The 55,431-nt window shown below is 64.9% G+C and carries 57 protein-coding genes and 1 tRNA gene; 30 read left to right on the top strand and 28 right to left on the bottom strand.

Going from position 1 to position 55,431, the window contains the following annotated elements; genetic code table 11:
• Window positions 1–223: 223 nt before the first annotated feature.
• The 4 genes from ASC68_RS18525 to ASC68_RS18510 all read right to left on the bottom strand — a co-directional run bounded on the left by ASC68_RS18525 (window position 224) and on the right by ASC68_RS18510 (window position 5,938).
• A complete protein-coding gene (locus ASC68_RS18525; RefSeq protein ID WP_248310562.1) occupies window positions 224–1,102 on the bottom strand; it encodes a class I SAM-dependent methyltransferase in 879 nt (292 codons plus the stop codon).
• The gene (locus ASC68_RS18520) at window positions 1,056–2,951 is read right to left on the bottom strand and encodes a diguanylate cyclase (protein ID WP_055882502.1); all 1,896 of its coding nucleotides are present in this window, start codon (window positions 2,949–2,951) and stop codon (window positions 1,056–1,058) included. The genes ASC68_RS18525 and ASC68_RS18520 overlap by 47 nt, the downstream gene beginning before the upstream one ends.
• 159 nt (window positions 2,952–3,110) lie before the next feature.
• Window positions 3,111–3,644 (bottom strand): hypothetical protein, encoded by a 534-nt coding sequence (locus ASC68_RS18515; RefSeq protein ID WP_055882499.1) that lies wholly within the window; start codon window positions 3,642–3,644, stop codon window positions 3,111–3,113.
• Window positions 3,641–5,938 (bottom strand): MMPL family transporter, encoded by a 2,298-nt coding sequence (locus ASC68_RS18510; protein WP_156387375.1) that lies wholly within the window; start codon window positions 5,936–5,938, stop codon window positions 3,641–3,643. Before ASC68_RS18510 ends, ASC68_RS18515 begins: the two co-directional genes overlap by 4 nt.
• Window positions 5,939–6,222: 284 nt before the next feature.
• Here ASC68_RS18510 and gyrA point away from each other — a divergent pair, with 284 nt between their 5' ends.
• The 6 genes from gyrA to ASC68_RS18480 all read left to right on the top strand — a co-directional run bounded on the left by gyrA (window position 6,223) and on the right by ASC68_RS18480 (window position 11,468).
• Window positions 6,223–9,003 (top strand): DNA gyrase subunit A, encoded by a 2,781-nt coding sequence (gyrA, locus tag ASC68_RS18505; protein WP_055882493.1) that lies wholly within the window; start codon window positions 6,223–6,225, stop codon window positions 9,001–9,003.
• Window positions 8,987–9,313 carry a hypothetical protein gene (locus tag ASC68_RS18500; protein ID WP_055882490.1) on the top strand — a complete coding sequence of 109 codons (327 nt, stop codon included), beginning with the start codon at window positions 8,987–8,989 and terminating at the stop codon, window positions 9,311–9,313. The genes gyrA and ASC68_RS18500 overlap by 17 nt, the downstream gene beginning before the upstream one ends.
• Window positions 9,232–9,609, top strand: a complete 378-nt coding sequence (locus tag ASC68_RS18495; RefSeq protein ID WP_082528264.1) for a S41 family peptidase — start codon at window positions 9,232–9,234, stop codon at window positions 9,607–9,609. The genes ASC68_RS18500 and ASC68_RS18495 overlap by 82 nt, the downstream gene beginning before the upstream one ends.
• A gap of 167 nt (window positions 9,610–9,776) precedes the next feature.
• A complete protein-coding gene (locus ASC68_RS18490) occupies window positions 9,777–10,397 on the top strand; it encodes a LysE family translocator (protein ID WP_055882486.1) in 621 nt (206 codons plus the stop codon).
• A gap of 44 nt (window positions 10,398–10,441) precedes the next feature.
• Window positions 10,442–11,062 (top strand): LysE family translocator, encoded by a 621-nt coding sequence (locus ASC68_RS18485; RefSeq protein WP_055882484.1) that lies wholly within the window; start codon window positions 10,442–10,444, stop codon window positions 11,060–11,062.
• A gap of 103 nt (window positions 11,063–11,165) precedes the next feature.
• A complete protein-coding gene (locus ASC68_RS18480; RefSeq protein ID WP_055882482.1) occupies window positions 11,166–11,468 on the top strand; it encodes a hypothetical protein in 303 nt (100 codons plus the stop codon).
• Here ASC68_RS18480 and ASC68_RS18475 read toward each other — a convergent pair.
• Window positions 11,465–11,929, bottom strand: coding sequence for a GNAT family protein (locus ASC68_RS18475; RefSeq protein ID WP_055882479.1), 465 nt, complete (start codon window positions 11,927–11,929; stop codon window positions 11,465–11,467). The two genes, ASC68_RS18480 and ASC68_RS18475, sit on opposite strands and share 4 nt — an antisense overlap.
• Window positions 11,930–12,055: 126 nt before the next feature.
• Here ASC68_RS18475 and coaD point away from each other — a divergent pair, with 126 nt between their 5' ends.
• From coaD to ASC68_RS18415, 12 genes are all read left to right on the top strand, one after another.
• Window positions 12,056–12,544 (top strand): pantetheine-phosphate adenylyltransferase, encoded by a 489-nt coding sequence (gene coaD, locus ASC68_RS18470; protein WP_055882476.1) that lies wholly within the window; start codon window positions 12,056–12,058, stop codon window positions 12,542–12,544.
• Window positions 12,544–13,119, top strand: a complete 576-nt coding sequence (locus ASC68_RS18465; protein ID WP_055882474.1) for a peptidylprolyl isomerase — start codon at window positions 12,544–12,546, stop codon at window positions 13,117–13,119. The genes coaD and ASC68_RS18465 overlap by 1 nt, the downstream gene beginning before the upstream one ends.
• 13 nt (window positions 13,120–13,132) lie before the next feature.
• On the top strand, window positions 13,133–13,609 hold the full coding sequence (locus ASC68_RS18460; RefSeq protein WP_055882471.1) for a peptidylprolyl isomerase: 477 nt from the start codon (window positions 13,133–13,135) through the stop codon (window positions 13,607–13,609).
• Window positions 13,606–14,007 carry a hypothetical protein gene (locus ASC68_RS18455; protein ID WP_055882469.1) on the top strand — a complete coding sequence of 134 codons (402 nt, stop codon included), beginning with the start codon at window positions 13,606–13,608 and terminating at the stop codon, window positions 14,005–14,007. The genes ASC68_RS18460 and ASC68_RS18455 overlap by 4 nt, the downstream gene beginning before the upstream one ends.
• Window positions 14,007–15,059, top strand: coding sequence for a tRNA preQ1(34) S-adenosylmethionine ribosyltransferase-isomerase QueA (gene queA, locus ASC68_RS18450; RefSeq protein WP_055882466.1), 1,053 nt, complete (start codon window positions 14,007–14,009; stop codon window positions 15,057–15,059). The genes ASC68_RS18455 and queA overlap by 1 nt, the downstream gene beginning before the upstream one ends.
• Before the next feature lie 11 nt (window positions 15,060–15,070).
• Complete coding sequence (locus tag ASC68_RS18445; RefSeq protein ID WP_055882464.1) at window positions 15,071–15,340, top strand: hypothetical protein; 270 nt, start codon at window positions 15,071–15,073, stop codon at window positions 15,338–15,340.
• A 92-nt stretch (window positions 15,341–15,432) separates the two neighbouring features.
• Window positions 15,433–15,723, top strand: a complete 291-nt coding sequence (locus ASC68_RS18440) for a GYD domain-containing protein (RefSeq protein ID WP_055882461.1) — start codon at window positions 15,433–15,435, stop codon at window positions 15,721–15,723.
• A 71-nt stretch (window positions 15,724–15,794) separates the two neighbouring features.
• Complete coding sequence (gene tgt, locus ASC68_RS18435) at window positions 15,795–16,922, top strand: tRNA guanosine(34) transglycosylase Tgt (RefSeq protein ID WP_055882459.1); 1,128 nt, start codon at window positions 15,795–15,797, stop codon at window positions 16,920–16,922.
• A gap of 78 nt (window positions 16,923–17,000) precedes the next feature.
• Window positions 17,001–18,635, top strand: coding sequence for a glucose-6-phosphate isomerase (gene pgi / locus ASC68_RS18430; RefSeq protein WP_055882457.1), 1,635 nt, complete (start codon window positions 17,001–17,003; stop codon window positions 18,633–18,635).
• On the top strand, window positions 18,632–19,618 hold the full coding sequence (locus ASC68_RS18425; protein ID WP_055882454.1) for an aminoglycoside phosphotransferase family protein: 987 nt from the start codon (window positions 18,632–18,634) through the stop codon (window positions 19,616–19,618). The genes pgi and ASC68_RS18425 overlap by 4 nt, the downstream gene beginning before the upstream one ends.
• On the top strand, window positions 19,615–20,367 hold the full coding sequence (gene map / locus ASC68_RS18420; RefSeq protein ID WP_055882452.1) for a type I methionyl aminopeptidase: 753 nt from the start codon (window positions 19,615–19,617) through the stop codon (window positions 20,365–20,367). The genes ASC68_RS18425 and map overlap by 4 nt, the downstream gene beginning before the upstream one ends.
• Window positions 20,368–20,487: 120 nt before the next feature.
• On the top strand, window positions 20,488–20,931 hold the full coding sequence (locus tag ASC68_RS18415; RefSeq protein ID WP_055882449.1) for a hypothetical protein: 444 nt from the start codon (window positions 20,488–20,490) through the stop codon (window positions 20,929–20,931).
• 179 nt (window positions 20,932–21,110) lie between these two features.
• On the opposite strand, the gene ASC68_RS18410 is transcribed toward ASC68_RS18415, so the two are convergent.
• Window positions 21,111–21,881, bottom strand: coding sequence for an SDR family NAD(P)-dependent oxidoreductase (locus tag ASC68_RS18410; RefSeq protein WP_055882446.1), 771 nt, complete (start codon window positions 21,879–21,881; stop codon window positions 21,111–21,113).
• A 328-nt stretch (window positions 21,882–22,209) separates the two neighbouring features.
• Here ASC68_RS18410 and ASC68_RS18405 point away from each other — a divergent pair, with 328 nt between their 5' ends.
• Complete coding sequence (locus ASC68_RS18405) at window positions 22,210–22,575, top strand: hypothetical protein (protein ID WP_055882444.1); 366 nt, start codon at window positions 22,210–22,212, stop codon at window positions 22,573–22,575.
• Window positions 22,576–22,677: 102 nt separating this feature from the next.
• Window positions 22,678–22,902, top strand: a complete 225-nt coding sequence (locus ASC68_RS18400; RefSeq protein ID WP_055882442.1) for a hypothetical protein — start codon at window positions 22,678–22,680, stop codon at window positions 22,900–22,902.
• A 6-nt stretch (window positions 22,903–22,908) separates the two neighbouring features.
• On the opposite strand, the gene ASC68_RS18395 is transcribed toward ASC68_RS18400, so the two are convergent.
• The 6 genes from ASC68_RS18395 to ASC68_RS18370 form a co-directional block, all read right to left on the bottom strand.
• A complete protein-coding gene (locus ASC68_RS18395) occupies window positions 22,909–23,217 on the bottom strand; it encodes a hypothetical protein (RefSeq protein ID WP_055882439.1) in 309 nt (102 codons plus the stop codon).
• A 153-nt stretch (window positions 23,218–23,370) separates the two neighbouring features.
• Window positions 23,371–24,282 (bottom strand): hypothetical protein, encoded by a 912-nt coding sequence (locus ASC68_RS18390; RefSeq protein ID WP_055882437.1) that lies wholly within the window; start codon window positions 24,280–24,282, stop codon window positions 23,371–23,373.
• Between the two features lie 165 nt (window positions 24,283–24,447).
• Entirely contained in the window at window positions 24,448–24,852 is a 405-nt protein-coding gene (locus ASC68_RS18385) for a low affinity iron permease family protein (RefSeq protein WP_055882434.1), read from the bottom strand.
• 177 nt (window positions 24,853–25,029) lie between these two features.
• Window positions 25,030–25,482, bottom strand: a complete 453-nt coding sequence (locus tag ASC68_RS18380) for a hypothetical protein (RefSeq protein WP_055882431.1) — start codon at window positions 25,480–25,482, stop codon at window positions 25,030–25,032.
• 289 nt (window positions 25,483–25,771) lie between these two features.
• Window positions 25,772–25,846: transfer RNA gene (locus ASC68_RS18375), tRNA-Lys, on the bottom strand.
• A 76-nt stretch (window positions 25,847–25,922) separates the two neighbouring features.
• Window positions 25,923–26,723, bottom strand: a complete 801-nt coding sequence (locus ASC68_RS18370; RefSeq protein ID WP_156384679.1) for a hypothetical protein — start codon at window positions 26,721–26,723, stop codon at window positions 25,923–25,925.
• Window positions 26,724–26,856: 133 nt separating this feature from the next.
• Between ASC68_RS18370 and glmU the strand changes: the two genes are divergently transcribed.
• The 3 genes from glmU to ASC68_RS18355 are packed head-to-tail and all read left to right on the top strand — an operon-like array spanning window position 26,857 to window position 30,427.
• Window positions 26,857–28,209 (top strand): bifunctional UDP-N-acetylglucosamine diphosphorylase/glucosamine-1-phosphate N-acetyltransferase GlmU, encoded by a 1,353-nt coding sequence (gene glmU / locus ASC68_RS18365; RefSeq protein WP_055882426.1) that lies wholly within the window; start codon window positions 26,857–26,859, stop codon window positions 28,207–28,209.
• A gap of 12 nt (window positions 28,210–28,221) precedes the next feature.
• Window positions 28,222–30,048, top strand: a complete 1,827-nt coding sequence (glmS, locus tag ASC68_RS18360) for a glutamine--fructose-6-phosphate transaminase (isomerizing) (protein WP_055882423.1) — start codon at window positions 28,222–28,224, stop codon at window positions 30,046–30,048.
• Window positions 30,041–30,427, top strand: coding sequence for a DUF2237 domain-containing protein (locus ASC68_RS18355; RefSeq protein ID WP_055882421.1), 387 nt, complete (start codon window positions 30,041–30,043; stop codon window positions 30,425–30,427). The genes glmS and ASC68_RS18355 overlap by 8 nt, the downstream gene beginning before the upstream one ends.
• A gap of 181 nt (window positions 30,428–30,608) precedes the next feature.
• Here ASC68_RS18355 and ASC68_RS18350 read toward each other — a convergent pair whose 3' ends face one another.
• Both ASC68_RS18350 and recG read right to left on the bottom strand, forming a co-directional pair.
• Entirely contained in the window at window positions 30,609–31,025 is a 417-nt protein-coding gene (locus ASC68_RS18350) for a GNAT family acetyltransferase (RefSeq protein ID WP_055882418.1), read from the bottom strand.
• 4 nt (window positions 31,026–31,029) lie between these two features.
• The gene (gene recG, locus ASC68_RS18345) at window positions 31,030–33,138 is read right to left on the bottom strand and encodes an ATP-dependent DNA helicase RecG (protein ID WP_055882416.1); all 2,109 of its coding nucleotides are present in this window, start codon (window positions 33,136–33,138) and stop codon (window positions 31,030–31,032) included.
• Window positions 33,139–33,360: 222 nt separating this feature from the next.
• Here recG and ASC68_RS18340 point away from each other — a divergent pair, with 222 nt between their 5' ends.
• The 3 genes from ASC68_RS18340 (at window position 33,361) to ASC68_RS18330 (ending at window position 37,932) form a co-directional block, all read left to right on the top strand.
• On the top strand, window positions 33,361–33,606 hold the full coding sequence (locus tag ASC68_RS18340; RefSeq protein ID WP_248310561.1) for a succinate dehydrogenase assembly factor 2: 246 nt from the start codon (window positions 33,361–33,363) through the stop codon (window positions 33,604–33,606).
• Window positions 33,603–37,103, top strand: a complete 3,501-nt coding sequence (gene mfd / locus ASC68_RS18335) for a transcription-repair coupling factor (protein WP_197421294.1) — start codon at window positions 33,603–33,605, stop codon at window positions 37,101–37,103. The genes ASC68_RS18340 and mfd overlap by 4 nt, the downstream gene beginning before the upstream one ends.
• Before the next feature lie 112 nt (window positions 37,104–37,215).
• Complete coding sequence (locus tag ASC68_RS18330) at window positions 37,216–37,932, top strand: invasion associated locus B family protein (RefSeq protein ID WP_055882408.1); 717 nt, start codon at window positions 37,216–37,218, stop codon at window positions 37,930–37,932.
• 290 nt (window positions 37,933–38,222) lie between these two features.
• Here the strand turns inward: ASC68_RS18330 and ASC68_RS18325 are convergent, their stop codons facing one another.
• Genes ASC68_RS18325 through ASC68_RS18315 form a run of 3 tightly spaced genes read right to left on the bottom strand, consistent with a single transcriptional unit; the run spans window position 38,223 to window position 40,313 of the window.
• On the bottom strand, window positions 38,223–39,383 hold the full coding sequence (locus tag ASC68_RS18325) for an FAD-dependent monooxygenase (protein WP_082528262.1): 1,161 nt from the start codon (window positions 39,381–39,383) through the stop codon (window positions 38,223–38,225).
• Complete coding sequence (locus ASC68_RS18320) at window positions 39,380–39,853, bottom strand: DUF6691 family protein (RefSeq protein ID WP_055882403.1); 474 nt, start codon at window positions 39,851–39,853, stop codon at window positions 39,380–39,382. Before ASC68_RS18320 ends, ASC68_RS18325 begins: the two co-directional genes overlap by 4 nt.
• A gap of 1 nt (window position 39,854) precedes the next feature.
• The gene (locus ASC68_RS18315) at window positions 39,855–40,313 is read right to left on the bottom strand and encodes a YeeE/YedE family protein (protein ID WP_055882401.1); all 459 of its coding nucleotides are present in this window, start codon (window positions 40,311–40,313) and stop codon (window positions 39,855–39,857) included.
• 201 nt (window positions 40,314–40,514) lie between these two features.
• On the opposite strand from ASC68_RS18315, the gene ASC68_RS18310 reads away from it, so the two are divergent.
• Window positions 40,515–41,372: a TerC family protein gene (locus ASC68_RS18310; RefSeq protein WP_082528261.1), complete on the top strand. Its 858-nt coding sequence runs from the start codon at window positions 40,515–40,517 to the stop codon at window positions 41,370–41,372.
• 78 nt (window positions 41,373–41,450) lie between these two features.
• Here the strand turns inward: ASC68_RS18310 and flaF are convergent, their stop codons facing one another.
• The 10 genes from flaF to ASC68_RS18260 all read right to left on the bottom strand — a co-directional run bounded on the left by flaF (window position 41,451) and on the right by ASC68_RS18260 (window position 51,571).
• On the bottom strand, window positions 41,451–41,822 hold the full coding sequence (gene flaF, locus ASC68_RS18305) for a flagellar biosynthesis regulator FlaF (protein WP_055882398.1): 372 nt from the start codon (window positions 41,820–41,822) through the stop codon (window positions 41,451–41,453).
• Window positions 41,812–42,198 carry a flagellar biosynthesis repressor FlbT gene (flbT, locus tag ASC68_RS18300; protein WP_055882395.1) on the bottom strand — a complete coding sequence of 129 codons (387 nt, stop codon included), beginning with the start codon at window positions 42,196–42,198 and terminating at the stop codon, window positions 41,812–41,814. The genes flaF and flbT overlap by 11 nt, the downstream gene beginning before the upstream one ends.
• A gap of 63 nt (window positions 42,199–42,261) precedes the next feature.
• Window positions 42,262–43,464, bottom strand: coding sequence for an MFS transporter (locus ASC68_RS18295; protein ID WP_055882393.1), 1,203 nt, complete (start codon window positions 43,462–43,464; stop codon window positions 42,262–42,264).
• Between the two features lie 87 nt (window positions 43,465–43,551).
• Window positions 43,552–45,372, bottom strand: coding sequence for a flagellin (locus ASC68_RS18290; RefSeq protein WP_055882390.1), 1,821 nt, complete (start codon window positions 45,370–45,372; stop codon window positions 43,552–43,554).
• 186 nt (window positions 45,373–45,558) lie between these two features.
• Window positions 45,559–47,112, bottom strand: a complete 1,554-nt coding sequence (locus tag ASC68_RS18285; RefSeq protein WP_082528260.1) for a flagellin — start codon at window positions 47,110–47,112, stop codon at window positions 45,559–45,561.
• Between the two features lie 266 nt (window positions 47,113–47,378).
• Entirely contained in the window at window positions 47,379–48,932 is a 1,554-nt protein-coding gene (locus ASC68_RS18280; RefSeq protein WP_055882385.1) for a flagellin, read from the bottom strand.
• Between the two features lie 251 nt (window positions 48,933–49,183).
• On the bottom strand, window positions 49,184–49,507 hold the full coding sequence (locus ASC68_RS18275) for a hypothetical protein (RefSeq protein ID WP_156387374.1): 324 nt from the start codon (window positions 49,505–49,507) through the stop codon (window positions 49,184–49,186).
• A gap of 149 nt (window positions 49,508–49,656) precedes the next feature.
• On the bottom strand, window positions 49,657–50,130 hold the full coding sequence (locus ASC68_RS18270) for a flagellar protein FlgN (RefSeq protein ID WP_055882380.1): 474 nt from the start codon (window positions 50,128–50,130) through the stop codon (window positions 49,657–49,659).
• Entirely contained in the window at window positions 50,127–50,486 is a 360-nt protein-coding gene (locus tag ASC68_RS18265) for a rod-binding protein (RefSeq protein WP_055882379.1), read from the bottom strand. Before ASC68_RS18265 ends, ASC68_RS18270 begins: the two co-directional genes overlap by 4 nt.
• Window positions 50,486–51,571, bottom strand: a complete 1,086-nt coding sequence (locus tag ASC68_RS18260) for a flagellar basal body P-ring protein FlgI (RefSeq protein WP_055882376.1) — start codon at window positions 51,569–51,571, stop codon at window positions 50,486–50,488. Before ASC68_RS18260 ends, ASC68_RS18265 begins: the two co-directional genes overlap by 1 nt.
• 256 nt (window positions 51,572–51,827) lie before the next feature.
• On the opposite strand from ASC68_RS18260, the gene ASC68_RS18255 reads away from it, so the two are divergent.
• Window positions 51,828–52,244, top strand: a complete 417-nt coding sequence (locus ASC68_RS18255) for a flagellar assembly protein FliX (RefSeq protein WP_055882373.1) — start codon at window positions 51,828–51,830, stop codon at window positions 52,242–52,244.
• Window positions 52,245–52,359: 115 nt separating this feature from the next.
• A complete protein-coding gene (gene dksA, locus ASC68_RS18250; RefSeq protein WP_055882371.1) occupies window positions 52,360–52,773 on the top strand; it encodes an RNA polymerase-binding protein DksA in 414 nt (137 codons plus the stop codon).
• A gap of 45 nt (window positions 52,774–52,818) precedes the next feature.
• Here dksA and ASC68_RS18245 read toward each other — a convergent pair whose 3' ends face one another.
• Window positions 52,819–53,802 (bottom strand): AraC family transcriptional regulator, encoded by a 984-nt coding sequence (locus ASC68_RS18245; protein ID WP_055882367.1) that lies wholly within the window; start codon window positions 53,800–53,802, stop codon window positions 52,819–52,821.
• 226 nt (window positions 53,803–54,028) lie between these two features.
• On the opposite strand from ASC68_RS18245, the gene ASC68_RS18240 reads away from it, so the two are divergent.
• A complete protein-coding gene (locus tag ASC68_RS18240; protein WP_055882365.1) occupies window positions 54,029–55,402 on the top strand; it encodes an FAD-binding oxidoreductase in 1,374 nt (457 codons plus the stop codon).
• The last annotated feature ends 29 nt before the right edge of the window (window positions 55,403–55,431 follow it).

Raw genomic sequence — 55,431 nt, 5'->3', positions numbered from 1 at the left:
AGGCGACCCGAGCCAGCTTACGGTCGCTTCGACCTGGGACCCAACGGTCTGCCTCCCGACACCCATCTAACCACAAGCTCGACACACAGGGACCCATCTATCCACCTGCGCGGGAGGCGAAATGGGTCCCAGCTTTCGCTGGGATGACACCGGTGGGGAAGGCGATCCCGCGGGGAGTACCGGCGTTTTCGCGGCTGGCAGTCCTGTCGGTCCGCGAGATGCTCTACCTCGGCACGATGCTTCCCCAGGTCACCAGCGTCCTCACCGTGTAGTTCAACTGGCCCGCTACGGCATATGGGCCGAGAAGCTCAGCCAGTTCGGCGTCAAACGCCGCTGTCCGATTGCCGAGCTTCGAATAGGCCCAGGTGTCGCGCGAGTGCTGGCACCTGATAAAATCCTCGAGGCTTTGGCTGACCGGCGCAGTGAAGAACGCGCGGCCCCCCACATCGACGTGGCCGCCAAAGTCACTGGCGATCGCATCACGCCATCGCGGATCGAGCCGGCGGCCGGTGACTTCCATCACCCATTTGCCAAGGAAGCGCTGCCAGTCGGCCTCCCAAGGTGGCTCGAAGGCATCGTCACCGGAGACTGCCGCAAACACGTGGCCGGGCGCCGCGTGCGCCAAGAGCCGCGGGAACAGCCGGTCATGATCCATCCAGTGGATGCTGGCAGCGGCGACCGTGAGGTCGAAGCGCCAACCGTCGAGCGGCGCGTCCTCAGCGAGGCCGCGCACCCAGTGAAGGTTCGGCGCGCGGCCGTCGGGGAGGCTCTTGCCGAGCGCGATCATGTGCTGCGAGGGATCGACGGCAACCACATCGGCGAAGGACCGCGTCAATGGACGGGACACCTTGCCCGGACCGCAGCCGATATCGAGCATCGCGTTGTGCCGGGGCGCCACCTCGCGCAGCTTTTCGAACACCGCTTCGGGGTAGGGCGGACGAAACGGGTAGAGGTCGACGACCTCGCTTTGCTCAAAGGATGCCCCGGGACGATCGTTTATCAGTTGCCTCCAACTGCGGGCTCCGTAGCAGAAGGTGGTGCCGGTTTGACGACGATCAACCAACCAGCCGTGGGGTGCGGAGCTTACGGGGGGCGGCGACACTTTGGTTTCGGCCCTGCCCTTTGGCGTCATAGAGGGCGAGGTCGGCGGTGCTGATCAGCCAGGAGCCGTCGTGGACGGCATCCTCGTCGCGCGGATCGATCGAGGCGACGCCGATGCTGACGGTCGCGACGCGCCAGGGCAGGTTCCGGGCGTGCGGAATGGCGAGGGCCTGCACCTGGCGGCAGAGGTCGGTGGCGATGGCGCGGGCGGCGTCGGTGTCGGTATCAGGCAGCAGCAGGACGAGCTCCTCGCCGCCATAGCGGGCCGCGAGGTCGGTGGGGCGCCGCGCCGCGATGGCGACGACGGCGGCGATCGACTTGAGGCACGCGTCGCCGGCGAGATGACCGTGATCGTCATTGAAGCGTTTGAAGCGGTCGGCATCGACCATCAGCAGCGACAGCGGGGTGGAGAGCCGGCGGGCGCGGGCGATTTCGCGGGTCAGGGCAGCATCGAAGGCGCGGCGGTTGGCGATGCCGGTCAGGCCGTCGCGCATGGCCAGGCTCTCGAGCTTCAGCTCGAGGCGCTTGCGTTCGGTAACATCGCGGGTGACGCCGACCACCGACAGCCGGTCGGAACGTTCGGCGGCGATCCGCAGCGAGGTTTCGAGCCAGATCTCACGGCCATCCTTGTGCTGCATGCGGAACGACACCGTCTCCTGCTCGGTGGCGCCCTGGCGCAGTCGTTCGGCTGCTGCCTCGACGGCCGGACGGTCCATCGGGTTCACCACCTCGAAGGCGTTCTTGCCCAGCATTTCCTGAGGCAGGTGGCCGGTCAGGCGCTCGAGGGCAGGGGAGATGTAGGTGCGCGTGCCGTCGCTGTCGAAGCGTTCGACCAGGTCGCTGGCGCTTTCAGCCAATAGCCGGAACTCCGCTTCCTTATGCTCGAGCACCGTTTCGCTGCGTTGCCGGCGGCGGATCTGATCGACCAACCGCAGGCCGAGCAGCGCCGCGGCGAGCGTCAGGCCGAGGGTGATGGCGCCGCGCTGCAGGGCGCCGCGGCCCCAGCTGGCCAGCGCCTCGGCATGTGAGACGGCGACCACCGAGACGATGGGGTAGCGCGCCCCACGGTCATAGCCACCGATGCGACGATGGCCGTCAACGGCGGAATCGTAGTGGTAGGCGCCCGAGGCCTGGGCGAGGTCGGGCCGGGCGAACAGCTCGCCCTCGCCGAGGTCTTCATCCCTGAGGTCGGGATGATAGGGTTTGCGGCTGAGCAGCAGGCCATTGCTGTCGTAAAGGCTGATGGTGCCGAGCCCGCCCACGTCGATGCCGTCATAGACATCGGCGAAGTAGCGGGTATCGATCGCCGCGACCACCACGCCGCCAAAACTGCCATCCGACCGGTCGAAGCGACGACTGACCGTGGTGACCATCGCGTCGTCGCCGGCGGCGCGAATCGGCGCGCCGAAGGACGGGGCGTCGCTCGGCGAGTTCATGTGATTGCGGAAGTAGCTGTAGGCGGCCTGGTTGCCGCCCGGCGGCATGTTCTCGGCGGTAGTGACCATCCAGTTGCCGTCGGCATCGTAGACATAGATGCCGCGCAGCCGCTGAGCGCTCTGCATGGTGCGCAGCATGAAGGCTTCGGTCTGCTGCAGCGCCTCGGGTGCGATGCCGGCGGTCTCGATCTGGTAGCTGACGAGGGAGACCGCCTGATCGGCGATTTCGTAGGTATCCTCGGCGTGCTGGCGCATCGAGCGGGCGAGGTTCTGCGTCTCGAGCTCGGCCTTCTGCACGGCGGCGTCATAGGCCACCCACTCGCGCCAGCCTTCCAGCACGACGATCGCCGCGCAAATGGCGACGACGAACAGCGCCGCGCGCCGCGTCAGCGATTTGGGGGCCGGGCGGGCCATGAGGCAGGGCTTCCGGAACGGATTCTGTCCCGGATTTTCTCGCATGATCTCGTTAACATCGGCGAAAGCGGGAACTTAGCATCGTCCCTCATCTGTTCACCAAAATGCAAACGGACGGCCATGGGCCGTCCGTCGAAACGCTTAGTGTTGAGCCAGGGCTCACTTGCTGAACGGCACAGAGGCTTTCAGCATCTCGCCAGTGGCGTTGAACACCACCTGGAAATCGACACCGATCGACTTGCCCGAGCCCTTGAGGACGATCGCAGCCGTAACGGTGAGGTCGTTGCCGGCCTCGTCCTTGTTGCGCTCCTTGAGGTTGAACACGATGCTGTCACCCGACTTCTTGCCAACGGCGAGGCCGGAGAAGGTAACGTTCGAGGTCATCGCCGCCTCATAGCGCCGGTTCTGGTCGCTATAGGCGAGGGTGCCGTTGACCGCGAGGCTGGTGCCGGCCAGCGTGCAACGGCCCGAATAGTTGACCTTCTCGGAGTTGCCTTCGCTGAGCGTCAGGCGGCACACCACGGACTCGCTCTCGGCGCCCACCAGGGTGCCGCGGCCTTTCCAGCTGCCGACATAGGACTTCAGCAGCGCCACATCGGCCGGTGCGGCCATTACGGGCGCGGCGGCCATGGGGGTGACGGCCAGCAGACCAGCGAGCGCGACAATGCGCGGCAGGGGTCCGAAGAGCTTCATTTCTTAACGCCTCCAAGCGGATGAAAGAATCGCCCCCCGGCGACCAGCAGAGCCGGCAGGATGAACACATCGCCGATCAATGCAAAGCCGAGAGTTATCACAAACAGGGTGCCAAACAAGGCGACTTGCGGCAGCGCCGAGAACATGACGATGGCCATGCCGGAGCAGAGGATCAGCGTGGCGGCAATAATCGCGCCGCCGATACGCTCCATGGTGTGATGAATAGCATCGAGGTGCGAGCGTCCTTCTTCGCGCCGCGAATGCAGATAGTGCGACAGGAAGTGTGTGGTGTCGTCGACGGCGATACCGAAGGCGATAGTCAGCGCCAGCACAGTGGTGAGCTGCAGCCCCGAACCACTGAAGTAGAGCCAAGCCTCGGTGCCGAGCACCGGGAAGAGGTTGGGGATGGCGGCGGCGACGGCGACCCGCAGCGAGCGGAAGGCCCAGCCGATCAGGAACAGGTTGACGATCACCGACAGCGTCAGGTCGAGCTGCAGGCCGCGTACGATGTTATCGGTGGCATAGGTGGTCATCACCCGGAAGCCGCCGACCTCGGCGCCTTCGATGCCGGCTGCCTTGATGTCGGCCTCGATGCCTTCCTTGAGCCGGACCAGCTCTTCGGACGAGATGATCGTCGGCATGAACCCGGTGACGAGGGCGCGGGTGCCGTCGGGTGTCACGAAGCGGCCGCGCAGGTCGCCAACGGCGTTGAAGATCTGCTCGCGGGTAAAGCCGGACTCGGCATAGTGCGTGAAGGCGGCGGCCGAGATCACCTTGTTGACGCCGAGGTGCTTCTCGACGATCTGGTGGACCTTCTTGACCTTCTCGAAGTCCTTGTCGCCGACATCGGCGATGCCTTCGTCCAGCGGCACGTTGACATAGAGCGGCGCGACGCCGCCGACACCCTGGTCGATCTGCTCGGCCGCGGTCAGGGCAGTCGAGTTCTTGGCCATGAAGTCCTCGAACGAGAACCGCGGCTGGATCAGTGCATAGGGGATCAGCAGCAGGCCGGTGAGGACGATGGCGATGGCGGCGAGTGGGCGGCCAAGCTTCGAAGCGACGAACCAGGCCAGCGGGATCGGCGCGGTAATGGCGTAGCTCGGCTTGGGCGCCTTGAAGCCGAGCCGGATGGCGAGCTTCAGGATCAGCGGCAGGAACGTCATCAGGCAGATGAAGTTGATCACCGAGGCGAGCGAACCGGCCCAGGAGAATTCCTGGATGCCCTGGCCAGCGGTCAGCGACAGCGACAGGAAGGACACCAGCGTCGTCAGCATGGTGAGCCCGCTGGCGGGGCCGACGACACGCACCGTCTCATCGACAGCCTTGTAGGGATCCATGCCTTCTCGCCAGTAGGCGAGCCAGTTGAAGATGAAGAACAGGCTCTCCGCGAAGGCGATCACCAGGACGATCGTGGTGACGATGATGGTGAGGAAGGAGAACGAGCCGAACAGCGCAATGATCGTGCCCATCACCCAGATCACGGCGACGAACGGCGTGGCGGCGACCAGCACGGCGCCCCAGAAGGAGCGGAGCGAGAACAGGGCGATCAGCGCGCCGAGCGCGAAGCCGTAGACCGTGAAGGTGATCTGGTCGTCGACCGCGGCGTTGAGCATCTCGCTGGTCCAGATCGGCGGACCGGTGAGCTCGACCTGGACCTGGTCCGACTCGTAGTCGGCGACCAGCGAGCGCAGGTCGTCGATCATGGCGCGGGTGCCGCCGCCCTTGGTCATTTCGGGATTGGGGAACACGATGATGACCACGCCGGACAGGTCCGGGTTGATCAGGTTCTTCATCATCGGGTCGTTGTTGTAGAGGTCGGTCAGCGCCTTGCTGACTTCCTCCGATGTCTGCATGCCCTCAGGAACGGCGGGGAGGGTCGTGCCATCAGGGGCCGGAACGCGGAGCGTGAACGCCGACATGGTGCCGGTGATGTATTCGCTGTTCGAGATATCGAGCGCCATGGCGCGGATTGTCTCGATGGTCTCGGGGTTGGTGAGACTCGGTGAATTGACCAGCAGGTAGATGTCGTTTTCGAACGTGCCGAAGGTATTGGCGAGGTGTTCGTAGTTGTCGTATTCTTGGCCGGAATGCGCGAAGACGCGCAACATGTCGCCGTCGACGCTGGCGCGCGGCACCTGCACGACGCAGAACACGGTCATCAGCAACACGAAGGCGGTGATGACCCGCGGATGCTTCAGCGTGATGTGGCCGAGCGTTTCAAGCCCGAAGCCGATGGAACGATCATGCCCGAAGGCCCAGTTCCACAGCCGGCCCAACAGAGAATTCTTCGACAATAGACTCGTCCCCTAGACGGTGGCGCCCCGCGTCAGGCGCGGATTACTACGGATTCACGGTCGACGCGTCCAGCCGTTTGAGCGGCGCATCACCCTGCGAATGTGGCGCAACAGGGCGATTCCGGCCCAAAGTTGCCGCAAACCCACGTCACTATCCTGAGACGCGTAGCGCGACGCCTGTTACCAATACCGTGGACATCTCGCCGGCAACCCCGCGCCGATTGGTCTTCGGAACGGGAATCGCCTAAAGCTTTCCGCAGCTTTCATAGTTCGAAAACGGCCCCGTGGCAGACAAGACCGACGACCCGAACGGCGCAGCGCCGCTCCCCTCCGACATCGCCCCGATTTCGATCAGCGACGAGATGCGCGAGTCCTATCTCAGTTACGCGATGAGCGTGATCGTGAGCCGGGCTCTGCCTGACGTGCGCGACGGGCTGAAGCCGGTGCACCGGCGCATCCTCTATTCCATGCACGAGCAGGGCTACGTGTGGAACCGACCGCACCGCAAGTCGGCCCGCGTGGTCGGCGACGTGATCGGTAAGTACCACCCGCACTCCAACGACGCGGTGTACTTCTCGTTGGTGCGCATGGCGCAGGAGTTCTCGCTCCGCGTGACGCTGATCGACGGGCAGGGCAATTTCGGCTCGGTCGATGGCGATATGCCCGCCGCCATGCGCTACACCGAAGTGCGCATGGAGAAGGTGACTGACAGCCTGCTCGATGACATCGACAAGGACACGGTCGACTTCAAGGACAACTACGACGCGTCCGAGCGCGAGCCGACGGTGCTGCCGGCACGCTTCCCGAACCTCCTGGTCAATGGCGGCAGCGGTATTGCCGTCGGTATGGCGACCAACATCCCGACCCACAATCTGGGCGAGGTGATCGACGCCGTCCTGATGCTGATGGACAACCCCGGTGCGATCACCGAGGAACTGATGACCGTGCTGCCGGGGCCGGACTTTCCGACCGGCGCCATCATCCTCGGCCGCTCCGGCATCCGCCAGGCCTATGAGACGGGCCGCGGCGCCATCCTCATTCGTGGCAAGGCCCATACCGAGGAGATGCGCAAGGAGCGCGAGGCGATCATCATCACCGAGATCCCGTATCAGGTGAACAAGGCGACGATGATCGAGAAGATGGCCGAGCTGGTGCGCGACAAGCGCATCGAGGGCATCTCCGATATCCGCGACGAGTCCGACCGTAACGGCATGCGCGTGGTCATCGAGCTGAAGCGCGATGCGGTGCCCGATGTGGTGCTGAACCAGCTCTATCGGTTCACCCCGCTGCAGGGTTCGTTCGGCTGCAACTTCGTGGCGTTGAACGGCGGCAAGCCGGAACTGATGAGCCTCAAGCAGATGCTGGTGGCGTTCCTCGACTTCCGCGAAGTCGTGGTGACGCGTCGTACCCGGTTCCTGCTCAACAAGGCGCGCGACCGCGCCCACATTCTCGTCGGCCTCGCCGTGGCGGTGGCCAACGTGGACGAGGTCATCGCGCTGATTCGCACCTCGCCCGACCCGGGCACCGCCCGCGAGCGGCTGATGGCGCGTGACTGGCCAGCTCGCGACGTGGCGCCGCTGATTGCGCTGATCGACGATCCGCGTCACCGGATGAACGAGGACGGCACGTTCAAGCTGAGTGACGAGCAGGCGCGCGCCATTCTGGCGCTGACGTTGAGCCGGCTCACCGCGCTGGGCGTCAACGAAATCGGCGAGGAACTGGCCGGGCACGGCAAGGATATTTCCGAGTATCTCAGCATCCTGCGCTCGCGCGAGCGGGTGCTGGAGATCGTCCGCACCGAGCTGACCGAGATCAAGGAGCAGTTCAACACGCCGCGCCTGACCGTCATCGACGAGGCGGCCGGCGACTTCGAGGACGAGGACCTGATCGCCCGCGAAGACATGGTGGTGACCGTCACCCATGGCGGCTATATCAAGCGCGTGCCGCTGACCTCGTATCGGGCGCAGCGCCGCGGCGGCAAGGGCCGCTCCGGCATGGCGACGCGCGACGAGGATTTCGTCAGCCGGCTGTTCATCGCCAACACCCACACGCCGGTGCTGTTCTTCTCGTCGGCCGGCCAGGTCTACAAGATGAAGGTGTGGCGCCTGCCGATCGGCGAGCCGCAGGCTCGCGGCAAGGCGCTGATCAACATGCTGCCGCTTGATCCGGGCGAGCGCATCACCTCGATCATGCCGCTGCCGGAAGATGAAAGCAGCTGGCAGCAGCTCGACGTGATGTTCTCGACCATACGCGGCACGGTGCGCCGCAATTCGCTGGCCGATTTCGTCGAGATCAACAAGAACGGCAAGATCGCCATGAAGCTCGATGAAGGGGACGGCATCGTCGATGTCGCCACCTGCACGGCCAATGACGACGTGCTGCTGACCACGGCGCTGGGGCAGGCGATCCGCTTCCAGGTCGATGAGGTCCGGGTGTTCAAGGGGCGCGATTCGACCGGTGTGCGTGGCATCAGCCTCGCCGAGGGCGACCGCATCATCTCGATGGCGATCGTCCACCACTTCGACGCCGAGTCTTCGGAGCGCTCTGCCTACCTGAAGATGAGCCGCGCGGTGCGCGGCGAGGGCGAAACCGAGGAGGTTTCCGACGACGCCGAGGATGCGGTGCCGGCCGGCGAGCTGAGCCAGGAGCGCTATGCGGCAATGTCGGCCGCCGAGCAGTTCATCCTGACCATTTCGGAAAACGGCTACGGCAAGCGCACCTCGAGCCACGAGTACCGCATCACCGGACGTGGCGGCAAAGGCATCGTCGCCATGGCGGTGAACAAGCGCAACGGCCCGCTGATCGGCTCGTTCCCCGTGGAAGATGGCGACCAGATCATGCTGGTGACCAATGGCGGCCAGGTGATCCGCGTGCCGGTGGATGCCGGCCCGGATAACCGCATCCGCATCGTCGGTCGCTCCTCGCAGGGCGTCACGGTGTTCAACACCGCCGATGGCGAGAAGGTGGTCTCGGTGGAGCGGATCAGCGAGCCGGAAGGCGAGGATGCCGAGCCGGAGGCTGGCGAGCCGGGGCCCGACGAGCCGGGCGATGGCACCGCCACCTGACGGCGACAGGGTTTCGATCAAGCAGCGGGCGGCAATTGCCGCCCGTTTGCGTTCCGCCATCGAGCAGAGCTTCGCCCACTGGGATGCGGTGCCCGATCTCGACTTCGATGCCGTATTCGACGCGTATCTCGACGAAGTCTTGGCGGCCGAGACGCGGCTGGCCTTCGTCCTCGCCAACCAGCGGTTGATGGCGCAACTGCGTAACGGGCACAGCGGCTTTCACGATGACTGGGTGATGCAGCGGCATGGGCGATCGTTCGGGCTGATGCTGCGGCCGCTGGCGCCCATCGCGGGCGACTGGCGATCCTGATCGACGGCACGGTCGGCTCGGCAGCGGAAGATTTCGCCATGCCGTTCAAGGACAATGGGCGCGCCCTGCTGGTGGGGGAGGCGACTGCAGGAAGCAGCGGGCAGCCGCACCACTTCGATCTCGGCGAGGGGTTTCGCGCGTGGGTCGGGGCCAAGCGCGAGACGTTTCCCGATGGCGCCAGATTCGAGGGCGTCGGAATTGCTCCTGACCTCGAGATTACCCAACAGGCGGCAGATTCACGCGAAGCCAGCGACCGCGTTCTGAACGGCACTTTGGCATTCATGGCGTCGCAATAGCGAGTAATATGCGATGAATACGCTGATATTTTGGAAATCGATTGACGAACCCGTCCAATTGGCGGAAGACCATGCTGCTGGCCGCGGGTTGCTGACCCTGCTTGCGGCGCAGCGATAGTTGTGGCTGGCTCGTTGGAGCGAGCCAGCCTAACGCCCCGGAGCCCCCGATGATCGATCCCGCCATCCTTCTTCCGTATGTTCTCGCCTGCCTGCTGTTCGCCATCGTGCCCGGACCGTCGGTCACCGTGGTGGTCGCCAATTCGCTGGCGCGTGGGACCAAAGCCGGGCTGCTGACGATTCTCGGCACCGAGATCGCCATGCTGACCATGGTGTTCATCGTCGCCGTCGGGCTCGACGCGGTGATGACGCTGGTGTCGGAGGCCTTCACCATCATCAAGTTCGCCGGCGCGGCCTATCTCGTGCGGATCGGCTTCAAGATGTTCACCTCGTCGGGCAAGCTCGAGATGGGCACCCCGGGCGAAAAGCTGCCGCTCGGGCGCTACATCTGGCAGGGGGCGCTGATCAACTGGTCCAACCCCAAGACGCTGCTGTTCCTCGGGGCCTTTCTGCCGCAGTTCATCGATATGAGCCGGCCGGCCTTCGAGCAGATCATGGTGCTGGGGCTGATCGTCATGGCCGTCGCCACCCTGTCGGATTGCGTCTACGCGGTGATCGCCGGCAGCGCCCGGCAGCTGCTGACCATCGCGCGGGTGCGGATGATGAACCGGGTATCCGGCGTCATCCTGATGATCGGCGGCGTCTGGCTGGCGTTCCAGAAGCGCAGCTGACAGGACTGTCTCAATCGTCATGGCGGTGCTAGTTCAGCGCCGCCATGCCTGATCTCCCGATCCTCATATCGTTCGTCGTCGCCGCCTTTGTCGTGGTGATCGTTCCCGGGGTTACCGTCTCGGCGCTGGTCAGCACGTCGCTGGCTCGCGGCATGGCGGCCGGGTTGTGGATGGAAGCCGGGGTCCAGGTGGGGCGCTTCACCATGGTGCTGGTGGTGGCGCTGGCGCTCGAAGCAGTAACCGGGTTCGTCGGGGCGGCGTTCGACATCATCAAATATGTCGGCGCGGCCTACCTGATCTGGATCGGCTGGGGCTACATCACCAGCCGGCACGGCATCGCCACCGACCGGCCGATTGCGGCGCGCTCGCCATTGCATCAGGCAGCAGCCGGTTTCTTCGTCCTGTGGAGCAACCCCAAGGCTCTGATCTTTTTCGGGGCCTTCCTGCCGCAATTCGTCAACCCGGCTTTCCCCGCCTGGCCGCAAGTCGTCGTGCTCGGGCTGATTGAAATGGCGGCGGGCCTCATCACCGACTGCGTCTACATCTATCTCGCCGCCAGGGCGCGTGGTGCGCTGGGCGACGATCGGATGCAACTGGTCAACCGCATCGCCGGGGTGATTCTGATCGGCGCGGCGATCTGGCTGGCGCTGCAGCGGCACGCTTGATCTGCCCACACAGGCCCGCAAACGTGAATGAACAACCACCGCTCCGTGGTGGCGCGGCGCGACAAGTTCTGGATACTGACGTGCAGGGGTGGGGGAGGACCGGATGGTCATCACGGAATCATGTGTGCTGCTGGCTACCGAGGTCGTCTATGCACGAGCCATGGAGGCGCTGGCGGGAGATCTGGCGATCTACTTTGCAGCTGGCACGCATCAGCCCCTGGACAACGCTCGTCAGGCCATCACCCGCATGCTCGAGCGGACAATGGAGCTGCCGCTGGCCACCTATCTGGAAGGTTTCTCCCTGACCGCGGCGGAGACTGACGAGGCGATGTCGCGCTCGCTTGCTCGCATCGGCCAGTCGATACAGTTGATCCGTGCCGCAGCGTTGCCGTCGCAGCAGCTCTAGGTGACCAGCCGGAACTTCAGGAAGCGCTGGCCGGCATACTCCAATTCGCCCGCGGGCTCGAAGCCGAGGCGAGCCAGGCCCTTAAGCCGCACGCGGCTTGGCGGCAACATGATGGTGATGTTGCGGATCTGCAGGTCGGTGCCGCGGCGGACCAGCTCTCGGAAGATCGCCGCACCGTGTCCCCATTGGCCGGGGAGCAGCACAAGGCCGAGATCGGCCTCGTCGCCCTCCTTCTGATAGCCACCCCAACCGGCGAAGGCGCCGTCGATCCTGATAGCCCAAGGGCCGTAGCCGTTCTGCTGCCATTGCGCATCCTTGGCGCGCGCCCATGCGGCAGCGCTTTCGGCGTCCCAGCTGTCGCCCGCCAACGGCATGTGACGGCGGACATCGGGATCGGTGAGCAGCGCGAGCAGCTCGGTCGCCCGGATCTCGGACAGCGGATGAAAGGTGAGCTCGGTCATCGTCGCCCCTCTTCGACAGGACTGACAGTATATCGCCACCAGACGGCTGTCTCCCGAGCCCGGCTTGCCAGAATTGCCTTGCCGTGACAAAACCCGCCGCAACATCAACGGGGAGGGCGCTCCGCCATGGCCAGACTTGTCGGCTTTTATCCCGGCTCTTTCGATCCCTTGACCAATGGCCACCTCGACGTGATCGAGCGCGCCTGCAAGCTGGTCGATACGCTGGTGATCGCGGTGGGCACCCACCATTCCAAGAAGCCGCTGTTCAGCCATGAGGATCGTGTGGCGCTGCTGCGCGCCGTGCTCGAGCCGATCGGCAAGCGCACCGACACCGAGTTCCAGTTCGTCGATTTCTCCGGCCTGATGGTCAATGCAGCCCGCGCCGCCGGCGCCAAGCTGATCATCCGTGGCCTGCGCGATACCACCGACTACAATTTCGAGATGCAAATGGTGGGCATGAATGCCCAGATGGCGCCGGACCTGCAGACGGTCTTCCTGCCATCCAGCCCGCATGTCCGCCACATCTCGGCCACGCTCGTGCGTCAGATCGCCGAGCTCGGAGGCGACATCAGCGCCTTTGTCCCGCCCATCGTTCTGAAGGCACTGAAGAAATAATGTCCGATCCCATCAAGCGCGCCGGCATCATCCTCGGCATTCTCCTCGCCGCGGTCGCCGCCTTCTTCACCGTCTCGATTGCTGCTCCGCAGGCCGCAAAGGCACAGGAGGGCAAGCCTCACTGGATCCTCGAGCTCAAGGACGGCATCGTCGACATCGAGCTTCGGCCCGACCTCGCACCCGGCCACGTGAAGCGGGTGATCGAACTCACCGAGAAGGGCTTTTACAACGGCATTGTCTTCCACCGCGTCATCGACGGCTTCATGGCGCAGGGTGGCGATCCGACCGGCACCGGCATGGGCGGCTCCGACCTGCCGGACCTGCCGGCGGAATTCACCACCGCCGAGCACTTTACCCGCGGCGTCGTCGCGGCGGCCCGTTCGTCCGATCCGAACAGCGCCAATTCGCAGTTCTTCATCATGTTCGCCGACGCGCCGCACCTCGATGGCCAATACACCATCTGGGGCAAGGTCGTTTCGGGCATGGAGTTCGTCGATCTGATCAAGAAGGGCGCCGGCGACCAGCCGGTCCAGGACCCGGACAAGATCATCTCCGCCAAAATCGAATACAAGTAAGGAAGGCCCACTCATGGCTTATGCCGATCCCGAGAATACCCTCGTCATCGAAACCACCAAGGGCAAGGTGGTCATCGCCATGCGCCCTGACCTGGCCCCGAACCACGTCGCGCACATCAAGAAGCTGGCGCGTGAAGGCTTTTATGACGGCATCGTCTTCCACCGCGTGATCGATGGCTTCATGGCGCAGACCGGCGATCCGACCGGCACCGGCACGGGTTCGTCGAAGTACCCGAACCTGAAGCAGGAATTCAACGCCGAGCCGCACGTTCGCGGCGTCGCGTCGATGGCCCGGGCGCAGAACCCGGACAGCGCCAACTCGCAGTTCTTCATCGTGTTCAACGATGCCCGCTTCCTCGACCGTCAGTACACGGTCTGGGGCAAGGTCATCGAAGGCATGGAGAACGTCGACCAGATCAAGCGCGGCGAGCCGGTGCGTGATCCGGACTCGATGGTTTCGGTGAAGGTCGCGGCGGACATCGCCGAATGATCCGGCTGGCCGCAATTGCATCGATCGTGAGCCTTTGCGGCCTTGCCACCCCGTCGCTGGCGACGGAGTGGGTGAACTGCGTCGCGCCGGATGGCGCGGCGACGTTCGACTTTCTGGTCGGCTCGGTCGATTTTCTGTCGATTGCCGGCCTCAACATTTCGACCGGCGAGAAGGTGTGGGCCAGCAGCGCCGCCTACGGACCGGGCGATCCGGTGGTGGTCGGGCAGGCCTTCGAGAGCGCCGAGACGATTCTGATCGATGCGGTCGATGAGAGCATGGCGGCCAAGGTTGCCGAGCTACGCCTGTTCAAGACTACGGAAGCCGATGCGATGGTCTATGGCGGCACGCTCCGCATCCCGGGCTATGGCGCCTGGGCGGTGAGCTGCACCGGCCCCTGATGCGCGTCGACGACTTCGATTTCGAACTTCCCGGCGAGTGCATCGCACTCCACCCCGCTGAACCCAGGGATTCTGCCCGCATGCTCATCGTGCGGCCGGGCGAGGCGCTGGAGGATGGTCGGGTAACCGACCTGTTGCACCTGCTGCGCGCCGGCGACGTGCTGGTGGTGAACGACACCCGTGTGCTGCCGGCCGAACTCACCGGCACCCGGATCCGCGGTGAGCTCAGCGCCAATGTCAGCTTCAACCTGCACAAGCGGGTTGACGCCAATACCTGGCGGGCGTTTGCGCGACCGGCCAAGAAGCTGCACCTGCTCGACCGGCTGGAACTGGGCGACAACGGCTCGATCGCCGCCACTGTGACTGGCAAGGGCGAGACGGGCGAGATCACGCTGACGTTCGACCTCGGCGGGGCGGAGCTCGACGAGGCGATCAAGGCGCATGGCGCCATGCCGCTGCCACCCTATATCGAGGCCAAGCGCCACACCGAAGAGCGCGACAAATCGGACTACCAGACGGTCTATGCCGCCCGCGATGGCGCCGTGGCGGCGCCGACGGCGGGGCTGCACTTCACCGAAAACCTGCTGCAGCAGCTGGCCGATCTCGGCGTGAGCGTCGAGCGGGTGACGCTGCATGTCGGGGCAGGGACCTTCCTGCCGGTGAAGGTCGATGACACCGACGACCATGTGATGCATGCCGAATGGGGCGATATCCCCGCGGCGGTGGTGGAGCGCATCCTCGCCGCCAAGGCCAAGGGCGGGCGAGTGATCGCGGTGGGGACGACGAGCCTTCGGCTGCTGGAGACGGCGGCGCGGGCGACTGGCACGCTGCAGCCCTTCGTCGGCGACACCGACATCTTCATCACGCCGGGCTACCGCTTCAACGCGGTGGATATGCTGATGACCAACTTCCACCTGCCGCGCTCGACCCTGTTCATGCTGGTCAGCGCGTTTGCCGGGCTCGACACGATGCGCGCCGCTTACGCGCACGCGATCGGGAACGGATATCGGTTCTATTCGTATGGAGATGCATCGCTGCTGTTTCGCGCCTGAGGAGAGAGCGAATGGACGATGATCTCGATGCAATGAACCATGCCGCGCTATTGGCCGAGGTGAAGCGGCTGCGCGCCGGCATCCGCGAACACCGCGACAGTACGATGCATGGGCTCTGCTGGCATCACCCGCAACTGTGGGACTTGTTGCCGGAGCGGACCGACCCGAAGATCATGGTGCCGGACTGGCCGCAATTCATGCGTGGCTGCATCCGCTACCGGCAGTCGCTGGACGAGCAACGGCCCAAGGCGCCGCGCAGCGGCAAGGAGTTCGGGCAGTAACGAAAGACATCGTGCGGTTTGCTGCCTGTCGCCTGTAGGGATATTCTCTCGGGGCGAGGGGATGTTCCCCTCGACAACCGGGAGGAGCGAAGATGTCAAAATATATCCTGCTGCTCAACTGGACCGAGCAAGGCGTCAAGACCGTCAAGGAGTCGGCCAAGCGCTATGATGCCGCCAAGGAGGCGGCCATGGCCGTCGGCGGGACGCTCGAAACTATCTATATGACGTTCGGCGCCTATGACCTGGTGGGTATCCTCGATGCCCCCAATGACGAGGCTGCTGCCACTTTCGTGCTGCGCACGGGCATGGCCGGCAATATCCGGGCGACGACGCTCAAGGCCTTCTCCGAAGCCGACTATCGCAAGGTCATCGGAGGCATCTGACCGCCGGGGCGGACGAGAGCAAGCCCTCGCCGCGGGGTGACAGGCGCGCGCCGTCCCGCTAATAGGCGCGCATGATCGACTTCTCCTTCACCCTTCAGGCTACCGACGGCATGGCGCGCCGCGGGCGGATCGACACTTCCCGCGGCGACGTGCAGACACCGGCTTTCATGCCGGTCGGCACTGTCGGCACGGTCAAAGCGATGTACCCCGAGCAGGTGCGCGAAACCGGCGCGGATATCCTGCTCGGCAACACTTACCACCTGATGCTCCGCCCCGGCGCCGAACGCGTCGCGGCGCTCGGTGGTCTGCATGACTTCATGGACTGGCAGCGGCCGATCTTGACCGATAGCGGCGGCTTCCAGGTGATGTCGCTGGCGAAGCTCAGAAAGCTCACCGAGAAGGGCGTCACCTTCCGCTCGCATATCGACGGCTCGGCCTATGAGCTGACACCGGAACGCTCGATCGAGATTCAGACGCTGCTCGACAGCGACATCATCATGCAGCTCGACGAGTGCATCCCGCTGCCGTCCGAGCACAAGGAAATGCTGCGCGCCATGGAGCTGTCGCTGCGCTGGGCGCAGCGCAGCAAGGACGCGTTCGGGCACCAGCCGCACCGCGCGCTGTTTGGCATCGTGCAGGGCGGCGATGACGCGAACCTGCGAGCCAAGTCGGCTGAGGGACTGAAGTCGATCAGCTTCAACGGCTACTCGATCGGCGGCCTCGCGGTGGGCGAACCGCAGGAGGTGATGTTCAGGGTGCTCAGCGAGATCACGCCGGAGCTGCCGACTGACAAGCCGCGCTACCTGATGGGCGTGGGCAAGCCCGATGACATCCTCGGCGGTATCGAGCGCGGCGTCGACATGTTCGACTGCGTGCACCCGACGCGGGCCGGACGGCACGGGCACGCCTATACGCGCTTCGGTGTCATCAACCTGAAGAACGCCCGGCATAAGGACGATCCGCGCCCCCTCGACGAAACCTCGCCCAACCCGAACTGCCGCCGCTTCAGCCGCGCCTACCTGCACCACCTGATCCGTACCGAGGAGATGCTCGGGGCGATGATCCTGAGCCAGATCAACCTGAGCTACTACCAGCAGCTCTGCATAGGGGCCCGTCAGGCGATCGAGGCTGGTACGTTCGCCGATTATGCGGCACAAACCCGAGCGACATGGGCGGCGGGCGACATCGCCGCCGTCTGATGTGGAGCGTGGTCAGGAAAAGCTGCAGACTTTTCCGGTTCGACCGCGCGACCAACTAAAGAACCGGAGAACAGCGTCATGGCCACCCCCCGCAAGTCCCTCCTCAACCCGCTGATGAAGTCGCGCAAGCGTCTCGATGAGACGACCATGCGCGAGCTGTTCGCGAGCGATCCCAACCGCTTCAAGAGCTTCTCGGCCAAGGCCGGCGAGCTGCTGCTCGATTACTCGAAGAACCGCATCGACGAGAAGGCGATGGCGGCTTTGTTCGAGCTGGCGCGCGCTGCCGGGGTCGAGGAACGGCGCGACGCGATGTGGAAGGGCGAGCACATCAACATCACCGAGGACCGCGCGGTGCAGCACATGGCGCTGCGCTATATGGGCGACAAGAAGGTGGTGGTCGACGGCAAGGATGTCATGCCCGAGGTGCGTGGCGTCCTCGCGGCAATGAAGGGCTTTTCCGACGCGGTGCGCGACGGCTCGATCAAGGGTTCGAGCGGTGACAGCTTCACCGACGTGGTCAATATCGGCATTGGCGGCTCCGACCTCGGCCCGGCGATGGTGACGCTGGCGCTGGCGCCCTACACGCGGGCCCACCTCCGGGCGCATTACGTCTCGAACGTCGACGGCGCCCATATCCATGATGTGCTGAGGGGGCTCGACCCGAAGCGGACGATGTTCATCGTCGCCTCGAAGACTTTCACCACCGATGAGACGATGACCAACGCGGCAACTGCCCGTGCCTGGATCGCTTCGGCGCTGGGTGAGGCGGCGGTGCCGGATCATTTCGCGGCGCTTTCGACCAACCTCAAGGCCTGCGCCGATTTCGGCATCAAGTCCGATCGCATCTTCGGCTTCTGGGACTGGGTCGGCGGCCGCTACTCGGTATGGTCGGCCATCGGGCTGCCGGTGGCGATTGCCGTCGGCTACGAGAATTTCGAGGCGTTGCTGCGCGGCGCCTACGAGATGGACCAGCATTTCCTCAAGACCAAGCTCGAGAAGAACCTGCCGGTCATCATGGGCGTGCTTGGCGTCTGGTACCGCAACGCCTGGGGCTTTTCGACCCATGCCGTGCTGCCTTACGACCAGCGGCTTTCCCGCTTCGCCGCCTACCTGCAGCAGCAGGACATGGAATCGAACGGCAAGTCGGTGACGCTCAACGGCAAGGCGGTGGACTACCCGACCGGCCCGATCATCTGGGGCGAGCCGGGCACCAATGGCCAGCACGCGTTCTACCAGCTGATCCACCAGGGCACCGACGTGATCCCGGTGGATTTCCTGATCGCCGCGCAGCCGCATGAGCAGTTGCCGCCGCACCACGACAAGCTGGTGGCGAACGTCCTGGCGCAGTCCGAAGCGCTGATGCTGGGCAAGACCAAGGACGAGGTGGTGGCGGAACTCAGCGCCCAGGGCCTCGACAAGGCGCGGATCAAGGAACTGACGCCGCACAAGATGTTCCCAGGCAACCGTCCGTCGAACACGCTGATGTACCCCAAGCTGACGCCGGAACGGCTCGGCAGCCTGATCGCGCTCTACGAGCACAAGGTGTTCGTGCAGGGCACCATCTGGGGCGTGAATTCTTACGACCAGTGGGGGGTCGAGCTTGGCAAGCAGTTGGCCAAGGCGCTGCTGCCCAAGGTGCAGGGTACGGAGAAGGCAACGGCCCATGACAGCTCCACCAAGGGACTGGTGGACGCGTACCTGAAACTCAAATGAGCGAGGCGGTGGAAGAGCAAGGGGTGAAGAAAGCAGCGCCGGTCGGGATCGATCTCGATCGGCTCGCGGCCACGTTTGCCGATTTCGGCCTTGGTGTTCCCGCGGCGATCACCGAACTTCTTGGTGGCGGCGCACGCTCGTTCCGCATCGACCGCGTGGACGGCCAGCCGGTCGTGCTCAAGGTATTCAACGACGCGCTGCCGTACGCGACCGGCAAAGAGACTTATGCGTCGCAGTTGCTAGGCGACCTCGATGTGCCGATGACTCGCTTCCTCGCCTCGGACGAGACCCGCACCCGGATGCCGTTCCGCTACACCATCGCCAACTACCTGCCTGGCAGGCAGGTGATGACCTTCAAGGACGCGCCGGACGTCGGCGACCTCTACCGGCAGATGGGTGAGATGCTGCGCAAGCTGCACACCGTGCCGGTGCCCGGCTACGGCGCCTTCGATGCGGACGGCCTCCACGATCCGGTGTCGACCAATACCGAATATCTCGCGCGCCGCTTCGCCCACGGCATCGGCCAGTTCCGCCGCTACGGCGGTGGCGAGGCGCTGGCGCAGCGGCTCGAGGCGATCTTCGCCGCCCATGCGGATGTCATCGCCGAAAGCCGGGGCGCGGTGTTTGCGCATGACGACTTTCAGCCGCATAACGTGCTGGCGGAGCGCGATGCGAACGGGCGGCTGCAGCTCACGGGGCTGCTCGACTTCGGCAATGCGCGGGCGTCGGATCCGATCTGCGACCTCGCCAAGGCGCTGTTCTGCTCGGAGCATGATGCGCCGGGCTCAACGCCGCATATCCGGGCCGGCTACGGCGTCATCGATCATCCCGATCCCGAAGCGGCCCTGTGGATCTACACGCTCGTGCACCGCGTCACGATGTGGATGTGGTTGCGGCATGTCGGGGTGATCCTAGAGGGTGAGCGGCACGACCTGATGGGCGATCTCGAGGCGATGGCGGAAGCCGGGGCGTACACGGCATGACCATCACCACCGAAACCGAACTCGAAAAGCTCAAGGCCATCGGCCGCATCTGTGCGGTGGCGCGCGATGCGATGGCGGCGGCGCTGGCGCCGGGGATCACCACACAGGAACTGGACGATATCGGCCGGCGCATCCTCGATGCTGCCGGGGCGCGTTCGGCGCCCGAGATCACCTATGATTTTCCGGGCGCCACCTGCATTTCGGTGAATGAGGAAATCGCGCACGGCATTCCCGGGTCGCGCGTCATCCGGGCAGGTGACCTGGTGAATATCGACGTGTCGGCGGAGCTCGACGGGGTGTTCGCCGATACCGGCGCGTCGTTCCTAGTGCCGGAAGCCGATCCGCGGCTGGTGGCGCTCTGCCGCGACGGCAAGCGCGCCATGTGGGAAGGGATCCGGGCGGTGAAGACCGGTGCGCCGCTCAACGGCATCGGCATCGCCATCGGCGCCTTCGCCAGAAAACACCGCTACACGCTGATCGAGAATCTCGCGAGCCATGGGGTCGGCGACAGCCTGCACGATGAGCCGGGCGAGATCGCCACCTGGCCGGACAAGTCCGATCGGCGGGTGATCACCGAAGGGCTGGTGTTCACGGTGGAACCGTTCCTGTCGCTGGGCGGCCGGATGGCCGAGCAGCGCGACGAGGACGATGAATGGACTCTGGTGGCCGATCCGCCGGCTCCTTGCGTGCAGTACGAGCACACTATCGTCGCGACACGTCGTGGCGCGATTGTGGTGACCGCGGCATAAGTGCGGCGCTGCGCTGAATGGTTTCTGAAGGGATGGTTCTAAACGCGTTCAAAATCAGTGCGCTAGGGTGATATCAACGCTGCAGATGCAGCACTGAACCAAACCCCAAGGACTACTGAAATGACCGTTCTCAACACCCTCCGGCAGACCGGCCGCGCCGCGGTCCTTGCCGTCGTCCTCGCCGGCACCGCCCTGAGCGCGGTCCCGGTCCAGGCTGCCCCGAACATGGGCGGCTTCTCGCTCGATGTGAAGCCGCAGGGCGGCGACCAGAAGCAGCTGCAGCAGTTCAAGAAGAAGAACTTCGGCCCGAACGACTTCTTCAACTGGTGCCTGACCGACAAGCAGATCCGCAAAGGCCTCAAGGCCTACGGCTTCTTCGAGGTGGAGATCGTCGATTACCTGAGCAAGAACCGCGTTCGCGTCCAGGCGGGCTATGACGACTGGTACTATTCGATGCGCATCAACCGCTGCTCGGGCATGGTCGACCGCATCAAGAAGCTCTACCCGGTCGATGACGAAGACGACTGGGGTGACGACGACGACTGGTACCCGTCGCCGTATTGATCGAGATCAGGGCAGGGGCTGGAAACGGCCCCTGTTCTTTTTCGGTCGCACGCTTGCGGAAGGGAAGCTTTGGGGGCACCGGCTCTCCCCCACTGGGGGTAGCTTGGAAGTAGGCCCATCAGCCCGGTGCCCAGTTCGCTGTGCCGCCTCTCGCTCCCCTGGGCAAATCCCCAGCTGACTCAAAGATCGATGCGTCGGAACAGCCACCAGGGCATTTCGCGCACGAGGCGCATGATCAGCCGCCAGCGGCGCGGGGCGTATTGCACCGGTCCGCCGTGCTCGGCGGCGCGGCGTACCAGTCGCGCCACATTATCGGCGGAAGCCAGCCGGCGGCCCGGTGGACTGTTCGCCGTCATTGCCGTCGCCGTCGGGCCCGGCTTCACCACCACGGCGCGCGGAGCTTTGCCGGCGAAACGGTGGGCGATGCCCTCGACCAGTGTTTCGATGCCGGCCTTGGTCGAGGCGTAAATGAAGTTCCTGCGCCGGCCCCGATCACCGGCAACCGAGCCGAGCACCACCAGCGCGCCATGACCCTGCGCCTCGAGCAGGTTGGCGGCCGCTAGCGACCACAGGGCGGTGGAGGTGTAGTTCGTGGTCATCATCTGGGTGGCGACGGCAAGATCGGCAGCGGCAGCGGACTGCTCGGGCATGATGGCGTAGGCGATATGCAAGTGGTCGACGCCGCCAAGCCGGGCGACGAGCAATGGCAGCTCCGAGCCGGGATCGGCAGCCACCAGGTCGAGCACGGCGGTTTCGCACCGGCTGGCGCCGAGCTTTCGTAGCTCGTCGGCCAGGGCTGCAAGCCGGCCGGCATGGCGGCCGGCCAGCAGCAGGGCTGCCCCTTCGGCGGCGTAGAGCTGCGCAGTAGCTTCGGCGATGCCGGAATTGGCGCCGAGGATCAACACGCGCAACGGCCCGGCGGCCGGGCTTTTCGATTCGAGTTGGGCCATGCTCCTTGGCTTAGCAGCCATAATGAAACATGGCGTTACAGCGGCCAGTGCCATAATTGAGCTTCGCGAGGTGACGCCGCGGATGGAACAGAGGCTCGTCTGCCGTTTCGTTGGCCAAGGCGGGAAACCGGAAAAACCGCAGTGTTCCCCGTGCCCATCGCGTCCGGTTGACACGCGGCGCCACCGACGGAATCAACGCGTCTGCAGCGCGGCGGTTGCGCCGTGGATGCAAGTTTATCGACCGCGTTTCCGCCCTATTGCAGTCCCGTCAGGGACACACTGAACCCCTAGCATTTGCTGGTATCCGCAGCAGATCGGGGGGCATCCGATGACTGCCTTGACCATCCGTCCATCCTTGCTGGACGGCGATATCGCCAGCGCCTTCGAGCGCGAGAAGAGCCTGTTCATGGCGCGCAACAGGGAGCGGTGCAGCCACCTCCTAGTCCGCTTCGGGCCGGATGCGGCCGACGAGAACTTCGCCATCTCGGCGGCGTTCACGCTCGACGAGGCGCGCAACTGGCATCAGGTGGAAGTCGCGGTGCCGTTCAAGGAACTGCGCCGCGAGGACGGGCCGGACCGCGGGCTCATCTCAGCCTTTGGCGAGCTCGACGACGGCATCAGCGCGGCGCGCATCGCCCGGCTGTTCGCTCCGCTTTCGGTGGCCCAACGCATGGCTGGCGGGCGTCGCGATTAGACATTCGATTTGTCGCGCTTTCGAACGGGAAGGGCCAGCAGCTCTTTCTGAAGGCGCATGGCTGCAACCGATGGTGGCCGTTCCCGCGGCCGGGGAGCATCAATGAAAACCTGCTGGTTCATCGTTATCGAGAGCATGGGCTCGTGGTGGGTCGACTGCGAGGGCAAGGCCTATGGACCGTTCGAAAGCCGCGACGATGCCCAAAGCCAGGCACGGCGGATCGCCATGACCTATGGCGATGACGGCCGTCGCTCCGAGGTGTTCGCGCCGACGGATCAGGGATCGCACAGGCTGATCTGGAAGGGCCCGGTGCCGACCACGTCCTGACGCCCGCTAGCGCTGGTCGTTGTAGGGTTCCTTGACGGTGCCGACACGACGCGCCAGGGCCGAAAACGACAGGGCGCCGTCATCCGAGACGGTGGCATTGGCCATGCGCAGCAGGCGTGCCGGAAAGGCCAGGGCATCGCGCTCGGCCGGACGGAGGTTCTCGATCGAGCGGTGGTCGTTGATGGCGGTCTGCTCGGCGGCCCGCATGGCGTCGTCGACGTCCTGGCGGGAGACCAGGCCCCTGGCGATCATCGTCTCGTGCATGGCGGCGATGGCGAGGTAGAGGCCTTCGAGCTGCAGGTTGGCGCTATTCATCGCACGGGTCCTTTCTCACAAGCAGGAGGCAGGCCGGAGCCCGCCTCCATGCTGCGCTCATCCTCAGCGGATGAACAGCACGATGATGATGATCAGCCAGATGGGGACACCCAGGAGCCAGAGCCCAAGTCCTCTCAGCATTTGTCTTCTCCTTTATCGAACGCGCCGGAACACGGTGCGGAACACCGTGGCGTTGTCGCGGTGGTTGCCACCCATCTGGGCCGCCCAGTAAGCGCCGACAGCGCTGACCAGCAGCGACGCGGCGGTCAGGAAAGCGGCGACGATGCCGGTCTTCCGGGCCGTTTCAGCGGCCGCCGCGGCCTCGGCCTTAGCCTGGTCTACAGCGGTGATGACTTCGGTGACACGGGCGTTGGCTTCTTCGGCCGTCAGGCCCGTATTGGTCGAGACCACCTGAGCCAGATAGGCTTTGTCCGGATCGCTGATCGAGCCCGCGAGGGCGCCCTGGGCGATGATCCGTCCGGCCTCGGCGCGGACGCCGGTCGTGTCCGTTGCCGGCTGGGTGGTTGCGGTGGCGGCGGGACGGAACAGCTGGTCGACGAAGTAGGCGTTCGGGTCGAGCGCGTTGCCGGCGTCGTCGGCGACGGTTGCCGCGGCGTTGGTGAGGGTCGAGGCCGCGGCGCCGACGGCGTTTGCCGCGGCGCTGATGCCGCCAACGGCGATGAGACCGCCGATGACGAGAGCACCGCCCCAGACCAGGAGGCCGTGGGCGCCGTCGCGGACATCGGCTTCATCCTCGGTGGCATCGAAGTGACGCCGGCGGAGGCGGCCGGTGACATAGGCGCCGGCCATGAAGCTCGAGACTTCTACCCACAGCAGCCAGGTGCCTGCTGCGATAGCGATCCAGATCAACGGAACATCGGGGCCGGCGTGGAAGTTGACGAAGTTCAGCCCGATTGCCGAGCCGAAGGTCAGGAGGACGAGCGAGATCGCCGAGGCGATCACGATGCCGGCGATAATCGCCGGCCAGTCGACGTAGGAGCTGGTGTCTGCCTTTGCTGCCGGAGCAGCGGCGACGATCACGTCAGTTTCGCTTGGCATGGTCATGGCGCGGTCCTTACCTCAGGCCGAAGAAGGACAGGACGGCGAGGATTACGACCACCAGGCCGACGAGGTAGATGATCCCGTTCATTTTTCTTGTTCTCCTATGACGCGGTTGGTCACAGAAAAGTGCAGAAACGGACAATTGGTTGCCTTGATCGGCAAATTATCCTAGCGCCCATCGGTCATGCGGCTGTCGATCTGCTCAAGTGTCTGCTCGTCATTTTCGACGCGCTGGGCGATCATTTTGCGAAGTTTGTGGAGCTCGTGCCCGGTGAGCTCCTCGGCGCCGATCAGCCGATTGTCGGCGCGGCGCAGCGCCATGATCAAGTCATCGAGCTTGGCCTGCACCGCCTCACCGTCGCGGTTCTGGGTGTGCTGAACCACGAACACCATCAGGAACGTTATGATAGTGGTGGCGGTGTTGATCACCAGTTGCCAGGTCTCAGAGAAACCGAACAGCGGTCCGCTCACCGCCCAGAGCACGATCAGCCCACAAGCCGCTGCGAACGTCACCGGCTTGCCGGCGCCGCGCGAGACGATGTTGGAGAACTGGTGGAAGAAACCTGCGGCCATGACGACACCTCGCGTTGCAAAGTGCCCGATTCAATCGCTGCAGGCGGCCGCGGGTTCCCGCCGGGGCGCAGCCGGCTTGCACGTGGCCTTCTCGGCTTGGCTGATAGGCGCCAGCTTTTTCCGATGGCGGCTGGCGCTTGGGAGCACGTTGCATGGTGCGAACTCTAAGGACGTTGCCTATTCCCGCCATCTCGGCTGGATACCTGATTGCAGGAGCCGACGAGTGGCATCCCGGATAACCTGTTCTCGTAGCAGTCCCGGATAACCCTCGAGGTTGACGACAATTGGCTCCCCTGACGACCCGCGAAAATGCAGATGAATCAGTGTGCCTTCCTCACCGGTCCGCTCGGTAAACATTTCAAAATCTCGCCACAGCGCGCTCCGTCGGTTGAACACGGAACGGCTTACTTGGATACCATCATCACCGACCACTATGGCCGCGGGCTCCAGTAGTAGTAGGAACAGGCGAAGCGACATGGCCGCAAGGACAGCCGCACTCGTCCAGTGCAGGGCGGCGCGGACGGCCCAAGGAACGGCGACCAGTTCGCTGAAGAAGCCAGGCAGCTGATCGTCCGGCAGCCCGCCAGCAAACAAGAGGGCTGTTATGCCCGCAGCCACGAGCGCCCACATAGCGGTCTGCCAGCGGCTTGCTCGGTAGACAGTCTGGTTAGGGCCCAACTCCACCCCCCGCCAACGCGTGCCGAAATTTCTATCAGCCCGAGGTACTAGTTCGCACGCGGGAAGGCGAAGCAACCCCGTGAGGAGGGATGGTCGCCGCGACACGGGAATCCAGTTTGGCGTGATGCTCCTCGAGTGGCTGCCCGATGCGGACTGGCCCCGATCGGGCACAATGCCTGACTCCCCAACTGGATAATCGCTTAACTAACGACTGTAACGTACTGAAATTTATGGAGGAAACTGGTACGCCCGGATGGATTCGAACCATCGACCATCCGATTAAAAGTCGGATGCTCTACCACTGAGCTACGGGCGCTCAAGCCGCGCGGGGCGGATCGGCGCGGAACATAGGCATTGTGCCCCGGCTGTCAATCGCTAACGACGAATACCCGTCAGTTGAGCAGCGGCACCGGCTGGCCGGCATAGCTCGCAGGCTCACACGGAACGCCCGCGCGGTCGAGCCGGGCGCACAGTTCGATGGCCGAGGCGCGATCGACCATCGGGCCGGCGACGATGATCTTGCCGTCGGTACCGTCCTGGTCGGCGAGCACCGGCGACAAGCCCACCAGCATGGTGCCGACCTGCGCGAGCAGTTCCTGCCACTGCGCTTCGGCGGTATCGGCGCGCACCGGGAAGCCGAGCGCGATACCGGGGGAGGTGCCGTCCGGAATGGCCAGTGGCATGGTGTTGGCGGAGAGCGGTACAGCCTTGAGTTTCACATCATTGGAGCCCGGAAGCAGCGGGCGCTGCTGCACGGCAACAGTACCGCCTTCGGTCTCGAAGGTCAGGGTCTTGCCCGGGGTGATCGAGCCCGTGGTGGTGGTGTCGATGGCAGCGGCAGCGCTGCGGGCCTTGATCTGCACTTCCTCGAGAACCTTGGGCACGCTGATCTCGAGCGCACCGACGCGCTTGGTCACCGCGCCGGCGGCCTCCTCGTTCATGGAGAAGCGCTGCAGCAGCTGGGTGTTCTCGCGCTGCATGCGCGCCGATTCTTCTTCGAGCGTTGCGACCTGAGTGCGCAACTGGTTGATGGTCGAGCCTTCGAGGCGCGAGGCGTGGAGCGCCCCGTAGACGCTGGGTGGGATCAGGCCGGAGAGGTTGGCGCCCAGAATAGCCACCGCCCAGATGCCAAGCGCCGCGATGCCCCACATTGTCACGTCAGCCGGACGAAACTGGTCTGCTGCCTTCGCCAAAGGTCTTATCTCCCAAGAGCCCTACGAATCAGGCCGATTTTCGAGTTTACCACTCCGTAACCGCGTTATCGGATTCCCAACAACTTGCTGCCATAAACACGGGGGAAACGATGACCCCTGACGAGGGCCCTCCATGACTGAATTGCTGTCGATCATCCTGGCCGCGGGCGAAGGCACCCGCATGCGCTCGGCTACGCCGAAAGTGCTGCATCAGGTGGGGGGATTGCCGCTTGTTGGGCACGTGGTGCGGACGGTCGCGGCCAGCTCTTCGGCTATCTCGGTGGTGATCGGGCCGGGACACGACGCGGTCCAGGCAATGGTCGCGGGGCTGGCCCCGGCGGCAACATTCTCGACGCAGGCCGACCGCAGGGGCACTGCCCACGCAGTGAAACAGGCCGAAGCCGCCTACAGCAGCGCCAAGGGGAACGTGATCGTGCTTTATGCCGACACGCCGCTCGTCTCGGCCGAAACGTTGGGGGGCATCACCACGCGGCTCGATGGCGGCGCAGATATCGTGGTGGTGGGCTTCCGGCCCGAGGACACCACCGGTTACGGGCGGTTGATCACTGACAACGGACAGTTGCTGGCAATCCGCGAGCACAAGGATGCAACCGAGACCGAGCGGGCGATTGGGCTGTGCAACTCCGGTATTATGGGGTTTCGCGCCGACACGCTGCGTTCGGTGATCGACCGGATCGGCAACGCCAATGCCAAAGGCGAATTCTACCTCACCGACGCGGTGGAACTGGCGAGCGGCGACGGACGACGGATCGAGGTGGTAGAGGCCGATGCGAACGAGGTGATCGGAGTCGACGACCGGCGGAAGCTGTCGCAGGCCGAGGCACAGTTCCAGGAGCTGCGGCGCGACGACTTCATGCGCGCCGGGGTGACGCTGAAAGACCCGTCGACGGTGTACTTCTCCTATGACACCGAGATCGGCCGCGACGTGACGATCTTCCCCAACGTGGTGTTCGGGCCCGGGGTGAAGATCGCCGATGGGGTCGAGATCCGGGCGTTCTGCGATATCGAGGATGTGACGATCGGCGAGGGCTCCAACATCGGGCCGTTCGCCCGCATCCGCGGCGGCGCCGAGTTGGGCAAGGACGTACACCTCGGCAATTTCGTCGAGGTGAAGAAGTCGGTGATCCATGATGGCGTGAAGGCCGGGCACCTGAGCTACCTCGGCGACAGCGAAGTGGGCGCCAGGACCAACATCGGGGCAGGGACCATCACCTGCAACTATGACGGCGTGAACAAATCCAAGACCAGCATCGGGGCGGATGCCTTTATCGGCTCGAACTCGTCGCTGGTGGCGCCGGTAAGCATCGGCGACGGGGCCTATATCGCTTCGGGCAGCGTCATCACTCACAATGTCGAACCGGATGCGCTGGCCATCGGCCGCGCCCGGCAGGAGAACAAGCTCGGCTATGCGCCAAAGCTCAAGGCGCGGGCCGAAGCCATCAAACGCGCCAGATCCGGCAAGTAGGGGACAGACGAGATGTGCGGTATTGTCGGGATTATCGGAACGGAACCGGTGGCGCCGCGGCTGGTCGATGCGCTGAAGCGGCTGGAATATCGCGGCTATGACAGCGCCGGCGTGGCGACGCTGGAGGCTGGCCAGATCGGCCGCCGCCGCGCCGAGGGCAAGCTCGGCAATCTCGCCGCCAAGCTGAGTTTTGAACCGCTCAGCGGCAATATCGGCATCGGCCACACCCGCTGGGCGACGCATGGGGCGCCGACCGAGGGCAATGCCCATCCGCATGCCACCGACAAGGTGGCGGTGGTCCATAACGGCATTATCGAGAATTTCCGCGAGCTGCTCGCCGACCTCGCCAAGGACGGCTATCTGCCCAAGACGCAGACCGATACGGAATCGGTGGCGCTGTGGGTGACCCGCGAGATCGATCGCGGGCTCGACCCCGAGATGGCGGTGGCGCGGACGCTGAAAGTGCTGCGCGGCGCCTTCGCGCTGGCCTTCATGTTCAAGGGCGAGGATGCCCTGCTGATCGCCGCGCGCTCTGGCGCGCCGCTGGCTATCGGCTATGGCGCGACCGAGATGTATCTGGGCTCCGACGCCATGGCGCTGGCGCCGTTCACCTCGCGGCTGAGTTACCTGCTCGATGGCGACTGGGCGGTGCTGACCAAGAACGGCGTCACCATCCGCGACGGCTCGGACGCGATCGTCCAGCGCGAGATGCTGGTTTCGGCCGCCTCGGCGCTGCTGGTCGACAAGGGCAACCACCGGCACTTCATGGCCAAGGAAATCTACGAGCAGCCCGAGACGGTCTCGCACACCCTCAGCCACTATGTGGATATGAGCAGCGACCGGGTGGCACTCCGAGAGAACCTGCCGTTCGATTTCGCCAAACTGTCGCGCCTGACCATTTCGGCCTGCGGCACCGCGTCCTATGCCGGCATCGTCGCCAAATACTGGTTTGAGCGCTATGCGCGGCTGCCGGTGGATGTTGATGTCGCCTCGGAGTTCCGCTATCGCGAGCCGCCGCTGGAGCAGGGCGGGCTCAGCCTCTTCATTTCCCAATCCGGTGAGACCGCCGATACCCTCGCGGCCTTGCGTTATTGCGCCGGGCAGGGGCAGCACATCGCCTCGCTGCTGAACTCGCCGGAATCGACGATGGCGCGCGAGAGCCAGGTGGTGTTCCCGACGCTGTGCGGGCCGGAAATCGGCGTCGCCTCGACCAAGGCGTTTACCGCCCAGCTGACGGCGCTGGCGAGCCTTGCCGTCGCGGCGGGCGTGGCGCGCGGCACGATCTCGGCGGCGCAGGAAGCCGAGCTGGTGCATAGCCTCACGACGCTGCCCACCGCCATCTCCGCCGCGCTGGCGCTCGAGGGGCAGGTCGAGGATATCGCCAAGCGGTTGAGCAAGGCCAAAGACGTGCTCTATCTGGGCCGCGGGCAGATGTTCCCGATCGCCATGGAAGGCGCGCTGAAGCTCAAGGAACTGAGCTATATCCACGCCGAGGCCTATCCGGCCGGCGAGCTGAAGCACGGGCCGATCGCGCTGGTCGACGAACTGATGCCGGTGATCGTCGTGGCGCCGTCGGACGAGCTGATGGCCAAGACCCTTTCCAACATGCAGGAAGTCGCGGCACGCGGCGGCAAGATCATCCTGATCACCGACGAGGTGGGCAAGCAAACGGTGGGCGAAGGCGTCGCCGAAGTGCTGGTGCTGCCCAAGGTGGCGAGCTTTGTGGCGCCGATCCTTGCGACCATCCCGGTGCAGCTCTTGGCCTATCACACCGCCTCGTTCATGGGCACCGATGTCGACCAGCCGCGCAACCTCGCCAAGAGCGTGACGGTTGAATAAGCCGTTCTTCGAGCAGGAGCCGGAGCTCAACGTCCTCGGCGAAAAGCTGGTGCTGTGCTCGATGCACCCGCTGACCGGGTTCTTTCGCAACGGCAACTGCATCACCGGCCCGCTCGACGAGGGCCGGCACACGGTCTGCGCCGAGATGACCGACGCGTTCCTGGCGTTCTCCAGATCGCGCGGCAACGACCTGTCGACCCCGATGCCGGAATATGCGTTTCCGGGGCTGAAGGCTGGCGACCGCTGGTGCCTCGTGGCGCTGCGCTGGGTCGAGGCGCTGGAAGCCGGCATGGCGCCGCGCGTGGTGCTGCAGGCAACGCACCAGTCGGTGCTGAACTATGTCGAGATCGACGTGCTGCGGAAGTACGCGGTGGCGTGAGGGGTAGGGGCCCTGTGCCTGCCGTCGCCTCCGGTGGTGGCTGACCCCCACCCCTGTCCCCTCCCCGCAAGGGGGAGGGAGACCCTCACACCAGTATCTCAGTCTGCGTCTCCCTCCCCCTTGCGGGGAGGGATCAAGGGTGGGGGGCGGCACGCACCGGCGCAGCTGCCGTCACACCGCTCTAATCCTCGATCAACCGCCTCCCCAAGCTTAGCGAGTCGTGCCGCTCATAGCCCAGCCGGTCGTAGAACTTCAGCACGCCGTCATTCTCGCCGCGCACCAGCAGATTGATCTTCGGGCAGCCCATCGCCGCAAGACGCCGCTCGAGCTCGGCCAGCAGCGCCGCGCCGTAGCCGTTCCCGGCGTGCGCCGCCGCCGTCGCGAGGTAGTAGACCGAGCCGCGGTGGCCGTCATAGCCGCCCATGGCGGTGGCGATGACCTCGCTGTCGCGCTCGCCGACGAGGAACAGCTCGGGTTGCACCGCCAGCTTGCGCTCGATGTCCTTGACTGGATCGTTCCATGGCCGGGTCAGGCCACGGGCCTGCCAGAGGGCGACGACCGCGTCGGTGTCGCGGCGTTCGAAGGGGCGGATATGCATGGGGTCAGCCGGCTCGGAGCAGGGGAATGGCGAGGTCTTTGCGGAACAGGTAGAGCAGCGTGCGCAGGGCGTCGCCGTCGCGTCCGGTCAGGCCGGGGTTACGGGTCAGCGCGTCCTTGGCATCCTCGTGTGCCCATTCGAGCAGGTGCCGGTGCACATCGGGGACGGCGAGATGGTAGCCGGGCATGCCGGATTGGCGGGTGCCGAGCACATCGCCCTGGCCGCGCAGCTCGAGGTCCTTCTCGGCGATGACGAAGCCATCTTCGGTGCCCTTGATGGTCTCGAGTCGGGCCTTGGCGGTTTCGCTCAACGGCTCCTTGTAGAGCAGCAGGCAGGCCGAGCGCTGGCTGCCGCGACCGACGCGGCCACGCAGCTGATGCAGCTGGGCAAGACCGAAGCGTTCGGCATGCTCGATGATCATGATGGTGGCGTTGGGCACGTCGACGCCGACTTCGATGACGGTGGTGGCGACCAGGATCTTGGCCTCGTTGCGCTGGAAGCGATCCATCGCCTCGGCCTTGGCGGCGGCGCTCATGCGGCCATGGATCAGCACCACTTGGTCGCCGAACACCTTCTTCAGCTCGGCGAAGCGATCCTCGGCGGCGACCACTTCGAGATGCTCGCTTTCCTCGACCAGCGGGCAGACCCAGAAGGCCTGGGCTCCCTCAGCAATGCGGCTCTCGAGGCGCTGGATGACCCGGGCATACTCGCCGATCGACAGCACCGCGGTATCGATCGGCTGCCGGCCACGCGGCTTTTCCCGCAGGATGCTGACCGCCATGTCGCCGAAATGGGTGAGCACCAGGGTGCGCGGGATCGGCGTGGCGGTCATCACCAGGAGGTCGGCATGGATGCCCTTCTCACTGAGCGCGAGGCGCTGGTGGACGCCGAAGCGATGCTGCTCGTCGACTACGGTGAGGCCGAGATTGTGAAAGTCGACGCCGGTCTGGAACAGCGCGTGGGTGCCGACGACGATATCGGTCGAGCCGTCGGCGATGCCTGACAGCACGGCACGGCGCTCGGCGGCGGTCATCTTGCCGGTGAGCAGCACGATGCCGAGGCCAACCTGGTCGCAGAGCGGCTTCAGCGTCTTGAAGTGCTGGCTGGCGAGGATTTCGGTCGGCGTCATCAGCGCCGACTGCGCGCCGCTCTCGGCCATCGCCGCCATCGCCATCAGCGCGACGACGGTCTTGCCGGCGCCGACATCGCCCTGCAGCAGGCGCGACATCCGTTCGGGCGCAGCGAGGTCGTGGCGGATATCCTCGACGGCGAGCCGCTGGCCCTCGGTGAGGGTGTAGGGCAGGGCGGCCTCGACCCTGGCGGAGATCTCGCCAGTGAAGCTGCGGGCGATGCCACGCGGCGCGATCAGCTGTGAGCGGACGATCAGCAGGGCGAGCTGGCCGGCGAGATACTCGTCATAGGCGAGGCGCATCCGGTTCTTCGACCAGAGCTGTGCGTCATCGGGGGTTTCGGGGGCGTGCGAGGCCTGCATTGCTGCCTGAAAGCTGGGCCAACCGAACTCTGCGATGCGCTCGGCGGGCATCCATTCGGGCAGGTCGGGCAAGGTCTCCAGCACCTGCCGGGTGAGTTTGATCAGGGCGCGAGAGCTGAGGCCGTGGGTCAGCGGGTAGACCGGCTCGACCAGCGGCATGTCCTCGAACTTGTCGGCCTCGACGACATAGTCGGGGTGGGTGATCTGCTTTTCGCCCTGGAAGAAGCCGATGGTGCCCGAGACGTATCGAGTCTCGCCGACCGGCAGCAGCTTTTCCACCCAGCCGCCCTGGGCCCGGAAATACACCAGCTGGATCTCGCCGGTTTCGTCATGCGCGAAGACACGATGCGGGATGTGCTCCCGGCCGCGCGGCGGCGGCTGGTGGCGGTCGATATGGAGCTTCAGTGTCGCGATATTGTTGTGCACGGCATTGGCGATGCCATCCATGCGGCGGCGGTCGAGGACGCCGGTGGGCATGTGCATCAACAGGTCGAGCGCGATGGCTTCCTGCCCCTCGGGCGCGCCGAAGAAGCGGGTCAGCAGGGCGCTGAGCTGTGGCCCCACCCCCTTGATGGAGTGGAGCGAGCGAAACAGCGGATCGAGGGCCGGCGGACGGGACATGCAACTCGGGTCGGAGAAATTTGCCGATGAGTTGTGGCAAAATCGGCTGCCGATTGCCACCGGCTTGCAAGGCGTCTGTTGTGGGGGAAGCACGACGTCGCGGCGACGGGTATGCTTGTCGACCACGTGACACGCGGGCGATATCCGCGTAAACACGCCATCCACATTCCCCGAGACCACCCGCTCATGGCCCTTCAAAAAGACGCCGGTGAAGATTCTGCTATGCGATTGCGGCGCCTGCGCTATCGCGCCTGGCATCGCGGCACCAAGGAGATGGACCTGCTGCTCGGGCCTTACGCGGACGCGCGGCTGGCGGCCATGGACGGGGCGGAACTCGATCGCTTCGAGATACTGCTCGAGGAGCTGGATACAGACCTCCTCGCCTGGCTGATGGGGCAGGAGCCGGCCCCTCAGGATGCCGACCACGACCTGCTCGCCGACCTGCTCAGATTCCGGACTGCCAAATGACCGACCAGCGCGCCGATCGCACCCTTTCGAACGTCCCCGACGGCATGCAGCCGGTGGTGCTGGCGCGCCTCGTCGAGGACCGGCTGAAGGCCGCGCCGGATGCGGCGGTGAGCGCCGTATTCGTGGCGCGCGACGGGCGGCGCCTGCAGCGCATGGTGGAGATCCTCGAGCAGCTGATGCCGGGGCACCAGTTGCTGACGCTGCCGGCCTGGGACTGCCTGCCCTATGACCGCGTGTCGCCCAACGGGGTGACCATCGCGGCGCGGATGACGACGCTCTCGAGCCTCGCCAGCGGCGCGGCAAAGGGGGCGATCGTCCTCACCACGGTCAATGCGCTGGTGCAGAAGCTGCCGCCGCGCGAAGTCGTCGCGGGGATGAGCTTTGCCGCGGCGGCCGGGCAGGTGGTCGATAGCGACAAGCTGATCGCCTGGGCCGCAGGCAATGGCTACCTGAGGGTGCCGACGGTGCGCGAGACCGGCGAGTATGCCGTACGCGGCGGACTGGTCGACCTCTATCCGGCCGGGGTCGAATCGCCGCTGCGCTTCGATTTCTTCGGCAAGCAGCTCGAGACCATCCGCACCTTCGATCCGGACACGCAGCGCACCACCGGCAACCTGAAGCGCATCGCTCTGGCGCCGATGAGCGAGGTGCTGCTGAGCGAGGAGGCGATCCGCCGCTTCCGGGCCCGCTACACCACGATGTTCGGCGGTAACACCGTCGACGATCCGCTCTATGCGGCGGTGAGCGCCGGCCAGCGCTACCCGGGTGTCGAGCATTGGACGCCGTTCTTCTACGACGAGCTGGACCACCTCGCCGCCTATACCGAGGACGCGCCGTTCGTCTTCGACGACCAGGCCCGGGAAGCCTTTGCCGACCGGCAGACGCAGATCTCGGACTACTACCAGGCGCGCGAGGATGCACGGCACGAGAAGCAGTCCTCGCAGGGCGCGGCGCCCTACAAGCCGGTGCCGCCGGCGCAACTCTACGAGATGGAGCGCGCGCCCTACACGCTGGCGCCGGACAAGGGCGTGGTGCAGCTCTCGCCGTTCGCGACACCGGACATGCGCAAAGCCGATGATGTCGGCGGGCGGGTGGCGCCGAGCTTTGCCGCCGAACGGCAGGCGCAGGACGTCAACCTGTTCGAGGCGGTGGTCAAACTGTTCCGCGCCGAGCGGAAGAAGGCGCGCAAAACCATCATCGCCTGCTGGTCGGAAGGCTCGCGCGATCGCATGGCGCAGGTGCTGGCCGACCATGGCCTGGCGCATCCGCGCCTCGCTGAGAACTGGCGCGATGCCGAGACCACCTCGCCGGAAACTACGGCGCTGGTGGTGCTGGGGCTCGAGACCGGCTTCCAGACCGACGACATGCTGGTGCTCAGTGAGCAGGACATTCTCGGTGAGCGGCTGCTGCGGCCGCAGAAGCGGCGCAAGGCCTCGGATGCTTTGACCGAAGCCGCCGGCCTCGCGGCTGGCGATCTGGTGGTGCATGTCGACCACGGTATCGGCCGGTTCCTCGGTTTGAAGACCATCGAGGTGCAGGGCGCGCCGCACGACTGCGTCGAGATCGAATATGCCGGCAACACTAAGCTCTACCTGCCGGTCGAGAACATCGAGCTGTTGTCGCGCTACGGCGCCGACGCGATCATCGAGCTCGACAAGCTCGGCGGCGTCGCCTGGCAGGCCAAAAAGAGCAAGCTCAAGAAGCGCATCCGCGACATGGCGGAGCAGTTGATCAAGATCGCGGCGTTGCGGCAGCTGTCGACGGTGCCGCCTATGGATGTGCAGCCGGGGCTCTATGAGGAATTCGCAGCGCGCTTCCCCTACGACGAAACCGAGGACCAACTGGTCGCCATCAACGCGGTGTTCGAGGACCTGGCATCGGGTCGGGTGATGGACCGGCTGGTGTGCGGCGATGTCGGCTTCGGCAAGACCGAGGTGGCGCTGCGCGCCGCGTTCGCAGTGGCGATGTCCGGGCGGCAGGTGGCGGTGGTGGTGCCGACAACGCTGCTGTCGCGCCAGCACTTCAAGACCTTCAGCGAGCGCTTCTCCGGGCTGCCGCTGCGGATCAGGCAGGCCTCGCGGCTGGTGTCGTCGACCGAACTCAAGGCGACCAGGGAAGAACTGGCCAAGGGTACCGTCGACATCGTCGTCGGCACGCATGCGCTCTTGGCGAAATCCATCCAGTTCAAGGATTTGGGCCTCTTGATCATCGACGAGGAGCAGCATTTCGGCGTCGGCCACAAGGAGCGGCTGAAGGAGCTGAAGGGCAACGTCCACGTGCTGACGCTGACCGCGACGCCGATCCCGCGCACGCTGCAGCTGGCGCTGACCGGGGTGCGCGACCTGTCGCTGCTCGCCACACCGCCGATCGATCGCCTCGCCATCCGCACGTTCGTCTCGCCATTCGATCCGCTCAGCGTGCGCGAAGCGCTGCTGCGCGAGAAGTATCGTGGCGGGCAGGCGTTCTATGTGGTGCCCAAGATCAAGGATCAGCCCGATATCGCCGAATTCCTGCGCCAGCAGGTGCCGGAGGTCAGCTACGTCGTTGCCAATGGCCAGATGCCGCCGGGCGAGCTCGACGACATCATGAACAATTTCTACGACGGCAAGTTCGACGTGCTGGTCGCCACCACGATCGTCGAGTCCGGGCTCGATATCCCCAATGCCAACACCCTGGTGGTGCACCGGGCCGACAATTTCGGCCTCGCACAGCTCTACCAGATCCGCGGCCGGATCGGCCGGGCCAAGCAGCGCGCCTATGCGCTGTTCACCATCCCGCCGGACAGGAAGCTCAACGACACCGCCGAACGGCGGCTGACCGTGCTTCAGTCGCTGGAAACGCTGGGGGCAGGGTTCCAGCTGGCGAGCCACGATCTCGATATCCGCGGCGCCGGGAACCTGCTCGGCGACGAGCAGTCGGGCCATATCCGCGAGGTCGGGTTCGAACTCTATCAGGCGATGCTGGAAGAGGCGGTGGCGGCGCTGCGCGACGGTGACGCGGAATACGAGGAGCGCAACGAGTGGAGCCCGACGATCTCGCTGGGCATGCCGGTGATGATCCCCGAATACTATGTGCCGGACCTGCAGCTGAGGATGCAGCTCTATCGCCGGCTCGGCGACCTCTCGGATGCGCACGAGATCGATGCGGCCGGCGCCGAACTGATCGACCGCTTCGGGCCGCTGCCGGAAGAGGTGGAGGCGCTGCTCAAGGTGATCCTGGTGAAGGCACTTTGCCGCACCGCCAATGTCGAGAAAGTGGATGCCGGGCCCAAGGGCGCAGTCGTTACGCTCAGGAACAAGACATTCCCCAACCCGGCCGGGCTGGTGCGGATGGTCTCCGATCCGCAGATGCAGGTCCGGATCAAACCTGATCAGAAACTCGTGTTCAGCCGTGACTGGCCGACAGCCGAGGCGCGACTGAAGGGAACCGCCGCGATACTGTCGAGAATGGCCCGGCTGGCGGCGGAAACGGGTGCTGCGGCAACACTCGCAGGTTAAAGCTTTCGGAAGTCATCTCGGTCATGTTATTGCCGCGTTTCGTGCCTTGAAGAGCGCACGAAGAAGGGTGGCCGGGAGAGTCACCGATGGTAGGACACCACAAGGAAATTCAATGACCCTCAAAAAGCTCGTCGTTGCTGGTTTCGCGGTTGCCGCGCTGATGATGCCCTCGTTCGGGGCGCTCGCGCAGGAAGCCACCACGCCGGCAGCCCCCGCCGAGGGTGCAGCAGCACCGGCGGCGCCTGCTGCCGATGCTGCAGCAGCGCCGGCGGCGCCAGCCAATCCCGCTCAGAACTGGCTCAAGGTCTGCGACCCCATCGATGGCGGCAAGCAGGCCTGCATCATGCGCCAGGTCGTCGTCGCCAATGGCCAGTTCCTCGGCTCGTTCCTGTTGCGTGACGATCCGGGCCAGGAGAGCCGCCTGCTCGCCGTTGCCGCGGTGCCGCTTGGGGTGCTGCTGCCGTTCGGCCTCACCTGGCAGATCGACGGCGGCAAGCCGATCCGCGTGCCGTTCATGCTGTGCGATCCGCAGAGCTGCGCCACCCAGCTGGTGATCAACGAGGCCTACGTGAACAGCCTCAAGAAGGGTGGCATCCTGAAGCTCACCGCCAAGAACCGGCAGAACAAAGACCTGGTGATCGACATCACGCTCGCCGGCTTCACCTCGGTCTATGATGGCGCCGCCGCGATGACCTTCGACGAATTCAACAAGCAGTCGACCGCTCCGTCGGCGCTGGAAAAGCAGCTGCAGGATCGCGCCGAAGAACTGCGCAAGCAGCTCGGCACCGATGGCGCTGCCCCGCCGGCCACTCCGGCTGCCCCGCAGTAAGCGGAGCGACGGGGTTAGAATCGAAAGGGCGCCTGCGGGCGCCCTTTTGTTCTTGGTGGCTTACCTACCCATCGAATGATCGCCTGTGTGCACCCGGAGAGCGGTCGAGCTAACCCACCGCGATCACCCCATCTACGATGTCATCCCAGCGAAAGCTGGGACCCAACTATCCATCTGCGCGGGGCTGCGAGTTGGGTCCCAGCTTTCGCTGGGATGACAGCCGGTGGTGGGTGCATGGCCGAGGCCAGCCACTGGCCGGCTCAGCACAATAGAAATGATGCCGCCTTGCTTCAGCCCTGGCCCATGCCGAGCCCGAAGGCGCGCTTGCGCAGTGGCGGCAGCAGGCGGAGCGCCCACAGGCCGCCGGCGCGCAGCGCCTGGGCTGGCAGGAAGTCGCTGAGCAGCGAGCGGAACAGGGCGTCGACCATGCCGCCGGTGCGCTCGAGATCGTCGGCGCGACGGGCGGCATAGTCGGTGCTGACGGCATTGGCCCAGCCGGGCGCGGTGCGATCGGCGGCGGCGAGTGAGGCGGCAAGATCGGCGACGTCGCGCAGCCCGAGGTTGAGGCCCTGCGCGCCGATCGGCGGAAAGGCATGCGCGGCCTCGCCGGCGAGCACGATGCCATCCATGCCGGCGCGCTCGACGGTGAGGGTCGAGAGCAGGAACATGTGCGCCGGGGTCAGCAACTGGATATCGCCGAACAGGCGCTGCGACTTCTCGAGGAAGGTGGCGCGGAGGCCATCCTGGCCAGTCGCCTGGGCGGCCTTCAACACCTCGCGGTCGTCGATCCAGACGAGGTTGGCGCGCGAGCCGCCGGCCGGAACCAGCGTGAACGGGCCCTGCTCGTAATGGAACTCCACCGAGGCGCCGCCGAGCGGGCGGCCGAGTTCGAGATCGCAGACCAGCGCCGACTGGGTGAAGCCGTGCTCGCGGGCGCGGAAATCGGTGGCGACGCGGACCAGCGACTTCTTGCCGTCGGAGCCGACGACCAGTGGCGCTTCGACGACGCTGCCATTGGCAAGCGTCAGCACCCAGCCGGTTGCGCCGCGCTCGATGGAGGAGAGCGCGAGCTCGCGGGTCTCGAGGTTGTCGAGCGAGGCGCGCGCCGCCTCGAAGGCTTCGAGCAGCCTGATATTGGGAAAGTTCCAGCCGAAGGCCTCGAGGCCGGCATCCTTGCTGTCGAACAATGTCTCGGGGGCGCGGAGCAGCCGGTCGGTGGCGTCGATGATGCGGATCTGGGTCAGCGGGTGGCCGAGCTCGGCGGGATCGCCGATCAGCCCGGAGGCGCGCAGGTAATCGACGCTCGGGCCCATCAGCGCTGAGGTGCGCCGGTCGGGTGGGCCTTTGGGCGCGAGGTGGAGGGTGCGGAGGCCGGCGCGGGCGACAGCGACCGCCGCCGCCACCCCGGCAAGGCCGCCACCCACTAAGACCGCTTCAGGAGCCCCGCTCATCGCGCCAGCGCCAGCCGCTTGTCGCGGCCGCTCGGAATGACCAGCGCGCCCGCATAGGAGCCGGCGAACATGGCGAGAAGGAAGATCAGCAGGTTGTCGGGCCAGAAGGCGATCAGCGAGATGGCCGGGCCTGGGCAGATGCCCGACATGCCCCAGCCGATACCGAACAGCACAGCGCCGCCGACCAGCGGCGCGTCGATGTGGTGGAATTCCGGCTCATGGAACTGCGTATCGAACAGCGGCGCCTGCCTGCTGCGGCCGACGCGCACAGCAATGAACATCACGGCAATGGCGGCGACGATGACGAAGGCGAGGCTCGGGTCCCAGCCGCCGGTGGGGATGGCGGTGAAATCGAGGAAGCGCAGCACCTTCAGTGGATCGACCATCTGCGAAATGTAGAGGCCGGCGCCGAACAGCAGGCCGCTCACGGCGGCGGTGGCGAGGTAGGGGAGGCGGAGGTTGGCGGCCATCTCAGACGATTCCGGTGACGGCGACAGTGAGGATGGCGACCGAAAAGAACACCCCGACGGCGACGAAGGAACGCTTCGATAGCCGCGCGATGCCGCAGACGCCGTGGCCCGAGGTGCAGCCATTGCCGATCTTGGTGCCGAAGCCGATCAACAGGCCGGAGATGGCGATCCAGAGTAGGGCAGGGATGTTCCAGCCTGGCGGCGGCGAGGCCAGTTGCGCCGGCGCGCCGCCGGGGCCGCCGACGCCGAGGCCCGGGATGAGCCAGGCGGCCGCGAGGGCGCCGAGCACCAGCGCCAAGAGGAACACCAGCCGCCATACCACGGTGCGTGCCGGCGGCAGCAATTGCCCAAAGATTCCCGAGATGCCGGCGATGCGGCCGTTGCCGAGCCAGAGGAGCGCCGAGGCGAGCCCGATGAGCACACCGCCAATCAGGGCGGGGATGGGAGAGAACGCGTCCATGGGGAGACTTTCGAGTGGAGCCGAGCCATTACAATAACAGCGGCGGCACGGGCGGGCCAGCTTCGGCACGATGCGATCGTGCCACGGGCCGGGGGCGCGGTGAAAAACCGCACCCTGTGCGGAGCCTCGCGCGCACTCTTCCAACAATCGCGCCACGGCCCTAAGTATGGCGCCACCTGATCATCACCACTGGAGCTGTCGATGCTGGAACTCCTCTACGATCCCAACGTGTGGGCTGCCTTCCTGACCCTCACGGCGATGGAGATCGTGCTCGGCATCGATAACATCGTGTTCATCTCGGTGCTGGTGTCGCGCCTCCCCAAGGAGCAGGCGGATCGCGCCCGCAAGCTCGGCCTGGCGCTGGCGCTGGTCTTCCGCATCCTGTTGCTGCTGGTGATCGGCTGGATCATCAGCCTGACGCAGCCGGCCTTCGAGATCATGGGCTTTGCCCCATCGTGGAAGGATCTGATCCTGATCGCCGGCGGCGCCTTCCTCGTCTACAAGGCGACGCACGAGATGCATGCCGAGATCGAGGAGCCGCACGAGGCCGACCTGAAGCAGCAGGCAACCAAGGCCTTCGCTGCGATCATCGGCCAGATCATCGTCATCGACCTGGTGTTCTCGATCGACTCGATCGTTACCGCGGTCGGCATGGCCGACGATGTGCCGGTGATGATTGCCGCGGTGATCGTCGCCGTGGGCGTTATGTTCGTGGCGTCCGGCCCGGTCGCCAATTTCGTCGCCAAGCACCCAACCACCAAGATGCTGGCGCTGGCGTTCCTCTTGCTGATCGGCACGTCGCTGGTGGCCGATGGTCTCGGCTTCCATATCCCGAAGGGCTACATCTACGCAGCGATGGGCTTCTCGGTGCTGGTCGAGGCGATCAACATCATCGCCAAGGAGCGGAAGCTCCGCAACCGGGCGGCCGCCGGGCACCCGGTGCCCGCCGTAGGGCACACGTCGGCAGCGGCTGAAGCGGTGACGCCTGCCAAGCCGAAGACCAGGTCGACTTCGACGTCGCGCGCCCAGGCCAAGCCGAAATCGGCGCCGCGGAAGTAAGCGGGGTTTCAAGCCCAAGAAATGCAAAAGCCCGCGGTTTCCGCGGGCTTTTCATTGGGGTTGGATTGGCGGCTGAGCTCAGCTCTGGCCGGCGCGCAGTCCGGCGGCGATCTCGCGGTTGATGTTGATCAGCACGGTGAGCTTGTTGGCCGAAGGCTCGGCCTGGATGGTCATCGTCTGCTTCATCACGAACAGGCCCAGATTGGCGATGTTCTCGCGCAGCGCCTTGGGCAGCTGGCTTTCCTCGCCGGTCACCGAGCCGAGGAACACCGTCCACAGCTTGCGGTTGAACATCAGGGCGGCGGTCAGTTCGTGACGCTCGTTCTCCCAGTCGTCACGCACGCGCTGCATCTGGCCGGCAGCTCGAGAGAGGAGGTTGGCCTCGAGGAGACGAGGATTGACCGTCTGCCTGCCTACCTGCTGGTAGGCGAGCGCCGCACTATTCTGCATTGCCGAGGAGTTCCTGTTCGTACTGGATCAGCTTTTTCGCAGCCTTGAGTGCTTTGTACAGGGAGCCGGTTAATATCTCGTTATTGATTTCGTCAACAATGCGGATTGTTGATGGCGCTGCCGTGATGATGTCGTTGACCAGTTGAAAGTAGTCCTGGGTCAATCGTTCGACGTTTTCATGAATGTACATGAGCTGTACGGCCAAGTAGATGCGCTTGGCGGGACTGGTTGCGGTGTCGAAGGTCAGGATGTCCTTCTCACGGAGGATTGGCGCCTTGCCATCGATGAACAGCCGGGTGCGCTGATCCGAGTTCGTAATGACACAGTTGCCGACGATCAGGCGTTCGCCCGGCTTCAACTCGACCTTTAACGACATGTCGGTGGTTCAACCCCGTGATTCCGTGGTGCAGCATACTGCATGCGCCGCGTCACCAAAACGCTACCGGCGGAAGGCGAATGCGAGGGCTCCGAGGCCGAGCAGGATTATCAGCCCGCCGCCGACAATGAATGGCGCCGGAACGCCAAAGCCGGTGACGATCAAGCTGCCGAGCAGCGGCGCGGCCATCATCGCGGTGGTCATCGCGGCTTCGCCGGCCGAGGTGACGCGGGCGATCCGGTCCGGCGGAGTTTCGGACTGGATCACCGAGCGATAGGGCACCAGCATGAACACGGTCGTGCCGCCCATCACTGCCATCACCAGGCAGAACAGCGGAAAGGGAATGGCGACCCCTGATGCGGCAGCCAGTGCCGTGCCGACGGTCACCGGCCCCGAGACCAGTGCGGCGAGCGCCATCAGTAGCAGTGGCCGGTTTGGCCGCATCAGCCCGGCAAGGGATGCGCCGATCATGCCGCCGATGCCGGAGGCGGTGACGGTCAGGCCGAAGGCCGTCGCGTCGTAGCCGAGCTGGCTGGTGAGAAGGGCAATCTGCGTGTCGTAGAGGAAGAAAGTGAAATTCGCCGCCGAGGCGAAGATCAGCACGGCGAGCAGCAGCCGGTTGCGCCCGAACTCGGCGATGCCACCGGCGACGCGGGCGAGAAAGGTTTCTTCGGCGTCATGTTCGACATGGGCCCGCGGCGGCAGTTGCAGCCCCAGGAGGATGAGGAACGCGGCGACCGACAGCACGCCGTTGATGGCAAACACCCCTTGCGCCGGCACCAGCGCCAGCAGCAGCCCACCACAGGCCGGTGCGACGATCTTGCTGGCCTGGTTGATGCCCTGGTGCAGGCCATTGGCGGCCATCAGCAGCGGTTCGGGGGTGGTCAGTTGGATCGCCGATTGCCGGGCGGGGGTGAAGGCCGAGTCGACGATGCCGCGCAGCAGCACGATCAGCAGCAGGATCTCGACATTGGGGGCAACCACCAGCGCGAAAGTCAGCACGCCGCGGCCGAGGTTGGAGAGCAGCAGCACCAGCTTCAGGTCTGCCCGGTCGACCCAGGCGGCGAGCAGCGGCCCGGCGACGACATAGGGCAGGGCGAAGGCCAGCGCCAGCAAGGCCAGCGCCACCGGGCCCTCGCCCCAGACATAGGCGATGAGGGCGACGACGGCGACATAGTCGAACCAGTCGGCAAAATCGGCCGGAATGGCTGCAAACAGCAGCCGGCGCTGCGCCGGGATGCGGAGAATGTCTCGGTACGGCGTCATGGCGGCGACGATGGCCCGCGGCTTTATGGGCTGGCAACGGAAAAGGCGGGCCGCAGCCCGCCTGTCCTCAAGTCTTTGCGGTGGCGATCAGAACAGCCGCAGCACGGCCTGGTCGGCCTGCGAGGCCATCGACAGGGCAGTGGAGCTCAGCTGCTGGCGGGTCTGCAGGGCGAGGAGGTTCGCCGCTTCCTGGTTGGTGTCGGCGAGGGTGAGGTTCGCCGCGCCGGCTTCGAGCGTGTTGATCATCGACTTGGTGAAATCGTTGCGGTTTTCGACGATCGAGAGGTTCGAGCCGAAAGCCGAGGCTTGCGAGCGCAGCTTGCCCAGCGCATCACCGAGCTTGCCGAGGCGGGCATCGAGCGCGGCATCGCTGTCGAAGTCAGCGTCCACGGCTGAAGTGATACCGAGGGTGGTGTTGTTGATCGAGGTCGGATCGCCGTCGGCATCCTTGGCCTGGATGTCGATGGTCGAGGTGCCGGATTCGTTGAAGGTCAGCTTCAGCTTGTCGCCGCGGAGCAGGTTGATGCCGTTGAATGAAGCGTCGTCGGCGAGCTTGTCGAGCTGGTCGCGCAGCTCGTTGAACTGCTTGACCAGGTTCTTGCGCACTTCGTTGCCGCCAATATCGGCCGTACCCAAGGTGCCGTCGATCTCGCCGTCGCTGCCGACGCCCTTGACCTCCAGCTCCTCGGTCGAGAGGTTCTCGATCCTGAGCTTGCCGTTGTCGTTGGAAGCGCGGACCTTGTCCTTGAGCGCGGTGGTGGTGTTGATCGACTGCACGAGCTGGTCGACCGAGTAGGTGCCGGCAGTCGCGCCGGCCGTCTGGGTGCCGGACGCGCCGAACACCGTGGCCGCATCGGCGCCGCCGACGGTGATGGTGTTCGAACCGTCAGCGGCGCCCTCGAGATCGATGCGATTGCCGGTGCCTCCGACGGTCACGCCGGTGACGCCCTGCGCGGTCAACTGGGCCTGAATATAGCTGCGAGCATCGGTGATGGTGCCGGCATTGGCCGAGGTCAGCGTGATGTTGGCGGTATCGGTGCCGTTGCCGATGGTGACCTGCTTGCTGCCGGCCGGGCCGCCTGCAGTTCCCGCGCCATCCACGATGCCAAGAGAATTGCCTATCATGGTGCCGGACGAGTTGGTACCGCTGATCACTACAGGGGCCGAGGTCGTCCCGCTGATGGTAACGGTGTTGCCTGAGTTGGTGGCTGTGGCGTTCGGCGCCCAGACCGAAAATGCTTCGTTGAGGGCGCCCACGAACTCGGTCACGTCGTCGATGACGTCGTCGCCGTCACCGACTGCGTTGACCTGCGATTTGCTGATTGTCTGGACGCCTTGCGCTACGCCATCCACCGACATGAAGAAGGTGATCGAGTCGGTCCATTGTGTAGCGAAGTTGTTGGCGCCACCGCTGAAGGTGATTGTGTTGGAGCCGGCGCCCGATGCCGGAGCGGCATAGTCGGCGCCGGCAACGAAGGTCGATCGCACCGCGCCGCCGCTGCCTAGCGATACCCCGACGGCCGGTTGGCCAACCGCGCCGCCGCCGAACTCCAGCAAGCCGGTGCGCGCCTGATCCAGGCTGAACGACTGGGTCTTGAACGATTTGTCCTGCCGCGCCTGGCGTAGCGTCGACTGCATCGCTTCGACCGTCCTGGTGATCGAGCTCAGGCCGTTATCGGCGGCTTCGATGGTCTTGATGCCGTTCGACATCGAGTCCAAGAGGTTCGACATGTCACCGGCGCGGCTGTTCAGCGACGCGGCGGTGAAAAAGTTGGTGGGGTTGTCGAGCGCCGAATTGACCTTGAGGCCAGTAGCGAGGCGCTCCTGGGTCTTGGCCATCGAGGCGGCGGTTGACTGGAGCGAGAGGAGGTTCGAACGAACCGCCTTGGAGAGGTTTACGTCAGCCACGTCACAAACCTTCTGGTCTGTCTAAAATGCCCGCGTCCTGGGGCCCGGCTCGTCAATGCTGTATTTATCGGGCCATAATCCCAAACAGCTGGTTAATCGCGGCGGAAGAACAGTATTTCGGAAAAGGAAAAGAAAAAGAAAAAGGCGGGCCGGAGCCCGCCTTCGTCTTGTCTTGCGACTGGTATCTTAGAACAGACGCAGCACGGCCTGGTCGGCCTGCGAGGCCATCGACAGGGCTGTCGACGACAGCTGCTGGCGGGTCTGCAGGGCGAGCAGGTTCGCCGCTTCCTCGTTGGTGTCGGCAAGCGTGAGGTTCGCCGCACCGGTCTCGAGGGTGTTGATCATGTTCTTGGTGAAGTCCTGGCGGTTCTGCACGATCGACAGGTTCGAGCCGAAGGCCGAAGACTGCGAACGCAGGGTGCCCAGGGCGTCGCCGAGCTTGCCCAGCTTGGCGTCGATCGACGCGTCGCTGTCCAGATCGGAGTCCTGCACCGAGGTGATGCCAAGCGTGGTGTTGTTGATCGAGGTCGCGTCGCCATCGGAATCCTTAGCCTGGATGTCGATGGTTGAAGTGCCCGTCTCGTTGAACGTCAGCTTGAGCTTGTCGCCGCGGAGCAGGTTGATGCCGTTGAACGAAGCGTCATCAGCCAGCTTGTCGAGCTGGTCGCGCAGTTCGTTGAACTGCTTGGCCAGGTTCTTGCGGACTTCGTTGCCGCCAATGGCGGTCTCGGCGGTCGAACCGTCGATTTCGCCATCCGACGCCACACCGGTCACGGTCAGCTCTTCGGTCGAGAGGTTCTCGATGCGGAGCTTGCCGTTGTCGTTGGAAGCGCGGACCTTGTCCTTCAGCGAGGTGTTGCCGTTGATTTCGGAAACAAGAGCATCAACAGTCTTCACTGCACCCGGAGCCACGGCAGCGACGCCAGCAGCGGAAGCGCCACCGTTGACACCGAGGCCGGTGACAGTGGTGTTGTTGTCCGCGTCGGTCTCGGTGAAGGCCGAGATCGCCACCGAGGAGTTGGCGCCGGTGGAGGCCGAGGTCAGAACGAGCTTGCCCGTACCGTCGACCGAAGCGGTGACGCCGGTGACACCGGCATTGGTCAGCAGTTCGTTGAACTCGGCGGCATCGTCCAGCGTGTCGTCGGCGTTACCGACGGCAGCCAGCGTGGTCTGGTCGATCGTAACGGTAGTAGCAGCGCCACCATCGACGGCAATCTGGAACGAGACACTGTCAGCAGCGTCGGTGATGGTCGTCGCAGCGAAGTTGGCGGTCGAGGTGAACGTACCCGCGGTAGCGGCCGAGCCGGCGCCGGTGGTGTTCAGGTTGACGCTGACTGCGGTCGAGCCGACAGCACCACCCTCGAACGACAGCGTCTTCACCGCGGACGTGCCAACGGCGGTAGTATCGATCGCGAAAGAACCGGTCTTGAACGACTTGTCCTGGCGCGCCTGGCGGAGCGTGGACTGCATCGACTCGACGGTCTTGGTGATCGACGAAAGGCCGTTGTCCGCAGCTTCAATCGTCTTGATGCCGTTGGACATGGAGTCGAGCAGGCTCGCCATATCCGAAGCACGAGAGTTAAGCGAAGCGGCGGTGAAGAAGTTAGTCGGGTTGTCGAGCGCCGAGTTCACCTTCAGACCGGTAGCGAGACGCTCCTGCGTCTTGGCCATGGACGAAGCGGTGGACTGGAGGCTCAGCAGGTTCGAGCGAACTGCCTTTGACAGATTTACATCAGCCATTTTGGAGGCCCTTTCTGGGTCCGTACTCAGTTACTAAACCGTCTCTCCTGAGACGCGGCTGGATCATCGATCGCGACCGGCAAAAGAAGTCTTAAGTTCGATCGCTGAATTGAAGTTTGCCTCGGACATTGGAGGCAAATGTCCTGGGCATTCGAGGCAAAGTTAATGAGCAGTTTGCTCAATGCTTCGAAGTGGTACGCAAAGCCGCCTGCCCAATGAAAAAGGCGGGCCGAAGCCCGCCTTTGGTATTCCCGAGGTAGTTTGCCTTAGAACAGGCGGAGCACCGCCTGGTCGGCCTGCGAGGCCATCGATAGCGCCGTCGAGCTAAGCTGCTGGCGGGTCTGCAGGGCCAGCAGGTTCGCCGCTTCCTCGTTGGTATCGGCCAAGGTCAGGTTCGCCGCGCCGGTTTCCAGTGTGTTGATCATGTTCTTGGTGAAATCGGTGCGGTTCTGCACGATCGACAGGTTCGAGCCGAAGGACGAGGCCTGCGAGCGGAGCTTGCCGAGCGCAGTACCGAGGATTTCCAGCTTCGCATCGAGCTTGGAGTCGAGGTCGAAGTCGGAGTTGACGACGTGGTCGATGCCCAGGGTGGTGTTGTTGATGGCGATCGGGTCGCCATTCTCGTTTTTGGCCTGGATGTCGATGGTCGAGGTGCCGGTCTCGTTGAACGTCAGCTTGAGCTTGTCGCCGCGGAGCAGGTTGATGCCGTTGAAGGAGGCATCGTCGGCGAACTTGTCGAGCTGGTCGCGCAGTTCGTTGAACTGGGTGACGAGGTTCTTGCGAACGGTATTGCCGCCGATCTCGCCGGTATTGGTGGTACCGTCGACTTCGCCGTCCGTGCCGATGCCGGTGACGGTCAGCTCTTCGGTCGAGAGGTTCTCGATGCGGAGCTTGCCGTTGTCGTTGGAGGCGCGGATCTTGTCCTTCAGCGAGGTGTTGGTGTTGATTTCCTGAACCAGGGCATCGACCGTCTTCACCGCACCAGCGGCCACCGCAGCCGCGCCACCAGCGGACGCGCCGCCGTTGACGCCCAGGCCGGTAACCGTGGTGTTGTTGTCGGCGTCGGTTTCGGTAAATGCGGAGATCGCCACCGAGGAGTTGGCGCCGGTGGAGGCCGAGGTCAGAACGAGCTTGCCCGTACCGTCGACCGAAGCGGTGACGCCAGTGACGCCGGCATCGGTCAGCAGTTCGTTGAACTCGGCGACGTCGTCGAGAGTGTCATCGCCATTGCCGACCGCAGCGAGGGTGGTCTGGTCGATCGTCACGGTGGTGGCGGCGCCACCATCGACGGCGATCTGGAACGACACACTGTCCGCGGCGTCGGTGATGGTCGTCGCGGCGAAGTTGGCGGTCGAGGTGAACGTACCCGCGGTGGCAGCAGAGCCGGCGCCGGTGGTGTTCAGGTTGATGCTCACCGGCGTAGTGCCGATGGCGCCGTCCTCGAACGACAGCGTCTTTACCGTCGCGGTGCCGATGGCGGTCGCGTCGAGCGCATAGGACATGGTCTTGAACGACTTGTCCTGGCGGGCCTGACGCAGGGCCGACTGCATCGACTCGACGGTCTTGGTGATGGAGGTAACGCCGTTATCGGCGGCCTCGATGGTCTTGATGCCGTTCGACATCGAGTCCAGCAGGTTTGCCATGTCGGACGCACGACTATTCAGCGACGCGGCAGTGAAGAAGTTGGTCGGGTTGTCGAGCGCAGTGTTCACCTTGAGGCCGGTGGCGAGACGCTCCTGCGTCTTTGCCATCGAGGCAGCGGTGGACTGGAGGCTCAGGAGGTTCGAGCGAACCGCCTTTGACAGGTTAACTTCCGGCATGGGTGGAATCCCTTCTGGCTAAATCGATAATCTCGTCCTGAGATTGAGAGGGATCGTAGCCTCGGCCGGCTTAAGAATGGTTAACGGGATGCTTCCGAACGCAGTTAATTTTGTGTTCCGTGACGGGCCGATGTCGTCCGCAATGCCTTGGATATCTTGGGGAAACCGGCGTTTCGGCAGTTCTTGCCGAGCATGCGCCGGATCACTCGCGGTTAGGGAATTGGCCGCCGCCGACGCAGAATCGTCAGGGCTCAGACGAGCCGATCGTGCAGCGCCAGCGAACCCTGCGCCGGCAGGTCGGCACTGCCCAGCCTGAGGATGATTTCGCGGTCGCTGGTGGGCTTGGGCGGCAGTTGGCCGGAGAGCAGGGCTGCGGCAAAGGCCGAACCCGGCGGAGGCGGCGGCGCGGGGAGCGGCGGCAGCAGCTGCGCGGCAGTGTTCTGTGGGGGAGGCGGCGGCGGGGCGTCCGGCTGGTCCGACCCGTGACGGGAATCGCCAAGCAGCGTGCGCGACCGATAGTCGGCGACGGCTCCGAGTCCCATGTTGATCGGTTCGGGCGCTATTCTGGCGCTCATGGACCGGCATTCCTAATTTGCCACTAGCGGGCAACCATGCCGGTCCAGGCTTTCATCCCGCTTTCGCGGTTCGAAGCAATTTGCCGAAAACTATAGTGATCTAGAGCGTTGGAACCCTCTAGGTCTGAGTTTTGTCGCGCTGAAGCACTCTATAGCGCGCGGTTGATCGAGACGCCACTGGCGGCCTGCGGTGGCTGCCCGGCGATTTCGCCATTGGCGCCGTAGGTCTTGGGGCGGGCCTTGGCGTTAATCGCCTTGGCCACATCGGTGAGGAGCTCCTCGGTGACCGAGCGGGCGGTGGCGATGACGCGCAGGTTCTCGGCCATCTGTGTGGCCAGCCGATCATGTCCGCCGAGCAAGGCGTCGACCAGAGCCGGGGCCTCGGCGCGCAGCCGGGCGGACTGGCGCTGTACCGAGCGGGCAAAGCCCATGTAATCCTGGGCGAGGCGGGTCTTTTCAGCGGTCAGCTGGCCGGCATCCTTGGCGCGGCCGGCGCGGAGCAGGGTGGTCTCCTGGTTCAGCACCACGACCAGGTTCTCGAGCGTTTCCATGGCGAGGCCGCAGAGCTCGGCGGCGGGGAGGGAGTCGAGGGCCGCGAGGCGTTCGGCAGCAGCATTCATCATTTCAGCGCTCCGCTGGTTCTTGGCGTTATTGTGTTCTTGGGGATGGAGTTCTGCGCGGCTTCCTGCGCCGCGATGAGATCGGGCAGCAGCGCATCGGCGAGGCCGACGCCGCCCGAGCGGGCCAGCACATCGGCCATCTGCTCGGCCTGCATGCCGCGCCAGGTTTCTTCGGCAAAGCCGCCGCCCATGGCGCTTTCGTCGGTCTTCAGCGAGGCGAACATTTCCTTCATCAAGGTGTTGAGGAAAACCCCCTCAAGGTCCTTTGCCTGCTCGCGAAGGTGCCCAACCTGGGCGGGCGAGAGCGTCGTCGTCTTGTTCTGGCCGGCAAAGCCGAGACCCGATGCAGAGCTCAGCATCACAGCACCTCGATTTCGGCCTGCAGCGCGCCCGAAGCCTTCACCGCCTGGAGGATGGCGATGAGGTCGCGCGGACTGATGCCCAGCGCGTTAAGGCCATCGACCAGTTGCTGCAGGCTCACCGATTCCGGCACCACCGCGAGGTTGGTCTCGGTGGTGTTCACCGAGAGATCGGTGCGTGGCTCCACTGCGGTCTGGCCGAGGCTCAGTGGGTTCGGCTGCACCACGGTGGGGCTCTCGGCGATGGTCACCGTGAGGTTCGACTGGGCGACGGCGACGGTCGAAACCCGCACGTCCTTGCCCATGACGATGATGCCGGAGTTCTCGTCGATGACGATCTTGGCCGGCAAGTCGGTCTCGATCACCAACTGCTCGATATCGGTCAGGAGGTCGACGATGTTGCCGTTGAAGTTGCGCGGCAGGTTGAGCCGGATGGTCGCCGGATCTTCGGGGGTGGCGCAGGGCACGCCGATGAAATCGTTGATCGCCAGCGCGATGCGGCGCGAGGTGGTAAGGTCGGGGTTGCGCAAGGCCAGCCGCAGCGTGCGCTGGGCGCCGAGCACGAAGCCGATCTCGCGCTCGATCAGGCCGCCGGAAGAGATACGGCCGGTGGTGGGGACGCCCGAGACCACCGAGGCGGCGTCGCCTTCGGCCGAGAAGCCGTTGATGGTGACCGACCCCTGGGCGATGGCATAGACCTCGCCATCGGCGCCGAGCAGCGGGGTGACCAGCAAGGTGCCGCCCTGCAGGCTCTTGGCATCGCCGAGCGAGGCGACGTTGACGTCGAGGCGCGAGCCTTGGGTCGAGAAGGCCGAAAGGTTCGCCGTCACCATCACTGCCGCGACGTTGCCGGTCCGCATGTTCTCGCCGCGGGTATTGACGCCCAGCCGCTCGAGCATGGCCTGCAGGCTCTGCTTGGTGAAGGGCGAGTTGTTGAGCCCGTCGCCGGTGCCGTTGAGGCCGACCACCAGGCCGTAGCCAACCAGTTGGTTGTCGCGGACGCCCTCGATGTTGACGACATCCTTGATGCGGGCGGCAGCGGCGTAGGTCACGCTTGGCTGCGGCAGCAGCAGCAATGCCGTCATAAGACCAAGCAGTGCGCGTTTGAGGTTGAATTTAGCCATCTGGCAGTCCCCGGAGTGCGGCGCATCCCCATGCGCCGTGATTGCCAGTGGTGTTGCGAGAACCGTGCCAGTTTAGCCAATACCTTGAAATTCCACGAGATTGGCGCTCGGCCAGTGGGTTTGGATGATGCTGGTCGGCAAGTCCTGCCGGGTGCATTAACGTTTGCTTAACTGCTGGCGGCAGATTTTGCCGGGCAGTGGCAGGCAGGTGAGTCCGGTGCGGATCGAGAACAATGCGCGAGTAGGCAATGTGGCGGGGCGCTCGGCGGCCGGCCGCGGCTCGTCCGGCGTGGCGTTCGAGATCGGGCAGGGGTCGCAGGCCCAGGAGGCGCGGCCGACCGCAACGATCGCCGCCACCACTTCGCTCGATGCATTGCTGGCGTTGCAGGCGGTCGAAGATCCGCTGCTCAAGCGCAAGAAGGTGGTGCGTCGCGGCAACCAGCTGATCGATACGCTCGAGGGGCTGCGCGGCGACCTGCTGGTCGGCCGGATGGCCGAGGGACGCCTCAACCAGCTCATGGCTGTGTTGACCCAGGCGCGGGAGCACAGCGAGCCCGGATTGGACGCTTTGCTCGACGATATCGAGCTGCGCGCCAGGGTCGAACTGGCCAAGCGCGGACTGTACCCCGCCTGACACAGTTGGCGCCTCTCCACTCACGGATTAATCACCAAGCTTTTGAAAGCTTGCGAAGCATGCCCTTGCGCCACTATAAGGCCCGCCATTAGGGGCGTTTTGGAATCGAGTCAGAATGTCGACTGAAGTTCTTGAATACCGACCTACTCAGGACGAACCGTTTATGAACCCGCGGCAGCGGGAGTACTTCCGGCAGAAGCTGGAGCGGTGGAAGAGCGAGATCCTCGCAGAAAGCCGCGAAACGCTCGAGAACCTGCAGGAAGAAAGCCAGAACCATCCGGACATGGCCGACCGCGCCTCCTCGGAGAGCGATCGGGCACTTGAACTCCGCACCCGTGATCGGCAGCGCAAGCTGATCTCGAAGATCGATGCGGCGCTCAAGCGGATCGAGGATAACACCTACGGCTATTGCGAAGAAACCGGCGACCCGATCGGGATCGCCCGGCTCGACGCCCGGCCGATCGCCACGCTCTCCCTGGAAGCCCAGGAAATGCACGAGCGGCGCGAGAAGGTGTACCGCGACGAATGACAAGAAGGCCCGCAGCGATGCGGGCCTTGTTGTTTGTGGCTCCGGCTAGTTCGCTGACAGGCCCGGCCCGGGAGCACGGCCCTTGCGCCATGTACCGGGCGGGAGTCCGACCACCTTCTTGAAGGCGCGGTTGAATGCTGCCTCGGAGTCGTACCCGACCTGGGCGCCGGCCTGCGCGACGCTTATGCCTGGATTTTCCAGCAGCCGCGCTGCCAGCTGCATGCGCCAGCGCGCTAGGTACTGCATTGGCGGATCGCATGCATAGTGGGTGAAGCGGTTGGCGAAGACCGTCCGCGACAACCCGACGGCGCGCGCCAGGCCCTCGAGTGTCCAGTTTGCCGCCGGCTGGCCGTGGATCAGACGAAGGGCCTGGCCGACATGCGGGTCCTTCAGCCCCGAGAGCCAGCCGCGAGCATCCTCGGGCAGGCCTTCCACATATTCACGGATCACCTGCACGAACATGAGCTCGGCAAGCTTGGCAAGAACCGTCTCGCCACCCGGGTTGCCCCGGTCAGTCTCCGAGACGGCGTGATGGACGAGATTGACCAGCCAGCCCTGCCGGGCGGTGCCGCGTCCATGCAGGACCCGGGGCAGCGATTTGATGAATGGGTTGTAGGGGCGGATATCGCAGCCGAGATAGCCGCAAACGAAGCGGCAGGAGCCGACGCTGGAGCCTTCGTTGACGACGTAGGGCAGTTGGCGATCGATCGGATGATGGTACATGGCGAGGTCGGGTTTGGCCCGCATGCCGATCGCCGAACAGAGGGCATGCGCATCGTCCATCGGAAAGGCAACGATGTCACCGGCCTCGAGGCGAAGCGGCTCGGCAGAGCCGTCGGTCATCTCCACCCAGCAGGCGCCCTCGATCAGGGTGTGGAAGAAGAACACGTATTGCGAGTTCGGCATTACCTTGCTGGCGATCACCGAGGCGCGCGGCGCTTCCGCGACCCAGGGCTCGCGGAAAGTGCTGTCGAAGAATATCGCGCCGGTGAGCCGTACGGCGGCAAGCACGTCAGAAAGAACGTCCATTCGCAGGCACTCCGCGCGGCCGGAATTTCCGCAATACGGGACAAAATGCCTTTCTCGATATGCATCGACTATCACCGAAACGACTGGGCGAGGCAAGGCGCAGCGCCCCGACTTTCTTGCCATGTCGGGTCCGGACGCCCGAGCAATGAAACGGGACGATCGGATATTCGCCAGAATGGAGAGGGTGGGTAGCTTTTGCCGGCTGATCGATTTCTGGGAGGACAGCATGCATGACGAGGACATCAACAGCTTTGCCGGCAACCTGAGGGGGACGCTCATCCGAGCCAGCGATACCGCCTATGACGGCGCCCGCAGGCTCTATAACGGCATGATCGACAAGCGGCCGATGCTGATCGCGCAATGCGTCGACAGCGGCGACGTGATCACGGCGGTGAATTTCGGACGCGAGCACGGCCTGGCCATTGCCGTGCGCGGCGGCGGACACAACGGGCCGGGATTTGCCAGCGTCGACAATGGTCTCGTCATCGACCTTTCGATGATGAAAGGCGTGCGGGTCGACCCGAAGGCGCGGACGGTCCGAGTGGGGCCGGGATGCACGACGGGCGACGTGGATCACGCCACGCATGCCTTCGGCCAGGCAGTGCCCTTCGGCATCATCTCGACTACCGGCGTCGGCGGGCTCACACTGTCGGGCGGGCACGGGTACCTGAGCCGACAATACGGGCTGGCGATCGACAGCCTGATCGAAGCCGACGTGGTGCTGGCCGATGGCAGCTTTGTCACCGCCAGCGAGACCGAGAACAGCGACCTGATGTGGGCGCTGCGCGGCGGCGGCGGCAATTTCGGCGTCGTGACGAGCTTCCTGTTCCGTACGCATCCGGCCAAGATGCTCTACGGCGGGCCGATCATCTTCGATCTCAGCCACGCAGAGACGGTGATGCGGTGGTATCGGGCGTTCCAGGAGGGGGCGCCAAAGGATTTCTACATCTGGCTTGGGCTGCAGTCAGTCCCACCCGGCGACCCGTTCCCGAAGGAGCACTGGGGCAAGAAAATGTGCGTCCTGCTGGTTGCGCATAACGGTGAGAATGCCGAGGCGGCGGTGAATCGCATACGGGCCGAGCTCCCGGCGCCGATCATCGATTGGGCCGGGCCGATCGCCTATCCGGCGCTGCAGAGTATGTTCGATGCGCTCTATCCGACGGGGCTGCAGTGGTACTGGAAGGGCGATTTCGTCGAGACGCTGTCGGATGAGGCGATTGCGGAACACCTGAAGCATGCCGCCACGGTGCCCACTCCGATTTCGGCTATGCACCTCTATCCGATCGATGGCGCGGTCCATGACCGGGCGAGCGGCGATACGGCCTGGAACTGCCGCAACGCGCGCTGGTCGATGGTTATCGTCGGCGTCGATTCGGATCCAGCCGGGGCAGGGGCGCTGAAGGATTGGGCCAATGGCTACTGGAATGCGGTCCATCCGTACGATCTCAGCGGCGCCTATCCGAACTTCATGATGGAGGAAGGCGAAGCGCGGGTTCGGGCGACCTATGGCGACAACTACTCCCGGTTGGCCAGCCTCAAGGCCAAGTACGACCCGACCAACCTCTTCCACGTCAATCAGAACATCCGGCCGTCGGCCTAGTCCGACTCCTGGTTCGCGATGACGCTACA

The sequence above is a fragment of the Devosia sp. Root105 genome (assembly GCF_001424865.1).
Taxonomy (GTDB): domain Bacteria; phylum Pseudomonadota; class Alphaproteobacteria; order Rhizobiales; family Devosiaceae; genus Devosia_A.
Note: the sequence above shows the minus strand (reverse complement) of the source record. Positions and strands in the feature narration are given on the sequence as shown.

Coding starts and splice junctions, on each gene's coding strand:
- glmU (WP_055882426.1), top strand. CDS start 26,857: ATGACTGAATTGCTGTCGATCATCCTGGCCGCGGGCGAAGGCACCCGC.
- dksA (WP_055882371.1), top strand. CDS start 52,360: ATGTCGACTGAAGTTCTTGAATACCGACCTACTCAGGACGAACCGTTT.
- ASC68_RS18380 (WP_055882431.1), bottom strand. CDS start 25,482: ATGTGGGCGCTCGTGGCTGCGGGCATAACAGCCCTCTTGTTTGCTGGC.
- glmS (WP_055882423.1), top strand. CDS start 28,222: ATGTGCGGTATTGTCGGGATTATCGGAACGGAACCGGTGGCGCCGCGG.
- ASC68_RS18415 (WP_055882449.1), top strand. CDS start 20,488: ATGACCGTTCTCAACACCCTCCGGCAGACCGGCCGCGCCGCGGTCCTT.
- pgi (WP_055882457.1), top strand. CDS start 17,001: ATGGCCACCCCCCGCAAGTCCCTCCTCAACCCGCTGATGAAGTCGCGC.
- ASC68_RS18340 (WP_248310561.1), top strand. CDS start 33,361: ATGCGATTGCGGCGCCTGCGCTATCGCGCCTGGCATCGCGGCACCAAG.
- ASC68_RS18485 (WP_055882484.1), top strand. CDS start 10,442: ATGCCTGATCTCCCGATCCTCATATCGTTCGTCGTCGCCGCCTTTGTC.
- flbT (WP_055882395.1), bottom strand. CDS start 42,198: ATGTCGTTAAAGGTCGAGTTGAAGCCGGGCGAACGCCTGATCGTCGGC.
- ASC68_RS18275 (WP_156387374.1), bottom strand. CDS start 49,507: ATGAGCGCCAGAATAGCGCCCGAACCGATCAACATGGGACTCGGAGCC.
- ASC68_RS18260 (WP_055882376.1), bottom strand. CDS start 51,571: ATGACGGCATTGCTGCTGCTGCCGCAGCCAAGCGTGACCTACGCCGCT.
- queA (WP_055882466.1), top strand. CDS start 14,007: ATGCGCGTCGACGACTTCGATTTCGAACTTCCCGGCGAGTGCATCGCA.
- ASC68_RS18400 (WP_055882442.1), top strand. CDS start 22,678: ATGAAAACCTGCTGGTTCATCGTTATCGAGAGCATGGGCTCGTGGTGG.
- ASC68_RS18515 (WP_055882499.1), bottom strand. CDS start 3,644: ATGAAGCTCTTCGGACCCCTGCCGCGCATTGTCGCGCTCGCTGGTCTG.
- ASC68_RS18465 (WP_055882474.1), top strand. CDS start 12,544: ATGTCCGATCCCATCAAGCGCGCCGGCATCATCCTCGGCATTCTCCTC.
- ASC68_RS18480 (WP_055882482.1), top strand. CDS start 11,166: ATGGTCATCACGGAATCATGTGTGCTGCTGGCTACCGAGGTCGTCTAT.
- ASC68_RS18475 (WP_055882479.1), bottom strand. CDS start 11,929: ATGACCGAGCTCACCTTTCATCCGCTGTCCGAGATCCGGGCGACCGAG.
- ASC68_RS18330 (WP_055882408.1), top strand. CDS start 37,216: ATGACCCTCAAAAAGCTCGTCGTTGCTGGTTTCGCGGTTGCCGCGCTG.
- ASC68_RS18325 (WP_082528262.1), bottom strand. CDS start 39,383: ATGAGCGGGGCTCCTGAAGCGGTCTTAGTGGGTGGCGGCCTTGCCGGG.
- map (WP_055882452.1), top strand. CDS start 19,615: ATGACCATCACCACCGAAACCGAACTCGAAAAGCTCAAGGCCATCGGC.
- ASC68_RS18405 (WP_055882444.1), top strand. CDS start 22,210: ATGACTGCCTTGACCATCCGTCCATCCTTGCTGGACGGCGATATCGCC.
- ASC68_RS18395 (WP_055882439.1), bottom strand. CDS start 23,217: ATGAATAGCGCCAACCTGCAGCTCGAAGGCCTCTACCTCGCCATCGCC.
- ASC68_RS18240 (WP_055882365.1), top strand. CDS start 54,029: ATGCATGACGAGGACATCAACAGCTTTGCCGGCAACCTGAGGGGGACG.
- ASC68_RS18460 (WP_055882471.1), top strand. CDS start 13,133: ATGGCTTATGCCGATCCCGAGAATACCCTCGTCATCGAAACCACCAAG.
- ASC68_RS18410 (WP_055882446.1), bottom strand. CDS start 21,881: ATGGCCCAACTCGAATCGAAAAGCCCGGCCGCCGGGCCGTTGCGCGTG.
- coaD (WP_055882476.1), top strand. CDS start 12,056: ATGGCCAGACTTGTCGGCTTTTATCCCGGCTCTTTCGATCCCTTGACC.
- ASC68_RS18350 (WP_055882418.1), bottom strand. CDS start 31,025: ATGCATATCCGCCCCTTCGAACGCCGCGACACCGACGCGGTCGTCGCC.
- ASC68_RS18385 (WP_055882434.1), bottom strand. CDS start 24,852: ATGGCCGCAGGTTTCTTCCACCAGTTCTCCAACATCGTCTCGCGCGGC.
- flaF (WP_055882398.1), bottom strand. CDS start 41,822: ATGCAGAATAGTGCGGCGCTCGCCTACCAGCAGGTAGGCAGGCAGACG.
- ASC68_RS18295 (WP_055882393.1), bottom strand. CDS start 43,464: ATGACGCCGTACCGAGACATTCTCCGCATCCCGGCGCAGCGCCGGCTG.
- ASC68_RS18520 (WP_055882502.1), bottom strand. CDS start 2,951: ATGGCCCGCCCGGCCCCCAAATCGCTGACGCGGCGCGCGGCGCTGTTC.
- ASC68_RS18265 (WP_055882379.1), bottom strand. CDS start 50,486: ATGCTGAGCTCTGCATCGGGTCTCGGCTTTGCCGGCCAGAACAAGACG.
- ASC68_RS18270 (WP_055882380.1), bottom strand. CDS start 50,130: ATGATGAATGCTGCTGCCGAACGCCTCGCGGCCCTCGACTCCCTCCCC.
- ASC68_RS18285 (WP_082528260.1), bottom strand. CDS start 47,112: ATGGCTGATGTAAATCTGTCAAAGGCAGTTCGCTCGAACCTGCTGAGC.
- ASC68_RS18310 (WP_082528261.1), top strand. CDS start 40,515: ATGCTGGAACTCCTCTACGATCCCAACGTGTGGGCTGCCTTCCTGACC.
- ASC68_RS18500 (WP_055882490.1), top strand. CDS start 8,987: ATGGCACCGCCACCTGACGGCGACAGGGTTTCGATCAAGCAGCGGGCG.
- ASC68_RS18440 (WP_055882461.1), top strand. CDS start 15,433: ATGTCAAAATATATCCTGCTGCTCAACTGGACCGAGCAAGGCGTCAAG.
- ASC68_RS18280 (WP_055882385.1), bottom strand. CDS start 48,932: ATGCCGGAAGTTAACCTGTCAAAGGCGGTTCGCTCGAACCTCCTGAGC.
- ASC68_RS18245 (WP_055882367.1), bottom strand. CDS start 53,802: ATGGACGTTCTTTCTGACGTGCTTGCCGCCGTACGGCTCACCGGCGCG.
- mfd (WP_197421294.1), top strand. CDS start 33,603: ATGACCGACCAGCGCGCCGATCGCACCCTTTCGAACGTCCCCGACGGC.
- ASC68_RS18390 (WP_055882437.1), bottom strand. CDS start 24,282: ATGACCATGCCAAGCGAAACTGACGTGATCGTCGCCGCTGCTCCGGCA.
- ASC68_RS18490 (WP_055882486.1), top strand. CDS start 9,777: ATGATCGATCCCGCCATCCTTCTTCCGTATGTTCTCGCCTGCCTGCTG.
- ASC68_RS18445 (WP_055882464.1), top strand. CDS start 15,071: ATGGACGATGATCTCGATGCAATGAACCATGCCGCGCTATTGGCCGAG.
- tgt (WP_055882459.1), top strand. CDS start 15,795: ATGATCGACTTCTCCTTCACCCTTCAGGCTACCGACGGCATGGCGCGC.
- ASC68_RS18320 (WP_055882403.1), bottom strand. CDS start 39,853: ATGGCCGCCAACCTCCGCCTCCCCTACCTCGCCACCGCCGCCGTGAGC.
- recG (WP_055882416.1), bottom strand. CDS start 33,138: ATGTCCCGTCCGCCGGCCCTCGATCCGCTGTTTCGCTCGCTCCACTCC.
- ASC68_RS18315 (WP_055882401.1), bottom strand. CDS start 40,313: ATGGACGCGTTCTCTCCCATCCCCGCCCTGATTGGCGGTGTGCTCATC.
- ASC68_RS18455 (WP_055882469.1), top strand. CDS start 13,606: ATGATCCGGCTGGCCGCAATTGCATCGATCGTGAGCCTTTGCGGCCTT.
- ASC68_RS18425 (WP_055882454.1), top strand. CDS start 18,632: ATGAGCGAGGCGGTGGAAGAGCAAGGGGTGAAGAAAGCAGCGCCGGTC.